This is a genomic window from Nocardia salmonicida NBRC 13393 (assembly GCF_001613085.1).
Classification (GTDB): Bacteria; Actinomycetota; Actinomycetes; order Mycobacteriales; family Mycobacteriaceae; genus Nocardia; species Nocardia salmonicida.
This window is the reverse complement of sequence record NZ_BDBR01000002.1, coordinates 55970-113640: the sequence shown is the minus strand read 5'-3', so window position 1 is coordinate 113640 and position 57671 is coordinate 55970. Positions and strand designations below refer to the sequence as shown.

The following is a 57671-nucleotide window of genomic DNA, read 5'->3' as shown; positions in this document are numbered from 1 at the left end:
TACCAGGCGTCCTCCGAACGCGAGCTGCACCGGACCACCCTGGCCGGCGAGGAGGCGTGGGCGTGAAAACCGCAGTGGTCACCGGCGGCGGCTCCGGCATCGGACTCGCCATCGCGCAACGACTCAGGGCCGACGGGTATCACGTCGCCACCCTCGATCTGCGGCCGACCGAAACCGAATTCGCCCATGCCGCCGATGTCGCCGATCCCGAGCAGGTGCGCGCCGCGCTCGACGCGGTCCGCACCGCGCTCGGTCCGGTGACGATCCTGGTCAACGCCGCGGGGCTCGACGGCACCGGCCGATTCGTCGATATCGACTTCGCGCAGTGGCAGCGGGTGGTCGACGTCAACCTCAACGGCGTCTACCACTGCATCCAAGCCGTGCTGCCCGACATGCTCGAGGCCAAATGGGGCCGCATCGTCAACATCTCCTCATCGAGCACGCATTCGGGTCAACCGTTCATGGCGCACTACGTCTCGGCCAAGTCCGCGGTGAACGGGCTGACGAAGTCGTTGGCGCTCGAACTCGGTCCGGTGGGCATCACGGTCAACGCCATCCCGCCCGGCTTCATCGACACCCCGATGCTGCGCAAGGCCGAGTCGGCCAAGTTGCTCGGCGGCACGATCGACGACCACATCCAGCGCACCCCCGTGCGGCGAGTCGGACAACCCGAGGACATCGCCGCCGCGTGCTCGTTCCTGATCTCCGAGAGCGCCGGGTACATCACCGGGCAGATCCTCGGCGTCAACGGCGGACGCAACACCTAGCCGTACCAAACCGAAACGGGCTCACCACCTTCCGGTGGGCACCGCATACATCGAAAGGAATTCCCGTGGGACGCGTCGAGGGCAAGGTCGCCTTTATCACCGGAGCCGCACGAGGCCAGGGCCGCAGTCATGCGGTGCGTTTGGCCGCCGAGGGCGCCGACATCATCGCCGTCGATATCTGCCAGGACATCGACTCCATCGGATACCCGCTGTCGCGTCCGGAGGACCTGGACGAAACGGCTCGACTGGTCGAGAAGTCGGGGCGGCGCATCGTCACCGTCCAGGCCGATGTGCGCGATGCCGCACAGATGCGCGACGCCGTCGCGCACGGGGTGCAGGAGCTGGGCCGCCTCGACATCGTGGTGGCTCAGGCCGGTATCGCCGGGATGAAGGGCGAGCCGCAGTGGCAGGCCTGGACCGATGTGCTCGACACCAACCTGACCGGCGTGCTCAACGCCATCCACGCCGGGCTGCCCCATCTCGAAGCCGGCGCCTCGATCATCGCCACCGGCTCCCTCGCCGCGCTGATGGATATCAGCAAGGTGGACCAGCCGGGCAAGGATCCGGGCGGCGTCGCGTACATGGTCGCCAAGCGCGCGCTGTCGATGATCGTGCACGAACTCGCCACCCATATCGCGCCGAAGAAGATCCGCGCCAACGTCATTCACCCGACCAACTGCAACACCCCGATGTTGCAGAGCGAGCCGATGTACCGCTCGTTCCGTCCCGATCTCGAGCATCCGACCCGCGCGGACGCCGAACCCGCCTTCCACACCATGCAAGCCATGCCGGTCCCCTATGTCGAGCCCGAGGACATCAGCGACGCGGTGCTGTTCCTGGCATCCGACGAGTCCCGTTTCATCACCGGCACGCAGTTGCGGGTGGACGCGGGCGGATATCTGAAGTGGTACGACTACCACGCCTGAAAGGAATTCCCGCTGTGAAGGTTCGAGTCGATTCAGAGCGCTGCCAGGGCCATACCCTGTGCGCGATGACCGCTCCCCAATCATTCGAGTTGAGCGAGTTCGACGGCCATTCGTCGCCGGTCAGCGAGGATGTCTCGCCCGACCAGGAGGAGCAGGTGCGCGAAGCAGCTCACTCCTGCCCGGAACGCGCCATCGCTATTTCCTGAGAGGACACCGCCATGAGCGTCAACGATGTGGCGACCGACGAGGCACGCAAGAAACCGAATTTCTCGTTCGATCGATTCGCCCCCGGATACCGCGACGAATTCGTCGCGACCACCGAATCCATGCAGGCACAATGCCCGATCGCCTGGACCGACACCCACGACGGGCACTGGGTCGCGGCGGGCAACCGTGAAGTCTTCGAACTCGCACGCTGCCCGCACATCTCCAACGACCACGATACGGCCGGGGTGCGGCGCGGCTACAAGGGCATCTCGATTCCGAAAGCCCCACGGGCCAGCGGGGTTCGGGGCGGCATCCTGGAGATGGACGAGCCCGAGCATCGCGAGGTGCGTTCGGCACTGAACCCCTACCTGTCCCCCGCGGCCGTCGCACGCTGGATCCCGTTCATCGACGAGATCGTGCGGGCCGCGATCGACGAGAAGATCGAGTCGGGCCGGATCGATTTCGTCGACGACCTGGCCAATATCGTGCCCGCCGTGCTGACGCTGGGCATGTTGGGCATCCCGCTCGCGAAATGGACTATCTACAACGAGCCGGCCCATGCGTCGGTGTACACACCGCCGGATTCCCCGGAGTATCCGCGGGTGGCGGAAATGCACCGGACGATGGGAATCGACCTGTTGCAGAACCTGTTCGAGATCCGGGAGAACCCACGACCCGGCCTGATCAACGCGATCAACAACGCGACGATGAACGGCGAACAGCTCCCCGATATGGAAATGCTCGGCATGCTCGGGCTGCTCATCGGCGGTGGCTTCGACACCACGACCGCGCTCACCGCCCATGCCCTGGAGTGGCTGTCGGAGAACCCGGACCAGCGCGAGACGCTGAGCCGGGATCGAGACGATCTCCTCGATTCCGCGACCGAGGAATTCTTGCGCTACTACACGCCCGCCCCGGGTGACGGGCGCACGATCGCCGAGGATTGCGAGGTCGTCGGCACCGAGTTCAAGGAAGGCGACCGGGTGTGGCTGTCGTGGGCGATGGCCAATCGTGATCCGGCCGTCTTCGACGACCCGAACGAGGTCATCCTGGACCGACGACGCAACCGGCACTACAGCTTCGGGCTCGGCGTCCACCGGTGCATCGGTTCGAACGTGGCGCGCACCGTGTTCAAGCGCATGCTGCTCGCCGTTCTCGACCGGATGCCGGACTACCGCTGCGATCCCGAAACCACGGTGCACTACGACACCATCGGGGTCATCCAGGGCATGCGGCACCTTCCGGCGACGTTCACCCCCGGACCACGCCTCGGGCTCGGGCTCGACGACACGCTGGTGAAACTGCAGAAGATCTGCGACGAGGAGCAACTCGCGGCACCCGTCACGGCCCAGCGGGACGCCGGCACACAGTGAGGAACGAGATGTCGGAGGCATCGGGGCGGCCACTGCCCCTGGTGACCGCGGAGAACGAATTCTTCTGGACCGCAGGCGCCGATGGTCGCCTGCGGATCCAGGAGTGCGGTTCTTGCGCGGCCCTGATCCATCCACCGCAGCCGGTGTGCCGGTACTGCCACGGGCACACCCTCGGTGTCCGCGATGTCTCCGGCTTCGCCACACTCATCGGCTTCACCGTCAACCAACGGTTCAGCGTGCCGGGGCTGACCGCGCCGTATGTCGTGGCCCAGGTCGCGGTCGAGGAGGATCCCCGGGTCCGGCTCACCACCAATGTGGTGGGCTGCGATCCGGCCGACCTCGTGCTGGGGATGCGGATGGAGGTCGTCTTCGAACAGGACGCGGACGTGTGGTTGCCGCTGTTCCGGCCCACCACCGAACAGCCGGAACCCGCACCCCTGCCCACCGACGAGATCGAGCCGAACCGGTTCGGCGAGCACGTGCGGCCGATGATCGGCCGGGACAAGTTCGAGGACAAGGTCGCCATCACCGGCATCGGCATGTCGGATATCGGTCGGCGTCTGATGGTTTCGCCGCTGTCGCTGACGATGCAAGCGTGCGAGCGCGCCGTCGCCGATGCCGGTCTCACCATGGCCGACATCGACGGCCTGTCGACCTATCCCGGTGGCGGCAATGTCGGTGGTTTCGGCGAGGGCGGGGTGAGCGCGCTCGAGGCCGCGCTCGGTCTCCGACCGACCTGGTACAACGGCGGTTTCGAGACCTTCGGTCCCGGCGGGTCGGTGATCGCGGCGATGCTGGCCGTCGCCGGCGGTCTGGCCCGGCACGTGCTGTGCTTCCGTACCGTGTGGGAGGCGACGTACAACGAGCTGATCCGCACCGGCAAGATCACGCCGACGGGCGGCCGGACCACGAGTTGGATGATGCCCTTCGGCGCCACCTCGGCCGCGCATACGTTGGCGCAGAACGCCCAACGACATTTCCACCGCTACGGCACCACCAGGGAAACGCTGGGCTGGATCGCATTGAACCAACGAGCCAACGCCGAGCTGAATCCCACTGCGGTCTACCGCGATCCGCTCACGATGCAGGACTACCTCGAGGCCAGACCGGTCACCACCCCGTTCGGGCTCTACGACTGTGACGTGCCCTGTGACGGAGCTGTCGCCGTGCTGGTCTCGGCGATCGACACCACCCCGGATCTGGCCAAACCGCCGGTGCGGGTGGCCGCGGTCGGTACCCAGATCCTCGAACGGATCGAGTGGGACCAGAGCACCCTCACCCACGAACCGCAGGTCCTCGGCCAGGCCGCGCACCTGTGGTCGCGTACCTCACTGCGCCCGGCCGATGTCGATGTCGCCGAACTCTACGACGGTTTCACCTTCAACTGCCTGTCCTGGATCGAAGCCCTCGGCTTCTGCGGGATCGGCGAGGCCAAGGACTTCCTGGAGGGTGGCAAGAACATCGCCCGCGACGGCCTGCTCCCCCTCAACACCCACGGCGGCCAGCTCTCGCACGGCCGGACCCACGGCATGGGGTTGTTGCACGAGGCGGTCAGCCAGCTGCGCGGGGAGGCCGGGCCGAGACAGGTCGCCGGTGCGCGGGTCGCGGTGACCAGCAGCGGTGGTCTGACGCCCAGCGGTGTGCTCCTGTTGACCAGCGAGAACTGATTCGATCGAGCCGCGCAGTCGTGGCTCAGGAGGTAACTCATGGATGTCACCGATGTGGCGCCGACCCTGCTGCGGCTGGTCGTCGGCGCCACGATGATCGCGCACGGACTCAATCATTGGCTCGGCGGCGGCCGGATCGCGGGCACGGCCCGCTGGTTCGCCGGCCTCGGCCTGCGTAACGGGGTCCTGCAGGCGTGGGCGAGTGTGCTCACCGAGGTCGGGGCAGGCGTGCTGCTGATCCTCGGCCTCGGTACGCCACTGGCGTGCGCGGCGGTGATCGCGGTCATGCTCGTCGCCGGGTTGCTCGCGCACCGGGCGAACGGATTCTTCGTGTTCAAGGAGGGGTACGAGTACGTGCTAGTCCTGGCGGTGGTGGCGCTGGCGCTGGCCTTCCTCGGACCGGGGCGGCTGTCGATCGACCATGCCGCCGATATCACCGTCACCGGCTGGGCGGGCGGCGGCATCGCCCTCGGCGTAGCCGTCGTGTCGACAGCGGGACTGCTCGCGCTGTTCTGGCGTCCACAGCCCGAACAGACTGCGTGAGCGGCACATTCGAACTGGAGGTGCGCTGATGCGCGTCGGATTCATCGGATTGGGTAGTCAGGGTGCGCCGATGGCGCAGCGGATCGTGGCGGCCGGGTACCGGACCACCCTGTGGGCCCGTAGACCCGCCACGCTCGAGCCTTTCGCCGACACCGCGGCCGAGGTCGCCCCTACGCCGCGCGCCCTCGCACAGGCCAGCGACTTGGTCTGCCTGTGCGTGGGCAACGACGCCGACATCCGCGACGTCCTGACCGGTGAGGACGGAGTACTCGGCGGACTGGCTCCGGGCGCGATCGTGGCCGTGCACAGCACGATTCATCCCGACACCTGCCGCGAACTCGCCGACAAGGCCGCGGCACAGGGTGTCACGTTGATCGACGCGGCGGTCAGTGGTGGCGCGCCCGCGGTCGCCCAGGGGCGTCTGCTCGTCATGGTCGGCGGCCCGACCGAAGCGGTCGATCTGTGTCGACCGGTGTTCGAGACCTACGCCGATCCTGTTGTGCACCTGGGCGATATCGGGGCAGGCCAGGTCACCAAACTGCTCAACAATCTGTTGTTCACCGCCAATCTCGCGACCTCGGCGAGCACCCTGGCGCTCGGCCGCGACCTCGGTGTCGACGAGGCCAAGCTCGGCGAGGTGATCGCGCACGGGTCAGCGAACAGTTTCGCCCTCGGCCGCATCCTGGCGGGCACCATGGCCCGGATCGGCGAGCACGCCGGGCACACGCTGCGCAAAGACATCCAACTACTCGCCGATCTCGCGACCGGGTCCGACGCGGACACCGGTGTGGCGCTGACCGCGGCCGATGCCACGCTGAACCTGATCGGTCACGCTCGGTGACTGCCCTTCGGGTGGGGTTCGTCGGGGTGGGGCGAATGGGCGCTCCGATGGTGCGCCGCCTCGTCGCGGCCGGACACGAGGTGCGCGCGCTCGGGCGGTCCAGCGGGGCGCGCAAGCGGGTGACCGCGTCGGGCGCCGAGCCGGTGTCGTTCACCGCGGCGGTCGGCACCGGGGCCGCCGCGGTCGTGATCTGCGTGTTCACCGATGATCAGGTCCGTGAAGTCTGTCTCGACACTCCGTTGCTGTCGAGCATGCCGACAGGGTCGGTGCTCATCGTGCACACCACCGGTAGCCCACGAACCATCGAAGATGTCGCCGCGCTGGCCGCTACTCGCGATATCAGCGTCGTGGACGCTCCGATCAGTGGCGGACCACCCGATATCGACGCGGGCACCCTCACCCTGTTCGCCGGCGGCACCGAAAAGGCCGTCGCCCGTGCCGGACCCGTGTTGCGATGCTACGGCGACCCGGTGTTGCACGTGGGCCCACTCGGCACGGGGCAGCGGGTGAAGCTGGTCAACAACGCGCTCTTCGCGGCCCAACTCGGCCTGGTCACCGAAGCCGTCCAGTTGGCCGCCCGACTCGGCGTGGACGAATCGACCGTACTCACGGCCCTCCAGCACGCCAGCGGGGCCAGCCGCGCCGCCGCGAGCGTCGCGGCCAAAGGCTCGGTGGCCGCGTTCAGGGCCTCGGTCGGCGAATTCATCCGCAAGGACGTCGCCGTGGTGCGCATGCTGGCCGCCGAACTCGGCGCGCCCATGGGCGCACTCGACACCGCCATCGACGCCCAATTCCTCGATTCGGAGCGCAGGCCATGACCTCGGCCGACGGCGCCGACTTCCTCGGCGGTCCGCAGTACGCCGCGTTCGTCCGACTGGCCACGGGCCGGCACCGCATTCCCGTGATCGGCGCGGCCAACGGCACCGCGGTGAGCGGCGGGCTGGAACTGCTGCACGGCAGCGACGTCATCATCGCCTCGGCCACGACGAAGTTCGGGTTCTCCGCGACACCCGCAGACTCAGCCATTGGCAGTCGGTGATCGGCACCGAGTCCGATGCCGATGGCGTCCTGTCGTTCCTCGACGAGCGGGAACCCCGCGGGGAGGACCGCTGATCGGGGGCGCTCCCCACCCCGGGGCGCTCCCGATCAGATCCTCATCGAGCCGCTGCGGCCGTGTCGTCGAGTTGAATCCGGTTCTCCGACAGTCGATCCCCGAGCCGGTCGAGGTCGTAGGACTGGCGCGCCATCCAGAAGCGAAGAACACCGGTCAGCGAGTAGCGCACGAACAGTGCGGCGCCGACGACGCTGCCCGCCACTCCGGTGAGTGCCAGCGCCAGCGCGTCGCGCTGGGCGAGCGGATCAGAGGTGTTGTGCGCCAGGAAATAGGACAGCACGGCCAGCGCCGGGCCCGCCACCATCAGGACGGCGCCGAGGCGCAGCCACAGACTGCCCCGGCCAGCGGCCGGATCGGGGATCTTCAATTCGGCCAGTTCGCGGGCGAAGCGGTCGGCACGTGTTTCGGTCATCATTGACTTCCTAGGTAGAGGTTGGCCAGTTCGCGACGGAGTTCGCCGTCGGCGGGCCCCTGGTATTCGATGCGGCCACGCACCAGCACGGCCGCGTGATCGGCGATGTCGAGCACGGCGGCGGCGAACTGCTCGACCACCAGCACCGCCACGCCTTGCCGAGCGATCTCGGCGACCTGCTCGTAGAGTCGCTCGACCACCAACGGGGCCAAGCCCATGGACAGTTCGTCGAGCAGCAGCACGGCGGGATCGGTGGCCAATCCTCTGGCAAGGGCGAGCATTTGCTGTTCGCCGCCCGACATCGTGCCGGCGATCTGATCGGCGCGCTGGGCGAGAATCGGGAATCGGCTGAACGCCACCTCCTCGATCTCGGCGTGGGTCTTGCCGGTGAAGGTCATCATCAGCAGGTTGTCGCTCACCGACAGGTTGGGGAACACGCCACGCCCCTCGGGGATCAGGCAGACCCCGGCGGCGGCCAGATCGCGAGGGTCTGCCCCGGTGACGTCGCGGCCGCCGAGCACGAGTCGGCCGGTCGTGACCGCGTGTACCCCGGCCGCGACGCGCAGCGTGGTCGTCTTGCCCGCACCGTTGGGCCCGAGCAACGCGACCACCTCGCCCGCGGCGACCCGCAGGTCGAGCCCGTGCAGCACGGTGATCGCATCGTAAGCCGCACGGACACCGTGTAGTTCGAGTGCGAAGGTCATCCTTCTCCTAGGTAGGCGGCGAGTACGGCTGCGTCACGGCGGATCACCTCGGGCGGACCGGAGCTGATGATCTTGCCCAGGTCGAGCACGTAGAGCTGATCGCACACGTTCATGACCAGGCCCATGTCGTGCTCCACGAGCAGAACCGCGACACCGTCGTCGGCCAGCGACCGCAACAGCGCGGCGAACCGCTCGGTTTCGGTGTGGTCCAGGCCGGCCGCCGGCTCGTCGAGCAGGACCACGCTGGGCCGAGCCGCCATCGCCCGGCCCACCTCGACCAGCCGACCGGTACCGGTCGGCAGCTCGTCGGCGGTGGTGTCGGCGACCTCGTCCAGGCCGAGCCTGCCGAGGAGTTCGTCGACGATCCTGGCGGCGTCGCGCCGGTGTCGTCCGAGCTCGGCGGCGACCAGTAGATTGTCGCGAACACTCAAGCGGCCGAACAGTTCCAGCCGCTGAAAGGTCCGTGCCAGCCCGTGCCCGGCCCGGCGGGCGGGCCCGAGCCGGGTGACATTGCGGCCGTTCATCGTGACCCGGCCGGTCACCGGTCGCCGCAACCCGCAGATCACGTCGAACAGGGTGCTCTTGCCCGCGCCGTTCGGACCGATCAGGCCGGTCACCCGGCCCGCCTCGGCGCACAACCCGGCCCGGTCGAGGGCGCGGTGACCACCGAAGGTCACCGAGACCTCCTCAACTTCGAGTAGTGATGCCACGATCGAGCATCTCCTTGTCTGCTGTGGTCCACGGCCGTTCGATGCCGAGCCATTCGACCGGCACCTGCGCGGGCGTGGGCGGACGGTTACGCCGACTCGCCCAGCGCGGCACGACGATGGCGGCGATCAGCGCGCCGGCGGTGAACACGTAGCCGTTGACGACGTCACCCACGCGCAGCGCCCACAGCAGGGCCAGGCCGCCGATCAGCACCGCCATCACGACTCGATCACGCAGTGCCGCAGCCCATTCGCGGCGCATATGCGCCAACGCGCCCTGGCCGAGGAATCCACCGCTGAACGCGATACCACCCAGCGCGGGCAACACGTGGACGAGGTTCATCAGCGCCGGGAACAGCACCGGAATCGCGTTGAGCGGTCCCGAATAGACGGCGCCGGTGAACAAGCCGCTGCCGACCGCGCCGAGCCCGGCGATCACCACGATCAAGAAGATCGGCAGGCCGGCGACGAATCCGAACTGTTCGGCGGTCACCGACCGCAACTGCATACCGTAGAGCGCCCCGCCGAGTCCGGCGATCGCCGCCGACAGCGAGAACACCAGCATCTTGGCCGCCAGCAGGTTCCCTCCGAGCGTGGCGTAGGCGGCCTCGCTGTCGCGCAGGGCGATCAACCGTCTGCCGAGTCGGCTCCGGCGCAGCATCGCCACCCCGAATCCGGCCAGCCCGAGCACGACCGCCGCGAAAACGGTCACCTGCGCGGTACTGGTCAACTGGATCCCGAACAGGCTGGGGCCGACCAGATCCACCGATCCTTGATCGAACAGGGCGATCCGCACCCCGAACACCTCGAACGACGGCAGGGTGAAGATCCAGCGGTCGAGCACGACCGCGAACGCGGCCGTGCCGAGCGCGAGATACACCCCGGACAACCGCAGCGCAGGCAACGCGATCAGCGCGCCGACGGCGCCCGCGATCGCCATGGCGGCGAGCAACGCCCACCATTGCCCGTCGGCCCCCAGATGCGCGTAGGCAACCGCGCCGATCCCGGCGATGCTCAGCTGACACAGCGAGATCTGGCCCGCGAAACCGGCGAGCGGGACGAACGACAGCGCGATCACCCCGAAGGCGAAGATCAGGCCGTAGGTGATCAGATCCGCTTCGCTGAGCAAAGTGGCGAGCATGACCCCGACCACCGCGACGACGACCGCGAACACGGCCGAACCACGCACAGTCGGCAGCGGCACGGGGCTCAACCGCCGATCACGCCCACGCAACCGCCCGTGCGGGAACAACAGCAGCGCGAGCAGCAGCAGCAGCGCGGGCGCGGCCAGCCGCAATCCGGGCAGATACTCGTTCTGCGGCAGGTACCCCGTGAGGTAGCTCTCCAGGCAGCCGACGACGACCGCACCGAGAAAGGTCATCGGCAGACTGCGCAGCCGCCCGAAGATCGCGGCGCTGTAGGCGCTGACGATCAGCAACGACAGCTGCGCCGCGTCCAGGGCCACCATCGGCGCGATGAGGATACCGCCGACGGCCGCCAACTCGATGCCGAGCATCCAGGCCACCCGGTTGGCACGCTGCGGGTCGGCGCCGGTGAGCCCGACCAGGGCCCGATCGTCGACGGTGGCCCGCATCTCCGCGCCGGTTCTGGTCCGGTACAGCAGAATGCGCAGAGCGACGGCCACGGCCACCGCGACGACCATCGTCAACGCCTGATGCCAGGTGATGGTCACCGATCCCAGGTGCAGCGGACGTTGCTCGGCGAAGAACCGCGGCAGGGTGCGCGCCACGTCCGGATTCCAGATCCAGCGCGCGGTGAGCATCAGGCCGCTGAGCAACGCCACCGTCATGACCAGTTTCTCGGCGTCGCCGAGCCCCTGGGTCGGCGCCAGTGCCTGCGCGAACGCCAACCCGAACAGCGGCGCGAACACCAGTAACACCAGGGCCACCGCGATCGGCGTCGGCACGCCCCAGCCCACCGTGAACTGCCAGTACACGAAGGCCGACATCATGCCCGCCGCGCCGTGCGCGAAGTTGAAGACACCGGTCGTGGTGAAGGTCAGGACCAGGCCGCTACCGATGATGGCGTAGATCGCGGCGGTACTGAGCCCGACGATGCCGAAAGCGATGAACTGCTCCATTATTTGACGTCGCTCATGCTCTTGCCGACGTCGGCCAGTGTCAGCGGGCGGCCGTATTCCTTGGTGTAGACGTAGGGCTTCATGTCGCAGCGGAACGGGCCGGTGTCGGGCTTGAAGTCCGCGATCGTCCAGCCCTGCGCGGTCGCCTTCATCACGTTGAAGCACTTGGGCGGCACGGTGTGGGTCGACATGTCGGCGGGAGCCTGCAAACCGCCCGCGGTCCACGCGGTCTCCTTGCGCGCGGTCTCCACGACGCAGGTGCGGGTGAGGTTGTCACCGCAGCTCGAAGCCGCCTTCGCGAACAACAGCCACTGGATCAGCGAGCGCAGCCCGTTGTAGGTCAGTTTCCCGTCGGGTGCGTACCGTGCGTACAGATCCTTCGCCCGCTGCACCGCGGGGGCACTGTCGGCAGACTCCAGCGGCACCGTCCCCGACAGGTCGGCGAAGTTGTTCTGGGCGGACAGGGACGTGCGGGCGAGTTCGAGGAACGCGGGGGTGTAGGCGTTGCTGGTGACGTCGACCCAGTCCAGCTTGTAGTCCATGCTGGTGAGCACATCCTCGAGCTTGGCGAGGCTGCGGAAGTCACCGAGGAAGATCAGGCCCTTCACGCCCTTCGCCTTGATGGACTGTGCGTAGGGCGTCCAATCCGAGACTCCGGCCGCCGGGTAGAGGTCGTTGTAGATCAGGGTCGCGCCCTCGGCGGGCAACGACTCCCCGTACCGATCCGCCATGGATTTCACCACCGGCGAGTCGGCCACGATGATGCCGACAGCGGCCGCCGACGCCGGGTACGCCTCTTTGAACAGCCACTGATGCATGCCCGCGTAGGTGTCGTAGGGGCGCGCGGAGGAAGCGCCGGACCCCACTTGGAGATCCGAACCGGTGTTCTCGGCCTGGCTCACCTGTGAGGGGAACTCGGGCAGCGTGCAGGAGAGCCGATCTTTGACCCCGAGGGAATCGAGTGCGGCGGAGCCGCCGACCAGCGCGAAGTCCTCGCGGCAGGCTTCCAGCATCCGCTGGCGGACCTCGAGCAGTTTCGCGTCACGGATGTTGAAAGCCAGCTTGCGACCGTTGATTCCGCCGTTGTCGTTGCACCAGGAGGTGAAGACCTTGGCGGCATCGACCAGTTCGGGGTTCTTGGTGAAGCCCATGTCGGTGAACACACCGACTTCGATCTGCTGCGGCGTCACCCCCTGCGCGGGCGAACTCGTCGACGTGCCGGACTGACAGACGCCGGTCAGATCACCGAACTCGCTCGTCACCGCCTTGCCGCCCGGTGCGGCGGTCTCTTCGACGCCACTGCCGGTGCGGCCGCTACAGCCCGCCACCAACAACGTAGTCGCCATCAAGGCGACGAATATTCGCTGCGATCTCACCGATGTCCTCCTGACACAAGCTCGGCGGCCGAGCCCTGCTCCTCATCGAACGAGGCGTCTACGGTCGACGCTCTCCATATCGGAAATCATCTTCTCACTCAGAGAGAATAAAGTTAACACTTTGACGAAAGATCGATGTCGAATCCTTGCGGCGGTGATCGACAGCCGTTCGCCACACCCCGCGCACACGTGTGGCGCCCAGCGGAAAACCGCTGAGCGCCACACTGTTTCGGCTACCTCAACAAGCCGGCGAGGTACCGCCCTGAATCGCCATCAACGCGCAGTAGGTGGCCGCGGCGACCTTCCACTGGCCGCCCTCACGCACCGCCTGACCGGTCTGATCGGGAAGCACCGGGGTGCCGTTCATGAGCAGCGAATAGGTGACGTCGGCATTGTCGGCGTCGATCAGCTTCACCCCGCCCACGGTGACCGAGGTGCTCTGCGCCTGCGGGTTGGCCGCCTGGGCCTGCAGCAGCGGGGTGAACGCGGCACCCTTCTCGACGACCGCGACCTTCTTGTCCGCCGGCGCCTTGCCGTCGAAGAACAGCACGTAGGCATCGGTGATGGACTTGACCGCAGCCGGGTCGGCCGCCGCGGTCGTGGCCGAGGTGGCGACCGCCGAGGTGGTCGACGAACTACTCGAACCCTCGTCGTCGGAGCCACAGCCGGTGACCGTGACGACGGCGATCGCCGCGAGACCGCAACAGGCCATCGCTTTGCGGCGCAGTGTATTTCGCATTGGTGGAACCTCTCTTCATGAGCGACGGATCACTCGATCTTCTGTTTCATCTCGTCCAGCGCCATCAGGATCGGAAAGCCGTTCACGCTCAACGCGTTCCCGTGACCGGTCGAGTGCACATCGAAGACGGACTGGATGGCGGCGTAGAAGCCCTGGACGTCGAGCGTCTGGTTGACCGCGCGTTTGGCCTGCCGCAAGCCGAACGACGGCATCGCGGCGATCCGGGTAGCGAGCGCGCGGGTCTGCTCGTCGAGCTCGGCCCGCGGCACCACCTTGTTCACCATGCCGACCTGTTCGGCCTCCGTCGCGGTCACCGCGCGGCCGGTGAACAGGATCTCCTTGGCCTTGCGCGCGCCGAGTTCCCAGGTGTGCCCGTGGTATTCGACGCCGCCGATGCCCATGAGCACGACCGGGTCGGAGAACAGCGCGTCGTCGGCGGCGACGATCAGGTCGCAGGGCCAGCACAGCAGGAGACCACCGGCGATGCACCGGCCCTGCACCGCGGCGATGGACGGCTTGGGCACATTGCGCCAGCGCAGGGAGTACTCGAGGTAGCGTCGGCTCTCGTTCTGATAGATCCACTCCAGGGTGATGTCGTCGGAGGAGGGCCAGCGATCTTTCAGATCGTGACCGGCCGAGAAGTGTTTACCCTCGCCGCGCAACACGATCACCGCGACCTCGGGATCCTGGGCGGCGCGGGTCCACGCGGCGTCGAGTTCGTCGAGCAGGTCCGAGTTCTGGGCGTTGGCCGCCTCCGGCCGATCCAGGGTGATGGTCGCGATCTTGTCGGCGACTTCGTAGCGGATGTACACAGCGAGCTCCTCAGCTCCGAGGGAGACCGAGCACACGCTCGGCGATGATGTTGCGTTGGATTTCCGAGGTGCCGCCGGCGATGGTGCCCGCGAAGCTACGCGCGTAACGCTCGAACCAACTGCACGAGAAGTTGTCCAGATTCAGCGGATTGAACGGCGCGGTCATGGCCGGATGCACGAGCCCGTCCGAGCCCGCCGCGAGCAGGGTCTGCTCCGCCGCGCTCTGCACGGCCTCAGAGCCGAACACCTTGAGCACCGACAGCGCGGCGACGTCCTGGTCGCCGCGGGCCGCGCGAGCCAGTGCCGCCGAGCCGAGCAGGCGCAAGGCCTGGTTGTCCATGACCATCGTCGCGTAGTGGTCGCGCTCTAGCACCGTGCTCGGCCGGAAGTCTTCGATCAGTTCCCGCAGCCGCTCGGCGAAGCTGAGCCACAGCAGTGTGCGCTCGTGGCCGAGCGAACCGTTGGCCACACCCCAGCCACCGTGCAGCGGGCCGACGAGGTTCTCCGCGGGCACCACCACGTTTTCGAAGAACACCTCGTTGAAGTCCAGGTCGTGCGGACCGCAGATCGAGGCGAACGGCCGCCGCGTCACCCCCGGGGTGTCGGTCGGGATCAGCAGCACGCTGATCCCCTTGTGTTTGGGGAGGTCCGGGTCGGTACGGACGAAAGTGAGCAGCACGTCGGCGTCGTGGGCGCCGGAGGTCCAGACCTTCTGCCCGTTCACGACGAAGTGGTCGCCGTCGAGCACGGCGCGGGTCCGCAGACCGGCCAGGTCGGACCCGGCGCCCGGTTCGCTCATGCCGAGCGCCGCGGTGATCTCGGCGCGCAGGATCGGCACCGCCCAGTTCTTCTTCTGCTCTTCGGTGCCGAAGGAGAGCAACGAGGCGGCGATGATGCCGAGTCCCTGGGGGTTGAAGCTGTGATACATGTGCCGCTTGGACAGCTCTTGCAGGTGCACATACTGCTGCACGAGGGTCGCGTTGCGGCCGCCGTATTCCGGGGCGTTGCCGGGAAGCAGCCAGCCGCTGTCGAATTGGCGACGCTGCCACTCGCGAGCCCAGCCGGGAATATCGGCGCTGGAACCAGCCCGGTCCGCTCCCGCGACCGCCGCGTCGGGCAGGTTCTCGGCCAGGAAGGCCACGAATTCGGCCCGGAAGGCTTCGACGTCGGCGTCAAAAGTCAGTTGCACGGTACTCCTCGGCGATCAGCGCCCGATGCGTGTGCGCGCCGCCGAGCAGCAGCTCGCCGGCCTTGGCCCGCTTGAGCGCGAATTGCAGGTCGTTTTCCCAGGTGAAGCCCATGCCGCCGAACAACTGCACACCGTGACGGAACACCAGGGACTGGCATTCACCGGCGGCGGCCTTGGCCATCGAGGCCGCGATCCGGCGGCGTGGATCATCAGCGGCGATGGTCAGCGCCGCGAAATAGGCCAGCGCCCTTGCCCGTTCGATGGCGATCTGCATGTCTGCGGCCTTGTGCTTGACCGCCTGGAACGAGCCGAGCGCGACGCCGAACTGCTGACGCGTGCGCACATGCTCGAGCACCAGGTCCAGAATGCGCTGGCAGGCACCGACCATGGTCAGTGCCAAACCGGTCAGGGCGAGATGGCGAGCGCGTTCCGGCACGGTGGTGACGCGGCGGTCGTCGCGCACCCGTACCCCGACGAAGCTCACGTCGGCGAGGTGCAGGACCGGGTCGAACACCGCTGTGCGCCGGGCGATCGCCTCGGAAGCCTCCACGACGAACACCCCGACATCGGTGACGACCGCGAACTGCTCGGCTCGATCACCGTCGAGGACATGGTGGCCGGTGCCGTTGAGCACCCAGTCCGAGCCGTCGCGTTGCACCGTGACACCGGTGAACACGGCCGTCCCCGAGCGAGGGCCCTGCGCGAATTGTGCCGCGAGCGGGGCGAACTGGCTCAGGGTCGCCAGATAGGGCGTCGGATCGGTGGCCCGGCCCAGCTCCTCGAGCACGATGGCCAGTTCCACCGCGTCGGCGGCGTCGGTCAATTCGGTCCAGCCCAGCTCGACATAGGTATGCCACAGCGGGGCCGGATCGGCGTCCTTGTCCACGACCGCACGGATCAGTGCGGGCGGACACTCCTTGGCGAGAACGGCGCGGACAGTCTCCTGCCACAGCCGTTGATCGGAGTCGAACTCCACGAGCATCCGGAGGGCCTCCTTGTCGGCTGATGTCGATAACAGTACGGAGAATAGCATTCTCTTAGAAAGAAAGTAATGGTCTCCAAGATCGCGGACACGCAGGGCTGACCACCGATGGATATGACGTTCTCCGGTACAGTGCATCCATGTTCTGCACACATAACCGAGGATGGAGGCGACCGTGACCAGCGTCAGCGAAGAGCCCGCCTGGAAGCAGCGGGCCGTCGAGCGGTCCATCCGCGGGGCGAAACTGCGCGCCGAGCAGCGGGTGCAAAAGTTCCTCGACGCGGCGCAGGCCATCATCACCGAAAAGGGCACCACCGACTTCACCGTCCAAGAAGTGGTCGACCGTTCGCGTCAGTCACTGCGCAGCTTCTACCTGCAGTTCGACGGCAAGCACGAGCTGTTGCTCGCCCTGTTCGAGGACGCGCTGAACCGGACCGCGGATCAGCTGGCGGCGGCCGCCGAGGGCAAGACCGAACCGCTGGACCGCCTTCGGGTCACCGTCGAATTGCTGTTCGAACTGTGTAGGCCCGACCCGGTCGCGCAGCGTCCGCTGTTCACCGATTTCGCGCCGCAACTGCTGGTCTCGCATCCCACCCAGGTCAAGATCGCGCACGCGCCACTGCTGAGCCTGTTCACCGACCTGATGGAACAGGCCAAGGAGGCCGGTGCGCTGCGCGATGACCTCAACCCGCGCCGCATGGCCGCCGTGGTGATGCAGACGGTCATGTTCACCGCGCAGTCGGCGGGCGGTACCGACGAGGACTCCGCGCACCCGATCACCGCGGGTGAAGTCTGGGACTTCTGCGCGTTCGGGTTCGCCAAGGCCTGAACCGACCGGGTGGCCGATGCGGCCACCCGGTCACCGTTCATGGCGCGGCCACCTCGACGACTGTCGCCGAACCCATTCCGCCGCCCGCACACAGCGCGGCGATACCGAAACCGCCACCGCGCCGCCGCAATTCGTGCACCAGGGTGGCGATCATCCTGGCACCGGTCGCCGCGACCGGATGACCGAGCGAGCATCCACTGCCGCTGACATTGACCAGGTCCGGGTCGATGTCGAGTGCCTTGATCGTGGCCAGGGGCACCACGGCGAACGCCTCGTTGATTTCGAACAAACTCACCTGGGACAGCGAAATACCGGCCCGGGAAACAGCTTTCGCGATCGCCTCGATGGGCGCCAGCCCCGTGACGGCCGGGTCGACCCCGACCGATGCCCAGGCCCGGATCACACCGAGCGCGGGCAGCCCGAGACGATCGCTGGCGATGGCCAGCGCCGCGGCGCCGTCGTTGGCGCCCGCGGCATTGCCCGCCGTGATGCTGAAACCCTCGATCTCGGGGTGCAGAACCTTCAATCCGGCCAGCTTCTCCAGCGTGGTGTCGCGCCGTGGGTGCTCGTCGACCTCGAACAGGCCGTGCGGGGTCTTGATCGGCACGATCTCGTCGGCGAAGCGCCCCTCGTCGATGGCGGCGATGGCATTGCGGTGCGAGCGCAGCGCCCAGGCGTCCATTTCCGCGCGCGAGATACCGGCTTTGACCGCCGCGTTCCAGCCGACAGTGATGGACATGTCCAGATTCGGCGCATCCGGACGATCGGGGTGACTGGGTGAGGTCCAGGGCTCGAGCCATTCGTCCTCGCCCACCCGGAAACGCAGGCGTGGCGCGGTGGAGTCGGAGTTCACGCCACCGGCGATGACGAGCCGGTCCATGCCCGCGCGAATGCTCGCCGCGGCGGACTGCACCGCCGCCATCCCCGCCGCGCAGTGCCGGTTCGTGGCGAGGCCGGGCACTGTGGTCAGCCCGGCGGTGACCGCGGCGTGCCGGGCCAGCACTCCGCCGCCGTAGCGGCCTTCCCCGAGAACGACGTCGTCGATTCGGCTCGGATCGAGGCCGTCGGCCACGGCGGCGACTACATGATCGGCCAGCGTGAAGGCGTCGGTGTCGCGCAGTGTCCCCTTCCGTGCGGTCCCGATGGGCGTGCGTAGCGCGGAGACGATGACTGCTTCAGGCACGGGTGTCCTCCAATTCGGCAACAAGGTTGCGTCGCAATAGTTTTCCGGTGTCAGTCTTGGGCAGCTCGGTGCGGAACACGATGACGTCGGGTGTCTTGGACGAGCGCAGCCGCTCTTTGACCCACTGTTTGATCCGCGCCTCGTCGCCGACCCCGACGACCACCGCGACCAGGCGCTGACCCCATTCCGGATCGGGCACGCCGACGACCGCGGCCTCGGTGATGCCGGGGTATTCGAGGAGCACGTCCTCGATCTCGGCCGGTGCGATGTTCTCCCCGCCTCGGATGATCGTGTCGTCGGCGCGACCCTCGATGAACAGGTAGCCGGCGTCGTCGAGCTTGCCGAGATCGCCGGTGGGGAACCAGCCGTCGGCGTCGAGGGCGCTGCGTCCGCCATATTCGCCCGAGATCTGCTCACCACGGACGAAGACCAGCCCGGGCTCCCCCACCGCTACGGGTTCATCTGCGGCACTGCGGATCTCGAACTCGATGCCGGGAAGTGGGCGACCCACCGAACCGAGCCGGTCGCGAACGAGCGGGTCGTCGGAGGTGGCGGCGGCACGGTGATCCTCCGGCCCGAGGACCGCGACGGAAGACGCGGTCTCGGTGAGTCCGTAGGCGTTGACGAAGCCGGTCTCGGGGAACACCCGAAGCGCGCGGTCCAGGACCGGGCGCGGCATCCGGGAACCGCCGTAGGCCAGCGTCGCCAGGGTCGGAGTGCCCGCGTCGGGCCCCTCGACCTCGCCGACGATGCGGGCCAGCATGGTCGGCACCAGCATCGCCTGCGTGATCCGTTCCCGGCGAACGGTCGCCAGCCACTCGGCGGGGTCGAACGCGGACAGGTAGACCACCCGGCGTCCGGCGTAGAGGTTCGAGAGCAGGTTCGTCAGCCCCGCGATGTGATACGGCGGCACCGACACCAGCGTCGCATCGGTGGTCGCGGCGGCACCGAACTCCACGGTGTTGAGCAGGTAGGCCATCAGATGCCGGTGCCGCAGCAGCGCCGCCTTGGGCGCGGAGGTGGTGCCGCTGGTGTAGAGGATCACCGCCACCGAGTCCGCGTCCCACGGCGTCGGCAGCTCCAGCGGGCCCGGCTGCGCGGGGTCGACGGCCACCAGGGCGTCGAGGTCCTCCGGTCGCAAGATCAGCGCGCCCGGATGTCGTTCGAGCAGTGCGCTCAGCTGGGCGTCGCCGAGCCGGTAGTTCAACGGCACGAACGGCACACCGGCCAGCACGGCGCCGAACAGCGCTACCGGATAGGCCAGGTGGTTCGTGCCCAGATACAGCACCGCGGGGTGCTCATGGAAGCGAGGGGCCGCTCGCCGGGCGCGGTCGAGCAGGTCTGCCGCGGACAGCGAGCGGTCGTCGACCGTGATCACCGATCGACTCCCGGCCGAGGCGGCCATGTCTAGGATCATGCCAATATTCATGAGAACATTATTCTCACAGCAAGAGAGTGCTAATTTCAAGAGAGGGAAACAACATGGATATCAGTGGTAGTTCCGCCATCGTGGTCGGCGGCACCGGCGGGCTCGGGGCGGCCACCGTTCACCGCCTGCACGCCGCGGGGGCGAAGGTGGTCGTCGCCGACGTCGCCGACGACAAGGGCAAGGAACTCGAGGACGAACTCGGCATCCGCTACGTGCACACCGACGCCACCAGTGAGGAGTCCGTGCAGGCCGCCATCGAGGAGGCGCAATCCCTCGGCCCGCTGCGGATTTCGGTCGACACGCACGGCGGTCCCGCCAGCGGCGGACGACTCGTCGGCAAAGACGGCAGCCCCCTCGCGCTCGACGGCTTCCGCACCACGATCGAGTTCTATCTGACCGCCGTGTTCAATGTGCTGCGACTCTCCGCCGCCGCCATCGCCAAGCAGGAACCGCTCGACGAAGGCAGCCGCGGCGTCATCGTCAACACCGCCTCGATCGCCGCCTACGAGGGTCAGATCGGTCAACTCCCCTACGCCGCGGCCAAGGGCGGCGTGGTCGGGATGACCCTGGTCGCGGCCCGCGACCTGTCCCCGTTGGGCATTCGCGTAGTCACGATCGCCCCCGGCACCTTCAACACTCCCGCCTACGGCAAGGCGGCCGAGCAGCTGGAGGTGTACTGGAGCAAGCAGGTACCGCATCCCAAGCGGATGGGGCAGTCGCCGGAATACGGGCAGCTGGTGCAGTCCATCATCGAGAACGACTACCTCAACGGCGAGGTGATCCGCCTCGACGGCGCACTGCGATTCCCGCCGAAATGACCACGGTCGGCACGCCTTGACGCTCGCGACGGTCGATGGAACGACCACCGAGGGCATCCGAACCGGGCTGGGGGAACCGCATTCCCCTCGCCCGGATTCGGCCCACGGGCACGTACCGAATTTCCCGGTGCACCAGCCGAATACGTCGTGGCAGCAGCCGAATGCCTCAACGGCCCAGCCAGATCGGGGTTCGCTTCTCCGCGAACGCGCGCGGACCCTCCTGCGCGTCGGCACTGTCGTAGCACTCGACGGCGGCGGTCCTGGCGGCCCGCAGCGCGTCGGACCGCCCCATCTCGGTGGCCAGCATGACTGTGTCCCGCGCCGCCCGCACCGACAGCGGCGCGCCGCGCAGGATCTCGGCCGCCAGTTCCAGTGCCGCCGTCAGGACCGCGCCCGGCTCGGCGAGGCGGTTGACGAGGCCGACCTCGTAGGCCCGGCCCGCGGTGATCGGCGCGCCGGTGAGCAGCAGTTCCATCATGATCCGCTGCGGGATCATATGAATCAGCGGCGCGGCCCACGGCGAGCTGCGCCCCACCTTGACCTCGGTGATCGCGAACGTCGCCGCCGTGCTCGCCACGCACAGGTCGCAGGCCTGGGCGATCATCCAGCCACCGGCGAACGCGGCGCCGTTGACCGCGGCGATCGTGGGCTTGGACAGCTCGACGGTGTCGTAGGGCAGCGGGAACATCGCGGGCGGCGGCACCCGCATCCCGGTGTCCACCATCTCCTTGAGATCGCCGCCGGCACAGAACGCCTTGTCACCCGCGCCGGTGAGCACGGCGACGCGCAGCGTGGGATCGTGCTCGAAACGATCCCACGCTGCGTACAGACCCGCGCGCACATCGGCGTCCAGACAGTTGCGGGTTTCCGGTCGGTTCAGGGTGATCACGGCGATGCCGTCGGCCCTGGCGTCGAAGAGCACGGCGTCGTTCATCAGAAACCTCGCTGCTGGATCAGGTGGGCGGCCCGGTCGAGCTCCGCCCGGAAGTCGGGATGGGCGATGGCGATCAGTCGGCGCGCGCGCTCGGCCACCGACCTACCCGCGAGTTCGGCCGCGCCGAATTCGGTCACGATCACATCCACCTCGCTGCGCGCGGTGGTCACCGGCCCGGACAGCCGCGCGGTGATCCGGCTGACCGTGCCGCCTTTCGCCGTGGCGGGCAGCGCGATCACGGCGTGCCCGCCCGGTGAGCGCAGGCCGGCGCGGACGAAGTCCACTTGACCACCGGTGCCGCCGAGATAGGCCGATCCGCTCTGTTCGGCGTTCACCTGGCCGGTCAGATCCACCTCGAGCGCCGAATTGAGCGAAACCAGGTTGTCCAGCGTCGACAGCACGGCGGCGTCGTGGGTGTAGGAGGTGGCGCGCATGCCGATCAGCGCGTTGCGGTGGGCGAAGGAATAGAGCCGTTCGGTGCCGATCAGCGCCCCGGTGATCGATATTCCTCGGTCGATGCCTTTGCGGGCGTTGGTGATCGCGCCCGACTCGATGAGATCGACGACGCCGTCGCCGATCATGCCCGAGTGCACGCCGAGGTCCGTGCGATCGTGCAGGAGTCGCAAGACCGCGTCCGGCACCGCGCCGACACCGACCTGCAGGACGGTGCCGTCGCCGATGTAGTGCGCGGCGTGTCCCGCGATGGCGTCGTCGGTCGGGTCGGCGGCGGTCGGCGCGACGGTGACCGGCGCCCGCGAAACCCTGACGGCACAGTCGATGTCGGAGCTCGCGAGCAGCGCGCCGTGGGTGTAGGGCACCCGCTCGTTCACCTCGGCGACCACGACGCGCGCCTTCGTGACCGCGGCCCGGACGTAGTCGCTGATCAGCCCGAGGCTGTGGTTGCCGTGCGCGTCGGCCGGGCTCACCTGGACGAAGGCGATGTCGCACCCGATCGTGCCCGCCTCGATCATCGGCGCGACCCTGCCCACGTGGCACGGGATCACGGTCAGCTTGTGCGCCTTGGTCATCGACCGCAACGTGCCGATCGCTCCCATGCTCGACAGGGCGAAGCTGTCGGCTGTCTCGGGGGTGAACAGTCCCGAGAAGCTGGTGGCGATGAACGCCGAGAGCCCGCCGATCTCGCGACCGCCCGCGATCAACGCTTCGACCAGGGTGGTCGGCTCACCACACGCCTGACCGATGACGATGCGGTCGCCGTGGCGCAGGTATCGACCCAGATCCAGATCTGTCACCTCGGCGCGGACGCTCACGCGCGTCCGCCGGACGCCAACAGCGCCTGCGCGCGGGCCAGGTGCGGACGATCGAGCATGGCGCCGCGATGACCGATGGCACCGACGCCGGGATGGGCGGCGAACAGATCGACGATCTCCTGGGCCGCGGCCAATTCCTCGGCCGACGGGGTGAACGCCGCGTTGATCACCTCGACCTGATCGGGGTGGATGGCGAGCATGCCGCTGTAACCGTCGCGGCGCACCTGCTCGACTCTGGCGCGCAGTCCCACCAGGTCGCGGAAATCGCCCTGGATGGTCTCGACCGCCGCTACCCCGGCGGCGGTGGCGCCGAGCAGACACAGACTCCGCGCCAGCTCGTAGGTGAATCCGTAACTCCCGTCCGGGTTTCGGTTCTCGGCGGCGCCGACCGAATCGGCGAGATCCTCCGCTCCCCAGGTCATCGCGACGACCCGGGGCGCCCCACGGTAGGAGCCGGTGGTGAACATGGCTTCGGCGGTCTCGGTCACCAACACGATGACCTTGGTCGAGCCCTGTTCGATTCCGGCGGCTGCCTCCAGCGCGCTCAGATAGTGGTCGAGGACTTCGACGTCGGCACGACCGCGCGACTTGGGCAGCATGATGCCGCCGGGCCCGGCCGGGACGATGGCCGCCAGATCGGCCAGGGTGTGCGGACCGTCGAGCGGGTTGACCCGCACCCACAGCCTGCTCGCGTCCGCGGGGCGGGCGGTGAGCAGATCGGCGATCATCGTGCGGGCCTGGGCTTTCGCCGCGTCGCGGACGGCGTCCTCCAGGTCGAAGATGACGATGTCGGCCGCGCTCGCCGCGGCCTTTTCCATCTTCCGCCTGCTGTCGCCCGGCGCGAAGAGCCAGGAACGCGCGCGAAAGGCTTCTCCGATACTGGTCATTGCTTCTCCAATTCTTCGGTCGATTCGATGGGGCTGTCTCTCGTCGAGTACTTCCGTGGTGTGGGCGCCGAGTCCGGGCGCGCCGGCGGCGATGCGGCCGGGCGTGCGGGAGAACCAGGTCGGCGGGCCCGGAAAGCGGACGGCGCCGTACTCGGTCTGGACCGTCTCGAAGAATCCGGCCGCGTTCAGGTGCGGGTCGTCGAAGAGTTCGTCGAGAGTGCGGACCGGGGCGGCCGGGATATCCAGCGCGTGCAGCAGATCGAGCCATTCCTGCGTCGTGCGCTCGGCGAACGTCTCGCTCAGCAGGCCGTAGACGGTGTCGATCCGGGCCGCGCGCTGGGCGAGGGTGGCGAAATGCGGTCCGGCCCACGGCGGCTGGACGGCGTCGACGAACGCCGACCACTGCTTGTCGTTGTAGACCAGCGCGCAGACATAGCCGCCGTCGCTGGTTCGGTAGGGCTTGCGATTCGGCGTGACAGCGCGGGGGTACACGGCGGGACCGAGCGGTGGGCTGAACAGCGCGCCGTTGGCGTGTTCCACCAGCATGAACGCGGCCATGGTCTCGAACATGGCGACTTCGACCTCCTGCCCCTCCCCGGTCCGCTCCCGATGGAACAACGCCATGGTGGTGGCGTACAGCGCCGTCAACCCGGCCACCTTGTCCGCCAGGATGGTGCCGACGTAGCCCGCCGTTCCGGTCAGCTGCTCCTGCGCGGAGAGCAGGCCGCTCTCGGCTTGGATGGTGTCGTCGTAGGCGGTGAAATTCGCGTAGGGGCCGCGTCGGCCGTACCCGTAGCAGTTGGTGTAGACGATCGAGGGATTGATCGCCGACACCGCGGCGTAGTCGAATCCGAGTCCGGCGATCGCCGTGGCGCGCATCGAATGGACGAACACGTCGGCGTCGGCGATCAGTGCGCGCAACGCGTCCTTGCCCGACTCCGATCGCAGATCCAGGACCACGCTGCGTTTGCCCCGGTTCACATTGACGAACACCCCGCCCATCGTCGGGTCGGGGCCGACCGAGATGTAGCGGGTGTTGTCCCCGGCGGGCGGTTCGATCTTGACGACGTCCGCGCCCATATCGGCCATGATCTGGGTGCAGTAGGGGCCCATCACCATCGCGGTCAGATCGAGGACACGCAGCTCGGACAGTGGTCCGGAGCGCGTCGTTGTTCGAGGTGCCATCACGGCTCGACCTCTCCTCCGTCACAGGGAACCGGCAGCCGGGAGACGTTGGCGGCCGGGAGGATTCGGCATCGGCGGAAGCCATGTCCAGGAGCTCGCGCGCACTCCGGGACAGCGGGACCGAGCCTATAGTATGAATCATTATAAGAATAGTGAGGAAAGAATCGTGGACGACATCGACAGCCATGACCCACCGAGCTCCCACCGGCCGCGGCGCACGACCGGGACCATCGCCGCGGTACTCGACGCCGCCCGCCGCGACCGCCCCGACGCCGCAGCGGTGGAAGCGGTTTCCGGCGTCTGGACCTATGCCGAACTGAACGATCGGGCCGACCGGGCGGCGGGGGCGCTGTGGTTACTCGGCGTGCGGCCCGGCGACCGGGTCGCCGCCTGCCTGCCCAACGACCTCGACATCGTCGCGGCGTTTCACGGCGCGCAGCGGATCGGCGCGATCTGGGCGGGGATCGGCGAGGCACTCACGGCGAGTGAGCAGCGCTATCTGGACGACCTCTGCGCTCCGATGGTCGTGCTCGCCGGGCCACAGTGCCGAGTGACCTCGTCCGCGGGCGTCGATTCCGACCGATGGGCGGAGCTGATGGCCACCGGCGCGGTGGCACCGCCCGTCGAGACCGAGGTCGACGCGCCTGCCGCCATCGCCTTCACCAGCGGCACGTCGGGACAGCCCAAAGCCGTGGTGCACAGCCAGCGCAACCTGCTCCTGCCCGGCGCGGCTCTCGTCGCCACCCGTGGCTGGGGCCCCGAGCTGCGCAAGGGCGACAGCTTTCCGCTCACCATTCTCAATCTCATGGTCCTGTCCACTCTGCTCACCGCACAGGCGGGCGGATGCGCAGTGGTGATGAACCGCCGCGACGTCGACGGCGTCGCCGATTGGATCGCCACACGGCGGATCACCGTGTGGAACGGCGCGCCCGCCCAGCTCTACGATCTCGCCCGCCGCCCCGATCTCGATCTCAGCTCACTCACCGAGGTGTGGAGCGGCGGCGGCGACACCCCGGAATCGCTGCGCCAGGCGTTCCACGCGGCGCACGGGCTCCTCCCCCGCGTCACCTATGGCCTGACCGAGGCGCCGACCGTCGTCTCCATCGACCCGCCGCGAACCCCGCCGCGTCCCGGAACCTGCGGGCAGGTATTGCCGCAGTACACCGTCGCGGCCTACGACGACGACGGCCACCGGCTCCCGGCGGGCGAGCTCGGCGAATTGCGCCTGAGCGGCACCACCACCGGACCGTGGGCGAATCGGTGGCGACCGATGCTTGGCTACTGGGAACCCGAGGGCATCCGCGCACCGGACCCCGGTCCGATCCCGACCGGTGACATCGGGACCGTCGACGCGGACGGCTGGCTGACCGTGCTCGACCGTAAGAAGCTCGTCATCATCCGGGGCGGGGCGAACGTCTATCCGCTCGAGGTGGAACGAGTCATCGCCGCGCACCCCGCTGTCGCCAAGGTCGCGGTATGTGGCATCGCCGACGACCGGCTCGGCCACCGCGTCGCCGCCGTGATCGAAAGCGGCGGTGTCGCGATCGATGTCGCGGAACTCACCGCACTGTGCCGGCGTGAGCTCTCGCCGTACAAGGTGCCCGAGATCTGGTCCGTGGTCGACGCCCTGCCGGTCAACGCGATGGGCAAGGTCGAGCGGACGAAACTGCCCGCACTCGCCGCCCGACGACCACACTCCACGCAAGCCTGAGGACACCGCCATGACACCCGATCGCGGCACGGCCGCAAGCCTTTTCGACCTCGACGGCCGTGTGGCGATAGTGACCGGCGCGTCGTCGGGCCTCGGCGCCGCGGTGGCATCGACCCTGGCCGCACTCGGCGCCCGGGTCGCGGTGGTGGCCCGGCGCAGGGACCGGTTGACCGCAATCGCCGACCGGATCGACGGATTCGTCGTCGCGTGCGATCTGTCCGAGCTCGACGGCGCCGACGGACTGGAGGCGATTGTCCCCGCGGTCGTCGCCGAACTGGGTCCACCGGAAATCCTGATCAACGCCGCAGGCACGATGTTCACCACCGAACGCGCCGAGGACGAACCTGTCGACGCCATCCGCGCGACCATGGACCTCAACCTCGTCGCGCCGTTGCGGCTGTCGCAGCAGGTCTTTCCGCATATGCGCACGCTCGGGCGCGGCACGATCGTCAACATCTCCTCGATCAGCGGCCGGGTCGGCATCCCCGGCATCCCGCAGGCGTCCTACGCCGCGAGCAAGGCCGGATTGTCCGGGCTCACCGCCGAACTCGCGGTGCAGTGGGCACGGCATTCGATCCGGGTGAACACGGTGGCGCCGGGCTTCTTTCGCAGCGAGATCACCGGACCGCTCTACGAGAGCGAGCGCGCCGCGGCGTATCTGCGGCGCAACACTCCGCTGCCGAAGGAGGGCACCGCCGAGGACATCGTCGGGGCCGTTGCCTGGCTGGCGAGCGACGCGGGCAGCTACGTCACCGGCCAGACGATCGTGGTCGACGGCGGCTGGACCGCACGCTGACCATTGAACAGTCAAGCATTGCTATCCTTAATAGGATTGAAGTAATGTGCTCGCCATGGACGACACGATGGCGGCGATGTTCTCCGCGGTGCTGATCGAAAAAGACGATGCGGGACGAAGAGTCGCGCTGACGAGCGTGGCCGAATCCGCGCTCCCGGACGGCACCGTCGACATCGAGGTCGAGTACTCGACGCTGAATTACAAGGACGCACTGGCGATCACCGGCAAATCCCCCGTGGTGCGCAGCTTTCCGATGGTGCCCGGCATCGACCTCGCCGGCATCGTCACCGACAGCGCGCACCCGGACTGGACCAAGGGCGACCGCGTGGTGCTCAACGGCTGGGGCGTCGGGGAGACCCACTGGGGCGGCCTTGCCCAGCGCGCCCGCCTCGACGGCGACTGGCTCGTACCGCTGCCCGCCGCGTTCACCTCCCGCCAGGCGATGGCGATCGGCACCGCGGGCTACACCGCGAGTCTGTGCGTGAGCGCTCTACTCGACCACGGCGTGCGACCCGAGCAGGGCGAGGTCCTGGTCACCGGCGCGACCGGCGGGGTCGGCGGCATCGCGATCGCCTTGCTCGCCGCGGCCGGCTTCACCGTGGCCGCCGCGACCGGAAAGACCGACGAGGCCGACTATCTGCGTCACCTCGGCGCAACCACGGTGCTCGACCGCGCCGAACTGGCCGCGGGCGGCAAGCCGCTGCAGAAGGAGCGCTGGGCGGGCGTCGTCGACTCGGTCGGCAGTCACACCCTGGCCAACGCCTGCGCCCAGACCCGCTACGGCGGCGCCGTCGCCGCATGCGGGCTGGCGCAGGGCATGGACTTCCCGTCCTCGGTCGCGCCGTTCATTCTGCGTGGGGTCACCCTGTACGGCATCGACAGCGTCATGGCGCCGCGATCGCGACGAGACGCGGCCTGGTCCCGGCTCTCCCGCGACCTCGCGCCGGACGCCATCGAGGCGATCGTCGAGGAGATCGCGCTGGCCGACACGATCGCCGCCGCCGAACGACTCATCGCGGGCACGGTGCGTGGTCGCATCGTCGTCGACGTCAATCGATAGTTCAGGAGCAGTTGTGAGCACAAAGCCGAGCCGACCCGCGATCACCGAACTCGACCTGTCCGACGTCGATCACCGGGTCGGTCAGCCGATCGGCGGCGGCCAACTGTGGGATCCGTGCAGTACCTCCGACATTCGTCGCTGGGTGATGGCGATGGATTACCCCAATCCGGTGCACTGGGATCACGAATTCGCCCGTGCGTCCCGCTTCGGCGGACTCGTGGCGCCGCAGTCGATCGCCGTCGCCCTCGACTACGGGCACGGCGCGGCGCCCGCGTGCGTCGGCCACATTCCCGGCAGTCACCTGATCTTCGGTGGCGAGGAATGGTGGTTCTACGGCTGCCCGGTTCGCCCCGGCGACACCCTGTTCCAGCAGCGCCGCTTCCACGACTACAAGGTCGCCGACACGAAATTCGCCGGGCCGACCATGTTCTCGCGCGGCGACACCACCCACACCAATCAGCACGGCGTGCTGGTGGCGCGCGAACGGTCCACCGCGATCCGCTATCTCGCCGCCCAGGCCGCCGAGCGCGGTCTCTACGAGAACCAGTACGGCACGGTGAAGAGCTGGACCCCTGCCGAACTCGCCTCGGTCGACGCGCTGCGCACCGACTGGTTGATGTCGAATCGACACGGCGTCTCGCCGCGTTTCGACGAGGTGAAGGTCGGAGACACCTTGCCGCGCAGGGTGATCGGACCGCACACGGTCGCCAGTTTCACCACCGAGTACCGGGCGTTCCTGTTCAACATCTGGGGCACCTTCGGCTGGGTCGCCCCGCCCGGCATCGCCGACCCCTGGGTGTATCAGGATCCGGGCTGGGTGGAGGGCTTCGCCTTCGACGAGGAGGGGGCCAAGATCGATCCGCGCAAGCGCGACGGCCTCTATGTCGGACCGTCGCGTGGCCATATCGACGCGGACAAGGCCAGCGAGGTCGGGATGGCACGTGCCTACGGATACGGCGCCACCATGGGCGCCTGGTGCACCGACTATCTCGCCTACTGGGCCGGCTACGACGGCATGGTTCGGCATTCCAAGGCGAACTTCCGCCTGCCCGCCTTCGAGGGCGATGTGACCTACTTCGACGCCGAGGTGATCGGTAAGGACGCGGAGTCGTCGTGGGGCGTTCCGATCGTGCAGATCAAGCTGCGCCTGACCAATCAGGACCTCGGCGTGCTGGTGGACTGCACCGCCGAGGTCGAGCTGCCGTTCTGACGGCGCCGAGACATACGCAGAGAGGCCGATGATGGGCGTGGAGTCCGAAACCGTATCCGCACAGGCTGTTTCGCTCGTGACGGGTCCCGATCTGAGCACCGAACCGGGACTCGGACCGCTCACCCTGCCCGGGTTCCTGCGGGAGGTGACCCAGCGATATGGCGACCGCGAGGCGGTGCTCGCGCGGACCGCCGACGGCGACATCCGCTGGACCTACAGCGATCTGTGGGAGCGGGCCGTCGAGGTGGCCATGGCGCTGCGCGCCTGCGGTCTCGGCAAGGACGGCCGGGTCGGTGTCCTGATGACCAACCGTCCCGAGTGGCTCGCCGCGGTGTTCGGCACCGCGCTCGCGGGCGGCGTCGCCGTCGCCCTGAGCACTTTCTCGACGCGCGCCGAGCTGGACTTCCTGCTGCGCGAGTCCAGCGTCTCGGTGTTGCTGTTCGAGCGCACCGTGGCCGACAAGGACTTCGCGGCGGTGCTGACCGAGCTGGAACCGAAGATCGCCGAGGCGACGCCGGGCGCCCTGCACTCGGCGGCATACCCCTTCCTGCGCGGACTGGCCATGATCGGCGAGGCGGCGGCGAGCACCGCGATCGACACGTGGGACGCGTTTCTCGACCGTGGTCGTGGCACCGCTCGCGAACTGGTCGAGGCCACCGCCGCGGCGGTGCGGCCCAGCGATACCGCGGTGCTGTTCTTCTCCTCGGGCTCGACGAGCACCCCGAAGGGCATCCTCAGCGCCCATGCGGGGGTGACGATCCAGATGTGGCGTTTCCAGCGCCTGTTCGGCTTCGGGCCCGCCGACGACGTGCGGTGCTGGGCCGCCAACGGTTTCTTCTGGTCCGGCAATTTCGCGCAGGCGCTCGGCTCGACGCTCGCCGCGGGCGGCGCCCTCGTCCTGCAACCGACCTTCGTGGCCGTCGAGGCGCTCGAGCTGATGGCCGCGCGGCGAGTGAACTTCCCGGTCGCCTGGCCGCACCAGTGGGCCCAACTCGAGGGCGCGCCCAACTGGGACACCGTCGATCTGAGCGGCATGCGGTTCGTGGACTTCCACACCCCGATCGCGCGACACCCCACGGTGTCGACGAAGTGGTTCGAACCCGGCCGCGCCTACGGGTGCACCGAAACCTTCACCATCGCCACCTGTTTCCCGGCCGATACGCCGACCGAGGTGCATGCGGGCAGCAGCGGTATCGCGCTGCCCGGCATGACGATCAAGATCGTCGACGCGCTCACCGGGACCCTGACGGCGCGCGGCACGCGCGGCGAGATCTGTGTCAAGGGCGCCACCCTGATGCTCGGCTACCTCGGCGTCCGCCGCGAGGAGACCTTCGACGCCGACGGGTATTTCCACACCGGCGACGGCGGCTACCTCGACGAGACCGGTCGGCTGTACTGGGAGGGCAGGCTCACCGACATCATCAAGACCGGCGGGGCCAACGTCTCGCCGCTCGAGGTCGACGCCGCCCTGAACGACCATCCCGGAGTGAAGGTCACCCGCACCGTCGGCGTCGCTCATCCGACGCTCGGCGAGGTCGTCGTCGCGTGCATCGTGCCCCATGACGGCGCGCGTCCGCTCGCCGAGGAGATCCGTGCTTTCCTGCGGGACCGGCTCGCCAGCTACAAGGTGCCGAGGCACGTGCTGTTCTTCGACGACGCGGACATCGCGCTCACCGGGAGCGCCAAGATCAAGTCGAGCGACCTGCGCGAGCTGGCAGAGGCGCGCCTGCGGTCGTGAGCGACTTGCCGTTCAGGCGCCCCAACGGTGCGGCGTCTGAACGGAATACCGCCGGGCCAGCCGCGCGCGATGCTGAGCGGGCGAACCGAACAGCGACCGGTTGAGCGCGGCGCGCTTGAGGTAGACGTGGACGCCGCTCTCCCAGGTGTAGCCCATTCCCCCGTGCAACTGCATCGCCTTGCCGGCGATATCCACTGCCGTCGCGCACGCGTAGGACTTGGCCATCGAGACCGAGGTCGCCGCATCGGCACCGGAGGCGGTGACTGCGCGTACCGCCGCGTCGACCAGCTTCCCCGCGACCGTCACCTGAACGAGCATGTCGGCACACGCGTGCTTGACGGCCTGAAACGACCCGATGGCGCGGCCGAACTGTTCTCGCACCCCGACGTGGGCGACGGTGGCGTCGAGCATCGCCCGGCTCAGGCCGAGACTGTCGCAGGCCACCGCGACAGCGGCCCGATCACGCAGCGCATCGGCCTGATAGCCGTCTTCGAAGTGCCACAACGACTCCGGTGAAACCGCGACGTCCTCGGCGATGATGTCGCCGAAGCTCCGGGTGGCGTCGAGCACCGGTCGCTCGGTGACGAGCAGCCCGCGCGCACGGGGGTCGAGGTCGACGAGGACGACCTCGCCCGCCGGATCGACGGCGGGGACCAGCAGCCGCCCCGCGCCGGGCGCGTCGAGGACGAAATCCGCCGCGCCGCGCAGCAGCGGCCCACGCGGTGAGTCCTCGATCCGAAACAGCTTCTCCTCCATGCCTTCTGCGGCCAGCGCCACGATCGGGACGACGGCGCCCACAGCGGTCTCGCGCAGGAGTCGGTCCCTATCCGGTGTCGGCACAGCATGATCGAGGGCTCCGACAGCGAGCGCCGCGACCGCCGGGTACGGCCCGGACGCGGCGGCCCGACCGATCTCGGTGAGAACCACGGCGACCTCGGCGAAGCCGGCGTCGGCGCCGTCGAACGCCGCCGATACTTCCAGCCCCGGCCATCCCGCTTGCGCGATCGTCGCCCAGCGGGGTGCGGAGTCGGCGAGCAGTTCCCGCGCTACCGCGGCCACCTCGGCGTGCAGCTCGGCGAGGTCGTCGGTGTGGTTCGAGTTCATCACTTCCCTCTGGGCTCGCGAGGTAGGCCGAGGCCGCGCTCGCCGATGATGGTGCGCTGGATTTCGCTGGTGCCACCCGGAATCGTCCACTCCCACGAACCGAGGAAATCCAGCATCCAGGCGCCGGACTCCCAGCCGCTCGACAGCGGCTTTCGTAACTCGGTGTGCGCGGCCAGACCCGCCACCTCGGTGCCGAAGTCGGTCATGCGTTGCAGCAGCTCGCTGTAGTACAACTTCACGATCGAGGCGTCGGCCGGTCCGGGCGCGGCCTCGGCGACGAAGTCGGCGCACAGGGCGCGCAGCCCGGTGAGCTCGATCTCGAGTGCCGCGAGACGGTCGAGCACCACGGGGTCGTCGAGCGGACAGCTCTCGACCAGCCGGCCGAAACCACCGTTGCCGAGTCGCTCGGCCAGTTCCAGCATCGTCATGCCGCGTTCGGCGCCCAGGGTTCGCTGCGCGACCTGCCACCCGATGTTCTCCCGGCCGACCAGACGGTCGGTCGCGATGACCACGTCGTCGAGGAAGATCTCACAGAAGTGCGACTCCCCCGTCGCCTGACGGATGGGCCTGACCTCGACGCCGGGTGACCGCATGTCCAGCAGGAAGTACGAAATGCCCTGTCGCGCGGGCGCATCGGGATCAGTGCGGGCGAGCAGCAGGCACCAATCCGCGTACTGCGCGCCGCTGGCCCACAGCTTCTGCCCGTTGACGACATAACCGTCGGGTCCTCGGCGCGCGGTGGTGGCGAGCGCGGCCAGGTCCGAACCCGCGCCGGGCTCGGAGAAGCCCTGGCACCAGATCTCGCCGTCCAGGATGGCCGGAAGGTGGCGTCGGCGTTGCTCGTCGGTCCCCGCGGCGAGCAGCGTGGCCGCCGCGTGGTGGATCGAGACGAAAGCCAGTACCAGCCGGGGCGCGTCGTGGGCGGCGAGTTCCTGATAGAGCACCACCTGCTCGGCCGACGACATCCCGCCGCCGTATTCCTTCGGCCAGTGCGGCACCGCGAACCCGCCTGCCCGCAATCGCTGGAACCAGGACTGCTGGAACTCGACGAACTCCCGGTCCGAGACGCCGGTCTGGGCTGTGCGCCAGTCGACGGGAATGTTCGTCCGGCACCACTGTCGGACCTCGGTGCGAAAGTCGTCGAGGGTCCGGGACTCCCCCGTCACCGGCTGCGCGCCTGCTCGTGCAGCGCGCGCAGCCGGTCACGGTGCGCGGCGGACTCCATGGTCGCGACCTCCGCCGCGAAACCGGCCTGCATCGGACCACCGAGCGCCTGGGACAGATACATGTTCACGATCCGTTTGGTACCGCGCACGGCCTCGGGCGGCAACGCGGCCAACCGTCGGGCGAGCGCATGCGCCTCGGTGAGCAGGGCGTCGGGGGCGGTGCTGCGGGTGGCGAGCCCGAGCTCGACGGCGGTGGCCGCGCTGATCCGATCACCGGTGAACAGGAACTCCCGCGACCGCAGGATCGGCGTGAGCAACGGCCAGAACGCGGCCCCGCCGTCCCCGGCGACCAGGCCGACCGCGACATGCGGGTCGGCCAGATATGCCCGCTCGGAAATGAGCACCACATCGCACAGCACCGCGAGGCTGCCGCCGAGCCCTACCGCCGGTCCGTTGACCGCCGCGATCACCGGCAGCGGGAAGCGCAGCATCTCCTCGATGATCTGTGCCCCCTCTCTGATGCTCTCGTCGCGTGCGAGGGGATCGTCGAGAAACGAGGTGATCCAGTCGAGATCGCCGCCCGCGCTGAAAGCCCGGCCCGCCCCGGTGAGGATCACGACCCCGGCTTCGGGATCGGCGGCGAGCTGCCGCCAGACATTCGCGAGCGCCCAGTGCAGAGCCTTGTTCACCGCGTTCAGCTCACCGGGTCGGTTGATCACCACGGTGCGGATCGGGCCGTCGCGTTCCACGATCAGTTCGTCGGGCAGGTCGTAGTTCACCCGGTCACCGCCGCGGGGTCCTCGTCGAACAAACCGGTCAGGCCGGTGCGCCCGACGCGCCGCGTCAACGCGTCGCCGGTGCCCGACAATCCGAGCGGCAAACGCCGCAGCGGCAAGCTGTAGCGCGAGAGCCACGACAGCGTCGACTCGTCGCAGAAGCCGATCGCGCCGTGCAACTGGTGGGCCACCCGGAAGACGATCTCGGCCGCCTCGATCGCGGCCGACCGCAGTGCGAGCGCGTCGTCGAGTGCCTCGTCGCGACCCACCTGGATGCTCCACAGCGCGTACTTCGCCAGCACGTCGAGACCGGTGCGCTCCACCTCGGCTTCGGTGAGCTGGAACTGCACGCCCTGCAGTTGCGCGAGCGGCTTGCCGAACTGCTCACGCAGCAGTACGTGGGCGCGGGTGAGATCCATCGCGCGGTCGAGCATGCCGAGCAATGTCCAGCACGGCAGCACCAGCCCGAGTGCCACGTCGGCCGCGCCGTCGTCGTCGAGATATCCCAGCTCGAGCGAGGTCACGAACGACGAGCCGCGTGGCGACCGCGACGGTCCTACCGCCACATTGCTGCGGCGGCCCGACAATGTAACTGCCGCCCACCGCAATTCGAGGTCGGCGACGGGCGCCTCCGGGCGGTGGTCGGCGATCACGAGCAGGCCGTCGACCTCGAGATCGACGGGCCGCGAGAGCCGTTCGGCCAGCGGATAGGGCACAGCCCAATAGCCCGCGCTACGGCACAGCGCAGCCGCCGCCTCCAGCTCGTCGGCATCGTTGCGCGGGTCGAGATCCCAGGCACCCAGTCCACTCAGCACCGGCGCGACCAGACTCGCGCGCCGCCCCGGTTCACGCTCCGCGAGCTGAACCAACTGGTCACCGCCCGCCGCTTCCAGCGCGCGCGAGGCCTGCGAGCCGAACTCGAGCGCATCCGCGCTCAGATCGATGTTCACGACACCGCCAGCAATGCTCGGGCCAGCAGAATCCGCTGCATCTCGATACTTCCCGAGGCCACGGTCGCGGCTTGCGAATAGCGCCAGTGCTCCTCGGACTCGCGGCGGAACCGTTGAAGCCCTTCATCATTCGAGGATTCGGTCGATCCGGCGTAGGCGGCGATCTCCACCAGCACCTCGGCGCTGTCCTGGTCGAGGGTGGTCACCGCGATCCGATAGGCCGCGGCGTCGCTGGGACGTACCCGGCCGACACGTTGCAGCGCGAGCACCCGATAGGCGAGCAACCGAGCCCGCCGGCAATGGGTCAGCATGCGCGCCCACCGGCCACGCAGTTCGGCGGGCAGTTCGTCCCACCGGTCACCGAGCGCCGTGGGCGCGGCGCGCAGCAGACGTTCGCACCGGGCGTAGCGGGCGATACCCACCCGCTCGAAGGCCAGCACCTCCTGGACCACTTTCCAGCCCTCGTCGACCGGGCCGAGCACATCGGCTTCGGTGACCCGCAGATCGTCGAAGAAGACCTCGTTGAGGTGGTGCGGGCCGATCATGGAGCGTATCGGGCGAACGACGATGGCCGGGTTGGACATCGGGACGAGAAAGATCGTCAGACCGGACTGCTTGCGTTCCCCGGTCGAGGTCCGGGCCAGCAGGAAGCACCACTGGGCCATCGCGGCGTAGGAGGTCCAGACCTTCTGACCGGAGATCCGCCAGCCGTCACCGTCGCGGCGGGCCGCGGTGCGCAACGACGCCAGGTCCGAGCCCGAATCCGGCTCGCTGAAACCCTGACACCAGATCACCTCCCCGCGCGCGATCGGGGGCAGATGGGTCCGCTGCTGGGCCGCGGTGCCGTGTCGCATGATCGTCGGCCCCACCCAGTTCACGCCCATGTATTGCGCGCCGCGGGGCTCGTGATGCGCCCACATCTCCTCGCGCACCACGGTCTGTTCCCAGAGCGAGGCATCGCGGCCGCCGAACTCGGCGGGCCAGGCCAGACAGAGCAGACCCCGTTCGGCGAGCAGACGGGAAAACCGCTGGGCAGCAGCGAAATCGGCCGGATCGTCGGTGAAGGCGCCCAGAAAATCAGCCGGGACGTGCTCGTCCACCAGTCGGCGCAGCTCCCCCCGCAGGTCCGCGGCAGCCGTACCCATCGTGAAATCCATGATCAGACTGTAGTTAATCCTCATAAGGATAGCAATATTTGACAGCATAAGGATAGCAATACTTGAATGGTTGACCCGCGATCAATTACACTCCCGCCATGGACGATCGGCGGGTTCGTTGACCACCCCGAGACGGGGCCGGGTTCCGCAGCGCCGCATCGCGGAAACCGTCGCGGCGGAACTGCGCGACCACATCCTCTCCGACGACAACTACCGTCTCCCGACCCAGGATCAACTGGTCAAGGACTTCGGCGTCAGCTATCCCTCGATCCGGGAATCGCTGCGCATCCTGGAGACCGAGGGCTTGGTCACCGTCCGCCGCGGCAATGTCGGAGGCGCCGAGGTACACCGACCCGACGAGGTCTCGGCGGCCTATCACCTCGGCCTCGCCCTGCAGGGCGCCCGGGTGACACTGGGCGATCTCGCGTCCGGACTACAGGCGCTCGAGCCGATGTGTGCCGCCGAATGCGCCCGGCGCGAGGACCGCGCCGAAGTGGTCGTCCCCGCCCTCCAGGCCGCCGTCGACGCCTCGGCCACCATGGTCGGCGACGGCGTGGCCTTCACCCAATCCGCCCGCGAGTTCCACGATCTCGTCGTCTCGTTCACGCCGAACGTGACCGTCCGCTACGTCGTCAGCACGCTCGTGGCCCTGTGGTCAGCACAGGAGCAAGCCTGGGCGGAAGCGACGACCCGACGCGGCGAGTACCCCTCCGAGGCCGACGCGCAAGACGCCGTGCGCTTCCATCGCCGGCTCGTCGACGAGATCGCCGCGGGTCGAGCGGAGGAGGCCGAGCGGCTGGCGCGCGCACACCTGGCCGCGACGCAGGCAGTGGTGCTCGAACGTTTCGACGGCGGCGTCGTCAACGCCTCGTCGGCCATGTCACGCCAGTCGATCCAATCCAGCCACCGCGCACGTATCTAGCCGCACCCGCGGGCCCGGTCGAGCTCCCTTCGACTTCGCGCGTTCGAATCAAGGCCGACGCGGGTTGCCGATTCACGGCGGGGCACAACAACATTCACCCCTGCCGTGCCGTCGCTAGCGCCACGACACCCAGCGGCCGCACGCCGCTGCGTTCACCCCGGCTGACGGACACCAGCCTCGCGTCGCCACTCCTGCCGCCGGACTCGGCGCCCACTCGCGCCTAGCTCTCCTGACAATTCTTCACAAAAGCGCACGTCAACAGCAGTAGAGTGCGACTTGCAAGCAATGAGATTGCGATTCTCTCTCGTCGCGCATGCTAAACAATCCTTACAAGGATAACAATACTTGTAATGCTCACCACTTGCTGGCAGGCTCCGATCCACCGACGAAGTGGTCCGCATCACGATCCGGCGATCCGGCCGAGTGCGACGCCACCCCTCGCGGACCCCGACGCTCTCACCCCGGAGGAGGCCCCACCGTGACGCAAGGGGCGCGCTACATCAACACCACAGCAATGAGCCTCGCCGAAGGGTGGAGCTTGGAACGCCTCACTCCGCCGAGCCGGCTCTTCGGCGCGAACGGTCTGCGCACCGGCCCCGACGGGCGCGTCTATGTCGCCCAGGTGACCGGCAGCCAGATCAGCGCACTCGACATCACGACCGGTCGACTCGAGACGATCAGCGCCAAGGGCGGCGACATCATCGCGCCCGACGATCTGGCCTTCGACGACCAGGGCAATCTGTTCGCCACCGAGGTGATGGACGGGCGCGTCAGCATGCGCGGCGCCGACGGCCGGACTCGGGTCCTGCGCGACGACCTGCCGAGCGCGAACGGCATCACCGTGCATCAGAACAGATTGTTCGTCAACGAATGTCGTGTCGGCGGGCGACTGATGGAACTGTTCACCGACGGCAGTGAGCCCCGCGTTCTCGCGGAGAACCTCGCGATGCCCAACGCCATGGAGGTCGGCCCCGACGGGCTCCTCTACTACCCGGTGATGGGCACCAACGACATCTGGCGCATCGACCCGCTCGGGGGCGAACCCGAACGAGTGGTGGGCGATCTCGGTGTCCCCGACTCGGTGAAGTTCGACGCGGCGGGCAACATCGTCTCCACCCAGGTCAGTACCGGCGAGGTGCTGCGCATCGATCCCCGCACCGGTGAGCGCACCGTGCTGGCCACGCTGAACCCCGGTTTGGACAACTGCACCTTCGTCGACGGCAGGCTGTTCGTCTCGAACTTCACCGGCGAGATCACCGAGATCCTCGACGGCGGCCGGACCCGCACAACCCTGCCCGGCGGCCTGAACTGGCCGCTGGATCTCACCGTCGACAGCGACGGCGAACTCTACGTCGCCGACGGCACCTACTTCTATGTCCTGCGGCCGGGAAGCGCGCCGGAGACGGTGGGGATGCTGTTCAGCCCCGGCTATCCGGGCTTCATCCGCGGCGTAACCGCTGTCGGCGCAGGCGAATTCATCGTCACCACCTCGGGCGGTCAGATCACGCGCTACCGGCCCGCGACCCAGGAGAGCGAGGTGCTGGCCGACGAACTCGACCAGCTCTACGGTGTCGCGGTCGCACCCAGCGGTGACATCGTCGCCACGGAGTTCGGCACGGGCAGGGTGCTGGCCGTGCGATCCGGCGGCCGCGTCGAACAGCTGGCCGCCGACCTGCACCAGCCGATCGGCGTCGCGTTCACACCGGACGGGACCTGCCTGGTCGCCGAATCCGGTGCGGGACGCATCGTTTCGGTGAGCAGCGCCGGCGTCGACACGGTGGTGGACGGCCTGGAGCAGCCCCAGGGAATCCTGGTGCGCGAGGGCGCGCTCTATGTCGTCGATGTCGGCAGCAAGTCGCTGATCAGCGTGGATCTCGCGACCAAGGTGCGCACCACGCTCGCTGAGAACCTGCCGGTCGGCGCTCCGCCCGGAGTCACGCCCAAGCCGCTGCGCGGATTGCCGCCGTTCTCCGGACCGCAGGGCCCCTTCGCCGGGATCACCGCCGGACCCGACGGCACGCTGTACCTGTCGGCCGACGCCGAGGGCAGCGTGCTCGCGCTGCGACGCACGCCATGAGCCGGGCCGTGCCGACCGATCTCACCGGACGCGTCGTCGTCGTGTCCGGCGCGGCGGGCGGCGGGATCGGGACCTCGGTGGTCGAGATGGTCGCACGGGCCGGGGCCACCGTGATCGCGGTGAGCCGATCTCCGGACAACCTCGCCACTCACGTCGATCCGCTGGTGGCGCAGGGGCTCTCGATTGTTCCGGTGGCCGCCGACGCCTCGACCGACGACGGCATCGCCACGGTGCTCGCGCAGATCCGCGCAACCGAGGGCGAGCTGCACGGGCTGGTCAATGTCGCCGGCGGCGCCGCGCCGGCGACGTGGATGCCCGCGCTGCGGGTGAGCCGCGCGGATTGGCGCGCGTTGTTCACCCAGAACCTGGAAACGATGTTCTTCATGAGTCAGGCTGTGGCCGCCGAACTGAAAGCACGACAGCGGCCCGGCTCGATCGTGTCGATCTCCTCGATCAGCGGGATGAACACCGCGCCCTTCCATATCGGCTACGGCACAGCCAAGGCCGCGCTGGTGGCCGCGACCCGGACACTGGCCGTGGAACTCGCCGCCGACGGAATCCGGGTGAACGCCGTGGCCCCCGGAGTGACCAAGACCCCGGCCTCGGCCACCTATGTCGGCGAGGACGCCGAGCGCGACCGCCGGGCCATCGCCATGGGCCGACGCGGTCGACCTGACGAGCAGGCGGGCGCGATCTTGTTCCTGCTCTCGGACCTGTCGACCTACATCACGGGCCAGACCCTGCTGGTCGACGGCGGGCTCGACCTCAAGTGGACCCACCTCGACGCCGACCACACCTCCCTGTTCCTCGAGGACGCCGCGTTCCGAGCCGCCATCACCCGTGAGGAGAAGCCATGACCGACACTGTCGACAACATCGAATCCGCGGTCGCCGCAACCGAAGAAGCGCTGTCGACGCCGCGCACCATCGGCGTCGAGGCCTATCTGTCCGAGGAGTACGCCCGCGCCGAACGCGACAAACTGTGGGCCAAGGTGTGGCAGCAGGTCGGCCGGGTCGAGGAGTTGGCGAAGGTCGGAGATTTCCTCACCTACGACATCCTCGACGACTCGATCATCGTGACGCGGTCGGGACCGGACACCCTTCGCGCGTACTACAACGTCTGCTCGCATCGGGGTCGCAGGCTGGTCGACACCGCCCCGTACTCGCGCGATACACACGGCAGCTGCAAGCAATTCGTCTGCGGTTTCCACGGCTGGCGCTACGACCTGGAGGGCAACAACACCTTCGCGGCCGAGCAGCAGGACTGGCCGCGCGGTCTGACCCCGGACAAGACTCGGCTCTCCCAGGTCAGGGTCGACACCTGGGGCGGGTGGATCTGGATCAACATGGACCCCGACGCCGAATCGCTGCGGGACTATCTGGAACCGGCCGCGAGCCTGCTCGATCCGTTCCAGCTGGAGAACATGCGCTACCGCTGGCGGCGCTGGTTGGTCTTCGACTGCAATTGGAAGGTCGCGCTGGAGGCCTTCATGGAGACCTACCACGTGCCCTACACCCACCCCGAGTTCATGAACTTCGGCAACTTCCTCGGATGGTCGCGCGCCCAGGGCAAGCACAGCAACATCGGCTACGACGCACCGAAAGGTATGGAGGAGAACCAGGCGAAATTGCGGCTCGGGGCCGGGCCGGACGCCCGCATGTCCACGGCCGAACTACAGAACTTCACCTGGGAGAACGCCAACACCAACACCACGAGGACCCTGGTCGACGCCGCGAATCGCCTAGTAGCCGAACTGCCGGAGGGCACGCCGGCCGATCAGGTGCTCAAGCACTGGCTGCAATCGGCCAGGAACTACGACGCCGACCGCGGAGTGGTGTGGCCGACGGTGGACCCGCAGGTGGTCGCCGCCGCCGGTACCGCATGGCAGATCTTTCCCAACTTCCAGATCGGTCACGCGCTCAACAACATGCTCTGCTACAGCGCCAGACCCTTCGGCTACGACCCGGACAAGTGCATCTTCGAAGCCGCGGTCTACGAACTGTTCCCGGCGGGCCAGGAGCCGAAGACCGAGTGGGAGTACACCGCCGAGGACGATCCGGCGTGGCGCACGGTGCTGCCCCAGGACTTCTCCAACATGGCCGCGGTCCAACGGGGCATGAAGACGCGCGGGTTCTCCGGACCCAAGCCCAACCCGTATCGCGAACGCAGCGTCGTCAACCTGCACCACAACCTGGCCACCTACATGGGCACCGGCGCACCGCGCGATCTCGCCTGAGTCCCGTGCCCCGCTCACCCGAAACACCGCATCACACCGAGGAATTCGCCATGCACACCTGCGAACCGACGCAGACGCCCGAGGTCGATCGCGACGCGCTCCGAGCGAGGTATCTCGCCGAGCGCGACAAGCGGATCCGCCCGGAGGGCCAGCAGCAGTACGTGGAGGCCGAGGCGGAATTCGCCGAGTACCACGAGTCCGATCCCTACACCCCGGTCGTAGCGCGGCCGCCGATCTCGCAGGACATCGATGTCGCGATCCTCGGCGGCGGACTGGCCGGACTCGTCACCGCGGCCCGGATCACCGGTGCCGGGGTGGAGAACTTCCGCATCATCGAGCACGCCGGTGATTTCGGCGGCGCCTGGTACTGGAACCGCTACCCCGGCATCCAGTGCGACACCGACTGCTACTGCTACCTGCCGCTGCTCGAGGAAGTGGGCTACATCCCCCAGCAGAAGTACTCCTTCGGCGACGAGGTCTTCGAGCACTGCCAACGCATCGGCAAGCACTTCGGCCTCTACGAGAAGGCGATCTTCGGCACCCTGACCCGTTCGATGACGTGGGACGCGTCGATTCAGCGCTGGCGGATCGGCACCAACCGGGGCGACGAGATCCGCGCGCGCTTCGTCATCATGTGCCAGGGCCCGTTCAACCGGCCCAAGCTCCCCGGCATCCCCGGGATCGCCGATTTCGCGGGCCACACTTTCCACACCGCGCGCTGGGACTACGCCTACACCGGCGGCGACATGCGCGGCGGGCTGGACAAGCTCGCCGACAAGCGGGTGGCGATCATCGGCACCGGCGCCAGCGGGGTGCAGTCGATCCCCCACCTCGCCCGCTCCGCGCAGCACCTGACCGTCTTCCAGCGCACCCCGTCCTACATCTACGAGCGCGGCAACGTGCCGACCGACCCCGCGTGGGCACAGACCTTGCAGCCGGGTTGGCAGGAGGAGTTGCGTCGCAACTTCCACACCGGCGCGTTCGAAGCCTACGGTCCCGGTCAGAACGATCTGGTCTGCGACGGATGGACCGAGGTCAGCCGCAATGTGCGCGATCACCTCGACCGCACCGGCGGCTGGGCGGAGCTGACGCCGGAGAAGTTCATGGAGCTGCGGGAGCTGCTGGACTATCAGGCGATGCAGCGGGTGCGCGACCGTGTCGATGCCGTCGTCACCGATACGGCCACAGCGGAGGCGCTCAAGCCGTACTACCGATTCCTGTGCAAGCGGCCCTGTTTCAACGACGACTATCTGCCGACGTTCAACCGCCCCAACGTCACCCTCGTCGACGTGTCGGGCACCAAGGGCGTCGAACGGATCACCGCCGGGGGCATCGTCGCCGACGGTGTCGAACACGAGGTCGACTGCATCATCTTCGCCAGCGGCTTCGAGATCACCACCGACCTCGACCGGCGCTTCGGCATCGCCCCCTTCGCGGGCCGCGACGAGCTCTCGCTCTACGACCACTGGGCCAAGGGATATCGCACCCTGCACGGCACGATGACCACCGGCTTCCCGAACCAGTTCTTCACCGGCTTCGTCCAGGGCGGGGTGACCGCGAGCACGACGGCCATGTTCGAGCAGCAGGCCACCCACATCGCCTACATCATCAAGGAAACGCTGGCCCGTGGCGCGACCACGGTGGAACCCACCGCCGAGGCGCAGGAGCAGTGGTGCACCACCGTGCGCGAGAGCGCGATCGACAACAGCAACTTCCAGCGCGAGTGCACCCCCGGCTACTACAACAACGAGGGCGAGCAGCAGATCCGCTCCCACCTCGGTGACCCGTACTGGCCCGGCTTCTACGCCTTCGAGGATCTGCTCCAGGCGTGGCGCGACACCGGCGAGCTGCCCGGCCTTGCCCTCGGCACCCCGCCCGAACCGGCCCGATGAGGAGCGCGGTGAACGGAGCGCACCATGTCTGAACCCGGTTTCGAGGGCAGAGTCGCCGTGATCACCGGCGCCGGAAGAGGATTGGGCCGCGCCTACGCGTTGCTGCTCGCCGCGAAGGGGGCCCGGGTCGTCGTCAACGACCCCGGCAGCACCATCAGCGGCGACAGCGGCGACGCCGGAGTCGCCGAGACAGTGGTCCGCGAGATCACCGACGCCGGCGGTACGGCGGTGGCCTGCACCGATTCGGTGGCGACCGCGCAGGGCGGTCAGGCGATCGTGCGGACCGCGCTCGACGCCTTCGGCCGGATCGACATCATCGTCCACAATGCGGGCAACAACCGGTACGCGCCACTCTCGGAGATGACCTACGAGGACTTCGACGCCGTGCTCGATGTCCACCTGCGCGGCGCGTTCCATGTGGTGCGGCCCGCCTTCCCGCTGATGTGCGCCGCCGGATACGGCCGGGTGGTCCTCACCTCGTCGATCGGCGGGCTGTACGGCAACCACCGGGTCGCCAACTACGGCGCGGCCAAGGCAGGTCTGATCGGACTGTCGAACGTGGTCGCGCTCGAGGGCGCCGAGCACGGCGTCCGCTGCAACGTGATCGTTCCCGCCGCGCTCACCCGCCTCGCCGAGGGCATCGACACCTCGGCCTACCCGCCCATGGACCCGGAGCTGGCGGCGCCGGTGGTGGGGTGGCTCGCGCACGAATCCTGTTCGATCACCGGCGAAATGCTGGTGTCGATCGCCGGACGGGTGGCGCGAGCGTTCATCGCCGAGACCCCCGGGGTGTATCAACCGTCCTGGTCGATCGAGGAGGTGGGCGCACGGATCGACGAGATCCGCGCGACCGAGAACCCGTGGATCCTGCCGGTGGTTCCCTCCGGCCATCTCGACCACATCACCAAGAGCTTCGCGACAGCCATGGAGGGCAGCACGCATGTCGGTTAAAGTCTACGAACGCATTCTGCAACTCTTCGAGGCCGAAGGCATCAACACCCTCTTCGGCATTCCCGATCCGAACTTCGTGCACATGTTCCACCTCGCCGAAGAACGCGGTTGGCAGGTGGTGGCCCCGCACCACGAGGAGTCCGCCGGTTTCATGGCCGAGGCCGTCTCCCGGATGACCGGAAAAGCCGCGGTGTGCATCGGCACGCTCGGCCCCGGCGTCGCCAACCTGGCCGGCGCGATGATGTGCGCCAAGGTCGAGAACTCGCCGGTGATCTTCCTCGGCGGGCAGCGCGCGCGGATCACCGAGCAGCGGGTGCGGCGCGGCCGTATCCAGTTCGTCAAGCAGGCCGCGCTGTTCGAACCGTCGGTGAAGTATTGCGCCAGTATCGAATACGCCGACCAGACCGACGAGGTCATCCGCGAGGGTCTGCGCAAGGCGCTCGCGGGCACCCCGGGCCCGGTGTACATCGAGTACCCCTCGCACGTGATCCAGGAAGAACTCGACGTCGCGCCCGCGCTGGCGCCCTCGGCCTATCGCCTGGTCGGGCAGACAGCGGGTCCGGACCGGATCGCCGAGGCGGTCGAGTACATCAGGGCGGCGAGCCAGCCCGTGCTGCTCGTGGGGCATGGCGTGCACACCACGCGCGCGGGCGCGTCGGTCCGCGCGCTCGCCGAGGCCATGGCTTGCCCGGTCATCCAGACCTCGGGCGGCACCTCCTTCATCCCCGGGCTCGAGGACCGCACCTTCCCGTACGGTTTCTCGGCGGCGGCGATCGACGCGGTGGTGAAATCCGATCTGTGCCTGGCCATCGGCACCGAATTGGGCGAGCCGGTGCACTACGGTCGCGGCAGGCACTGGGTCGCCAACGAGGCCAACCGCAAGTGGATCCTCGTCGAGCAGGACCCCGAGGCCATCGGGGTGAACCGGTCGGTGGACGTGCCGCTGGTCGGCGACCTGCGCGCGATCGTCCCGCAGCTGGTCGAGGCACTGCGCGACACCCCGCGCACCCCCACTCCCGAGCTCGCGGGCTGGATCGAACAGGACGCGGCCCAGCTCGCCGAACTGGCCGAGACCGCGCCGTCGGGGATGTCGCCGGTGCACCCGGCGCGGCTGATCGTGGAAGCGACGAAGTCGTTCCCGGCCGACGGCATCATGGTGCGCGACGGCGGCGCGACCACCATCTTCGGCTGGACCTACTCCCAGGCCAAACCCCATGACGTGATGTGGAATCAGAACTTCGGGCATCTGGGCACCGGCCTGCCCTACGCCGTCGGCGCCGGTGTGGCCGACGGCGGGAAACGGCCGCTGATGCTGATCACCGGCGATTCCTCGTTCCAGTTCCACATCGCCGAACTGGAAACCGCGGCACGGCTGAACCTTCCGCTGGTCTGCGTGGTCGCGGTCGACTACGCGTGGGGGCTCGAGGTCGGCGTCTACAAGCGCACCTATGGACAGGGCTCGCTCGAGACCGGCGTCCACTGGAGCACGAACACCCGCTTGGACAAGGTCGCCGAGGGTTTCGGTTGCTACGGCGAATATGTCGAACGCGACGAGGACATCGCCCCCGCCATCAAACGCGCCTACGCCAGCGGACGACCTGGCGTCATCCATGTCGCGGTCGACCCCAAGGCGAATTCGGAAGAAATGCCGAGTTATGACGAATTCCGCACCTGGTATGCGGAAGGAACTCAGTGAGGAAATCATGCGTGAATATCTGACGTTCTATATCGACGGACAGTGGATCGACCCCGCCGAGCCAGGCACCATCGACGTGGTGAACCCGGCCACCGAACAGGTGTGCGGCACCGTGGCCGTCGGCACGGCGGCAGATGTGGATCGCGCGGTCGCCGCCGCGCGCGCCGCCTTCCCCGGCTGGTCGAGCACCGATCCCGCGCAACGGATCGCGCTGTTGCGCGCCGTCCTCGCCGAATATCAGAAGCGCGCCCCCGACCTCGGGGCGGCGCTGATCGAGGAATTGGGGGCACCGGCCGCCCTGGCCAACGGATTCCAGGTGGATCTGGGGGCGGGCCAGCTGAGCACCGCGATCGAGATCCTCGAACGGTTCCGCTTCGACGAACAGCGCGGCGCCTCACTGATCGTCAAGGAGCCGATCGGGGTGTGCGCGCTGATCACCCCCTGGAATTGGCCGCTGAACCTGATCGCGGTGAAGGTGTTCCCGGCGCTGGCCACCGGCTGCACGATGGTGCTCAAGCCCTCGGAACTGTCACCGTTCACGGGGCAGATCTTTGCCGAGATCCTCGATGCCGCAGGCGTTCCCGCCGGGGTGTTCAATCTGGTGCAGGGCGACGGCCTCGCCGTCGGCGTGCCGCTGACGAGTCATCCCGACGTCGACATGGTCTCCTTCACCGGGTCGGTCAGGGCGGGCATCGACATCGCGCGCAACGCGGCGGCCGGGGTCAAACGGGTCACCCAGGAGCTCGGCGGCAAGAGCCCCAACATCATTCTCGACGACGACGCCTTCGCCGAGAACGTCGGCAAGGGCGTGGTGAGCATGATGCTCAACTCGGGCCAGACCTGTAGCGCGCCCTCGCGCATGCTGGTGCCACATTCGCGGATGGCCGAGGCGATCGAGGTCGCCCGTGGCGCGGCCGAGGGGGTCACCGTCGGTGATCCACTGGGCGATTTCGCCATCGGCCCTGTGGTGTCCGGCGCGCAGTTCGACAAGATCCAGGCGCTGATCCAGAAGGGCATCGGCGAAGGCGCGACACTGGTGGCGGGCGGGCCGGGGCGGCCGGAGGGCCTGAGCACCGGCTACTTCGTGCGGCCAACGGTCTTCGCCGAGGTCACCAACGACATGACCATCGCCCGCGAGGAGATCTTCGGGCCGGTTCTGACGATCCTGGGCTACGACGATCTCGATCACGCCGTCGACATCGCCAACGACACCGACTACGGGCTGGCCGGCTTCGTCGCAGGCACCGACCTGGCGCGGGCGCGTGCGGTGGCCCGCCGGATCAGAGCGGGGTCGGTCTCGATCAACGACGGGTTCGACTTCGAGGTCCCCTTCGGCGGCTACAAGAAGAGCGGCAACGGTCGCGAATGGGGCGAATTCGGCTTCCACGACTACCTCGAGATCAAGGGCGTACTCGGGTACGCACCGCCGGAAGAATGAGGAGCGCGATGCCAACCCTTGCCACGAAGAAGCTGAGCGACACGGTCGGCGTCGAAGTGCTCGACGCCGACATCAACCGGCTGTTGACCGACCCCGATATCCCCGCGGCGTGCATGGCGGCGCTCGAAGAGCACGGCGTCCTGCTGTTTCGCGAACTGCACATCGGCGACGAGGCGCAGGCGGCGTTCGGGCGCCGCCTGGGCGAGCTGGTGCAGTTCCCGCTCTACGCGAATCCCGATGTCATGCAGATCAGTTTCGACCCGGACAATCCGAATGCCGAGTACTTCGCCAGCAACGATTTCTGGCACCTGGACGGGGCGCTGGACGCCATCCCGGCGAAGGCGTCGATGCTCAGTGCCCACGTGATCGCCACCGAGGGCGGCGAAACGGAGTTCGCCAGCACCTACGCCGCCTACGACAACCTCTCCGATACCGAGAAGCGTGATTTCGCCCAGCTGCGGGTGATCCATACCTTCGAGGCCATTCAGCGGCTGACCTACCCGGACCCCACCGCGGAACAGCTGAGCGAGTGGGCTTCGCGGACGGTCCGCGAACATCCGCTGGTGTGGGAGCACGAAACAGGGCGTCGCTCACTGGTTTTCGGGGCGACCGCCTCGCACGTTCTCGGCATGGACACCGAAGCGGGCCGATCGTTGCTGGCCGAACTCCAGGAGCGAGCCACGGCCCCGGATCGTGTGCTGCGCCATGCCTGGTCGGTCGGCGACCTGGTGATCTGGGACAACCGCGGCCTGGTCCACCGGGCCTGCGCCTTCGACCGGCGCGAACCTCGCCGGATGCACCGCACCACCCTGCGGGGCGAGGAGGCGATCAAATGAGTTCTCGCACAGCCGTTGTCACCGGCGGCGCCTCCGGGATCGGCGGTGCGATCAGCACCCGGCTGGCCGCGGACGGCGCGCTCGTCGCCATCTTCGACATCGATGGTGCCGCGGCCGAGGCGGCAGCGGCGGAGATCGAGAACGTCGGGGGCAAGGCCATCGGCCTGACCGTCGATGTCACCGACCGCACGGCCATCGATGCCGGTCTCGCCGAAGTACGCGCCCGCCTCGGCCGCCCGACGGTGTTGGTGAACAGCGCCGGACTGACCCTCGACGGCCCGTTCCTCGACATCACCGCGGCGGCCTGGAGCCGGGCCCTGGCGATCAATCTCACCGGGACGTTCGACTGCTGTCAGGCGGTGATCCCGGACATGATCGAGCAGGGCTGGGGCCGCATCGTCAACATCTCGTCGTCGAGTATCCACAGTGGCGCAGCCGGTTTGGCGGGCTATGTCTCGGCGAAGTCGGGCGTGGTCGGCCTGACCAAGGTGTTGGCGCTCGAATTCGCCAAGCGGGGGATCACGGTGAACACCATCCCGCCGGGATTCATCGACACACCGATGCTGCGCCGGACGGAGGAGCGCGGGTTCATCGACGTCGACGCCCAGATCGCGCGCACCCCGGTCGGCCGGATCGGCACTCCCGCCGATGTCGCCGCCACCTGCGCGTTCCTGGTCAGCGAAGAAGCAGGCTATCTCACCGGCCAGGTCATCGGCGTCAACGGCGGGCGCAACACATGACCGCGACGGACGATCCCGCGCAGCCACGCATCTCGCCTCTTCCGACGGCGGAATGGTCCACCGAGATGACTACCTTCCTGGCCGGATTCCGCAGCGCCGCCGCCACCGGGGCCGAGCCGTCCGGCGGCCGCCAGAGCGGCGCCAATCTCCTGGGCACCTTGGCCAGGTACCCGGCGCTGGCGAAACCGTTCTTGACCTTCACCGGCCATTTCCTGTCCGGCTCCACTCTCACGGCCCGGCAGCGGGAGCTGCTCGTGCTCCGGGTGGCGGCGGTCCGGCGGTGCGGCTACGAGTGGGCACAGCACGTGATCCTGGCCGCGGGCGCGGGTCTGGGACCCGAGGAGATCACCCGGATCTCGGAGGGCCCGGCCGCACCGGGGTGGTCGGCGACCGATCGGCGGTTGCTCACCGCCGTCGACGAACTGCTCGCCGACGGCGTGGTGCGCGACGACACCTGGAACGCCCTGGCGACCGAGTTCGACGAACACCAGCTGATGGATCTGGTGTTCGTCGTCGGCACGTACACGATGCTCGCGATGGCCCTGAACTCGTTCGCGGTGCCCGCCGAGGCGGCGCTTGTTCCGTTTCTGCCCGCCGACGGGTGATCGCGGGCTAAGTGGTCCGGCGGGTGAGCACCGCGTCGGCGGCGACCCAGTGCTCATCGGCCACCCACAACCGCGCGAAGGCGTCGACGGCCTCCTGCGCCGACACCCCGGCGACGACTCGCTTGATCTCGCCGGCCTGCGCAGTCGCCAGCGAACGGGCCGCCGCACGCCAGCCCGCCTCGAAATCGGCCCGTGGCAGTACCCGGTCCACCAGCCCGAGTCGCTCGGCCTCGGCCACCTCGAGAATGGTCCCTGCACCCGCGAGCAGCAATGCCCGACTCTTGCCGACCAGGGCGGCGAGCCGCTCGGCCCCACCCCAGGCGGGCATGATCGCCAGGGCGGACTGGTTGAATCCGATCTTGATGTCGTCGGCGGCGATCCGGATGTCCGCGGCGACAGCGACTTCGGCACCGCCGCCGAGCGCGTGCCCGTTCAGCGCGGCGATCACCGGGGCGGGGAAATTCGCCAACCGGTCGCAAATCGACCGCATCCGCCACGCCATCGCAGCGGCCTGTTCCTCGGTGCGCAGCGCGCTCAGTTCTTTCAGGTCGCCGCCGGAGACGAACGCGCGGTCACCGGCCCCTCGAATGACCAGGGCGCGCGCGCCTTTCGCCTTGTCGAGCGCGTCGTCGAGCTCGTCCATGGTGCTCGGCGCGATGGCGTTGCGGGCCTGTGGTCGATCGATCGTGACGACCGCGACACCCTCATCCAACTCGAGGTCGACCATCTGAGATTCTCCCATCGCGAGATTGTCATTCTTGATTTCAGAGAATAACATCATCGCCGCAGGACCTCGGATCGGGCATTGGAGTCTCACGTGCGCAGCATTCCCGCCGACTTGATCGAGCATTACCGAACACAGGGGTGGTGGACCGGCGAACCGATCGGCGAGTTGCTCACGCGCGGTCTGGCCGCCGCACCGGACACCGAGTTCCGGGTGCACTCGGCCGAGCGTCCCTGGTCGGGCACCTTCGGCGAGGTCGAGCATCGGGCTCGGCGTCTCGCCGCCGGCCTGCGTGCTCGCGGAGTCGGTCCCGGCGACGTCGTGGCGTTCCAACTGCCCAACTGGATGGAGGCCGCGGCGACCTTCTGGGCCTCGGCCTTCCTCGGCGCTGTGGTGGTGCCCATCGTGCACTTCTACGGCCGCAAGGAACTCACCTACATTCTCGAGGCGACCGCGCCACGGGTGTTCATCACGGCCGACAGGTTCGGGCGCCTGGAGTACCAGGCCGATCTCTGCGCCGACATCCCGATCGTCGGCGTCGTGGGACGCGACTTCGACGAGCTGCTCGCCGATGACCCGATGCCCGGGTTCCTGGCGACCGATCCGGCGGGCCCCGCGCTGATCGCCTTCACCTCGGGGACCACCAGCGCACCCAAAGGCGTGGTGCACAGCCACGAGACCCTCGGTCACGAAACCCGGCAGCTGGCCGCCTGGTACCCGCCCGAACGCGGTAAACAACTCACCGCGGCCCCCGTCGGGCACTTCATCGGCATGGTCAACGCCTTCCTGATTCCGGTGCTAGACGGGTCACCGGTGAATCTGACCGATGTATGGGATCCGAAGCTCGTCCTGGCGCTGATGCGCAGCGACGGACTCACCGTCGGCGGCGGCGCGACGTACTTCGTCACCAGCCTGCTCGATCATCCCGATTTCTCCGACGCGCATCTGCCCCGGATGAAGTACGCGGGCCTGGGTGGGTCATCGGTGCCCGCGGCGGTCACGCGCCGGCTCGACGATCTCGGCATCACGGTCTTCCGCTCCTACGGCAGCACCGAACACCCCTCGATCACCGGGTCACGGGTCACCGCCGCATCGGACAAACGCCTGTTCACCGACGGCAACGTCCTACCCGGCGTGGAGATCCGATTGGCCGAGGACGGCGAAATCCTCAGTCGCGGACCGGAATTGTGCCTCGGCTACACCGACGACGCCCTGACCGCCGCGGCCTTCGACGCCGACGGCTGGTACCACACCGGCGATATCGGCGAACTCGACGCGGACGGATACCTCACCATCACCGATCGCAAGGCCGACATCATCATTCGCGGCGGCGAGAACATCAGCGCCCTCGAGGTCGAGGAGATCTTGCTGACCATGCCCGGGATCGCGGAGGCGGTCGTCGTCGCCGCGCCCGACGCCCGCCTCGGCGAACACGCCGCCGCCGTAGTGCGGCTGCGCACAGGCCACCTGCTGCCGACCATCGACGAGATGCGGGCACATTTCGACCGGGCCGGTGTCGCCAAACAGAAGTGGCCCGAGGAGTTGCACCAGGTCGAGGACTTCCCACGGACCGCGAGCGGCAAGGTGCAGAAGTTCCACGTCCGACGCACCCTCGCCGACCGGCAGCCCAGTCGATGATCGATCCGCTGCTGGACGACGGGCTCGCGCTCTCGGATTCAGGAGCGCCTACCAGGCCGCTCGTCGTGCTCGAGCTCGACGACCTCGGCGCTGCGTCCCCCGAGTCGGTGCTGGCGGCGGCCGCTCGAATCCGGGAGTCGACGTCGCTCGTCGTCGGGGTTCTGCGGCGACCACCTTCCGTGACCATCGGGCCCGTCCTGGCCGCCACCACGCTGACCTTGACCGACCGTCCGACCTCGGCCCTCCGTTCGGAGGTGGTCTGCGTGGCGAACATCGATGCCGCCCTTGCGTCGTTGCGTGCCGCTGTCGCTCGATCGCCGCGGGCCGCGCTCGTCTGCGGCCATCTGCTTCGCGCGAGAATCGAACGCGACACCACGCCCGCGCTGGCCGCCGAGGCCGCGGCCTACTCGATGCTGCTCGCCGGCCCCGAATTCGCTCGATGGCTCGTCGAGCGCGGACCCGCCGAGCCCGCACCCGCTACCGATCGCCCTCTGGTTCGACTGCGGCGCAGCGCGGACCACCTGTCGATCGTGCTGGATCACCCGCAGCGTCGCAATGCGCTGGGCACGCGGCTTCGGGAGGAACTTCTCGCCGCCGCGCAGGTGGCAGTCGCCGACCCGAGCATCGCGACGGTCGAACTCAGCGGCGAGGGCCCCGTGTTCTGCAGCGGTGGTGATCTGGCCGAATTCGGCTCGGCGACAGACATAGTCGCCGCCTATCTGGTGCGACTCGATCACGCACCGTGGCGGGCGCTCGATCGGATCGCCGACCGTCTCGTCGTCCGCGCCAACGGCCCGTGCATCGGTGCGGGTGCCGAAATCGCCGCCTTCGCGAAAACGGTCACCGCGACCCCGGAAACGTCCTTCTGTTTCCCCGAGGTGCGGATGGGCTTGATACCCGGCGCGGGCGGCACCGTCAGCGTGCCGCGGCGGATCGGGCGCTGGCGCGCCGCATGGCTGATGCTGACCGAACAGCGACTCGATGCCTCTACGGCACTGCACTGGGGCCTGATCGATCAGGTGGCCGATGCGGAGCGCTGACGTGCGATCAGATCCCCAGGCGGACAACCGAACACCACACGCGGTGGTGGACGAGTGGATCCACACCCTGACCACCCACACCGTCCCCGACGACTTTCCCGCCGCCTTGGACTGCCCGATGCTGGCCTGGGCGGGTTCCGGTGCGATGGCGCTGACCGGCCACGATGCCGCACCGGTCCTGTCCCCCGCACCCGCCTACAGCCTGCTGCGCGCAGCGCTGCGCGCGCTGTCGTGGATCACCGACGACCTCGGCGACCGCGTCGACCTCGACCCGGCGGTCGCGTTGACCGGCAGGGCTCGGCGAGCGGGACTGCGGCGAGCGGGGCGCAGGTCGACGAACGGCACGAGCAGGCTGCTTCGTACCACCGACGGCTGGTGCGCCCTGACGCTGAGCCGCCCCGACGACATCGACGCCGTCCCCGCGATTCTCGGTGGGATCGTAGACGGAGATCCGTGGACCGCGCTCGAGGCGGCAGCAGCACGGTCGTCGGCGGCCGACCTGGTACAACGAGCGCAATTGCTCGGCGTTCCGGCATCTGTGCTCACCATGCCGCGAAAAGTGCTGCCATGGCGCGTTTCTCGCATCGCCGAACCGGTCGCCGCGCGATCGCTGCGTGGTCTCGTCGTTGTCGATCTGTCATCGATGTGGGCGGGTCCGCTGTGCGCGCGAATACTCGGTCTGGCCGGAGCGCGGGTGATCAAGGTGGAGGGTGCGCACCGGCCCGACGGCGCCCGCGTCGGTGATCCCCGGTTCTTCGACTGGCTGCACGCCGGACACGAATTCCGCACCATCGACTTCCGCTCCGAGGCGGGCCGAAAAGCCTTGGGAGAACTACTCGATTCAGCCGACATCGTGCTCGAGGCGTCCCGCCCACGGGCGTTGGCTCAACTCGGCCTCGCACCCGAGGACCGCCCGCACCGCGACGGGCAGATCTGGTTGAGCCTCACCGGCTACGGCCGATCCGAACCGATGCGGGTGGCCTTCGGTGACGACGCCGCGGTAGCGGGCGGCCTGGTCGGGCGCCACGAGGGCGAGCCGGTCTTCTGCGCTGACGCGATCGCCGATCCGCTCTCGGGTGTCTGCGCTGCGCTGGCGGTGGCCTGCGCACGCCACAGCGGTGGTGGCGTGCTGATCGACCTGTCCATGCAAGCCACGGCGGCGGCTTTCGCGGCCGCGCCGCCGATCACGCACGGACCTCATTCGGTCCGCGGACACGGCGACGAGTGGATCGTGGAATGCGCACCGACACAACGACGCAGCACCGTCGCCGCACCCGCGCCACTGTGGCCGGGTGATGCCTGATGCTCATCCGACGAGCTCGGATATTCGGGACCGAACACACCGATGTTCGGTGGCACGGTAGGTCGATCACCCAATGTGGAACCGGGCTACGACCGCTTCCCGGCGAGGACGACATCGACGCGGACGGCGGGTGGCTGCTGCCCGGCCTGCACGACCACCATGTGCACCTGCGTTCCCTGGCCGCGTCCGCCGATTCAATCCAGCTCGACCCCCTGGCGATCCGCACCGTCGACGATCTGGCGGCTCGGCTGCGGCAGGCGGACGCGACATTGCCGAAGGGAGTGTGGATCCGCGGCGTCGGCTACCACGAGTCGGCAGCTGGGGAGTTGGACCGGTGGGCACTCGATCGCTTGATCCCGGGGCGGCCGGTCCGTATCCAACATCGCTCCGGTGCCCTCTGGACGCTCAATTCGCCTGCCTGCGCAGCGGTAGAGCTGGAGCGCTGCACACAGCCAGGGGTGGAACGCGACCTCGACGGCCGGGTCAACGGCCGACTCTGGCGGATGGATGCCTGGCTCGGTGCCCAGATCGCCACCCGGCCCGTCGATCTCACCGCGGTCAGCGCGCGCGCTGCGGCACTGGGGATCACCGGCGTCACCGACGCTACCCCCGGCCTGCGGCAAACCGATATCGACGATTTCGCCCGTGATGTGGCCAGTGGCCGTATTCAGCAACGAGTTCATTGCATGGCACCGCCCGCCATCACCGCCCCGGGGATCCTGCGGTTCTCCCTGGGGCCGACCAAGATTCTGCTCGACGACACGGCCCTGCCGACCCTCGATCAGTTCATCGCTCGCATCCGCGAGATCCACGTCGCGGACCGATCGGTGGCCGTGCACTGTGTGACCAGGGTCCAACTGATTCTGACGATGACCGCCCTCGACGCCGCGGGCGTACGTCTCGGCGATCGCATCGAGCACGGTGCGATCATCCCGGTCGAGGCGATGGCGTGGTTGCGTGCGAACCGGGTACCGGTAGTGACCCAGCCACATTTCCTGGTCGAACGAGGCGACCAGTACCGACGGGAGGTGCCCGTCGAGGACCGTCCGGATCTGTGGCGGCTCGGGTCCCTGCTGGAGGCGAGGGTGGGTGTGGCCGCGGGCACCGACGCCCCGTTCGGCGGCGCGGACCCGTGGCGGCTCGTCCACGCCGCCGTCGACCGGGATTCGGGTCGCGATGTGGCCGAGCGCCTTTCACTTCGATCGGCGGTGAGCCTGTTCATCGGCCGACCCGAACGGCCGGCCGCGCCGCGCACCATCGCACCCGGCGAAGTCGCCGATCTGACGCTGTTGGCGGTGGCACCCGAGGACGTGACCGCGATCCTGCCCAACCCACCGATCGCGGCCACCGTCGTCGACGGACGAATCATCTACGGCTGAGAGGCGCCTCGAGCGTCCGGCCCGGCCAGGATCGTCACAGCCGCCACCGCGGTGGGACCACCGATGGAGTGCGCCAAGCCGATTCGCGCCCCATCGACCTGGTTCACCGCGTCGCCGCGCAACTGCTCGAACAGCTCGACGCACTGAGCGACGCCGGTGGCGCCCGGCGGGTGCCCCTTCGACTTCAAGCCGCCGCTGGGATTCACCGGTAGTGCGCCGCCGACGCTGGTGACTCCCGCTTCGACGAGTTTGTGGGCCTCGAACCGGTCGGCGAACCCGAGATCCTCGTAGCTCATCAGCTCGATGCCGGTGAAGAAGTCGTGCACCTCGGCGACATCGATGTCCGACGGCGTCAACCCAGCCATCCCGAAAGCCTGCTTGGCCGCGCGGACCGTGGCGGGGAAGGTCGTCATGTCCAGCTTGTGCTGGTGCATCACCGAATCCATGCCGAGGCCGACCCCGCGAATCCACACCGGGCGGTCGGTGTAGCGATCCACCACGTCCTCGGCGGCCAGCACGAGAGCTGCCGCTCCGTCGCTCTGCGGCGCGCAATCGTAGAGTCCGAACGGGGTGACCACCGTCGGGGCCGCGAGGGCTTCCTCGATGCTGATCTCGAAGCGCAACCGCGCCTTGAGATTTCGTACACCGTGCTTATGATTCTTCACCGCGACCATGGCCATGTGTTCGCGGGTGGCAGGCGATTCGTGCAGGTACCTGGCCACGTGCAGTGCGAACCCGGCAGGGGCGACCAGCCCGAGCGGGTAGTCCCATGCCATGTCGCGGGTCATCGCCTCCCATTCCCACAGCATGTCCTTGGACGCCGACTCGCGCAGCTTGTCCGCGCCGACCACCAGGGCGACGTCGATGGCGCCGGAGGCGATGCCGAGCAGGGCGTTGCGGACCGCGTCGTGCCCAGTGGCACAGGCGTTTTCGACGCGGGTCACCGGGATGTCGGGCAGGCCGAGGGTGTCGGCGAGAATGCCGGAGGCGAACCCGTCGGCGGTGCCGAGCTCGCCGAACCAGGCGGCCTGGATATCGGACTTGCGCAAGCCCTTGTCGATGCTGCGCGCGCAGTCGGCGAAGGCCATCGGCACCAGATCTTTGATACCGAGCGCGAAATGCTCGGCGAAGGGCGTCATTCCGGCGCCGACGATGGCAACTCTTCTCATGCTGCCGACTCCTGTCGTTCGAGGGTTTCCGGTTCGAAGGCGTAGCCGTAGTCCGGCACTCCGGACCGCACAGCCACTCGCCGCAGCACCATGCGGCCGCGGTCGCCGATGGCCACCGAACCCGGTTCGGCGCTGGTCACCTTCACCAGCGCGCGCACACCGACCTCGTCGAGTTCGACGATGACCAGCGAATACGGCGTCTTCAGCCCCGGCACCGGCACATGCACCGTCACCGACGTGTAGACGACGGCGGTCCGGGGCAACGGCACCAGGGTGTAGTCGGTGCGCAGCGCACCGTCGTCGTCGACCCGATATCGGGGCGGGAAATCCAGTTCGTCGGTGTCGGCGTGCCGACCGGCGG

Annotated in this window: 54 protein-coding genes and 1 pseudogene (2 of these 55 running past the window's edge); 32 read left to right on the top strand and 23 right to left on the bottom strand. The window is 68.4% G+C overall.

The features are described from left to right. The 10 genes from NS1_RS01145 to NS1_RS01100 all read left to right on the top strand — a co-directional run. A protein-coding gene (locus NS1_RS01145; RefSeq protein WP_062980692.1) for a TauD/TfdA dioxygenase family protein crosses the window boundary here: on the top strand, positions 1–66 show its 3' portion. It extends 741 nt beyond the left edge of the window; only the last 66 of its 807 coding nucleotides appear in the window; the start codon falls outside the window, past its left edge; the stop codon is at positions 64–66. Beyond that, entirely contained in the window at positions 63–767 is a 705-nt protein-coding gene (locus NS1_RS01140; protein WP_062981423.1) for an SDR family NAD(P)-dependent oxidoreductase, read from the top strand. The genes NS1_RS01145 and NS1_RS01140 overlap by 4 nt, the downstream gene beginning before the upstream one ends. A 65-nt stretch (positions 768–832) precedes the next feature. Next, the gene (locus tag NS1_RS01135) at positions 833–1693 is read left to right on the top strand and encodes a mycofactocin-coupled SDR family oxidoreductase (protein ID WP_056809098.1); all 861 of its coding nucleotides are present in this window, start codon (positions 833–835) and stop codon (positions 1691–1693) included. 14 nt (positions 1694–1707) lie between these two features. Then, the gene (locus NS1_RS01130; protein WP_056809101.1) at positions 1708–1899 is read left to right on the top strand and encodes a ferredoxin; all 192 of its coding nucleotides are present in this window, start codon (positions 1708–1710) and stop codon (positions 1897–1899) included. Positions 1900–1911: 12 nt separating this feature from the next. Then, on the top strand, positions 1912–3273 hold the full coding sequence (locus NS1_RS01125; protein ID WP_062980690.1) for a cytochrome P450: 1362 nt from the start codon (positions 1912–1914) through the stop codon (positions 3271–3273). Between the two features lie 8 nt (positions 3274–3281). Next, entirely contained in the window at positions 3282–4940 is a 1659-nt protein-coding gene (locus tag NS1_RS01120) for a thiolase C-terminal domain-containing protein (protein WP_062980688.1), read from the top strand. Between the two features lie 39 nt (positions 4941–4979). Then, positions 4980–5483, top strand: coding sequence for a DoxX family protein (locus NS1_RS01115; protein ID WP_056809107.1), 504 nt, complete (start codon positions 4980–4982; stop codon positions 5481–5483). 28 nt (positions 5484–5511) lie between these two features. Then, positions 5512–6324, top strand: coding sequence for an NAD(P)-dependent oxidoreductase (locus NS1_RS01110; protein WP_062980686.1), 813 nt, complete (start codon positions 5512–5514; stop codon positions 6322–6324). Beyond that, on the top strand, positions 6321–7142 hold the full coding sequence (locus NS1_RS01105; RefSeq protein WP_255284365.1) for an NAD(P)-binding domain-containing protein: 822 nt from the start codon (positions 6321–6323) through the stop codon (positions 7140–7142). Before NS1_RS01110 ends, NS1_RS01105 begins: the two co-directional genes overlap by 4 nt. Further along, on the top strand, positions 7139–7363 hold the full coding sequence (locus NS1_RS01100) for a Clp protease/crotonase-like domain-containing protein (protein ID WP_062980682.1): 225 nt from the start codon (positions 7139–7141) through the stop codon (positions 7361–7363). The genes NS1_RS01105 and NS1_RS01100 overlap by 4 nt, the downstream gene beginning before the upstream one ends. A 115-nt stretch (positions 7364–7478) precedes the next feature. On the opposite strand, the gene NS1_RS01095 is transcribed toward NS1_RS01100, so the two are convergent. From NS1_RS01095 to NS1_RS01055, 9 genes are all read right to left on the bottom strand, one after another. Next, positions 7479–7850, bottom strand: coding sequence for a hypothetical protein (locus NS1_RS01095; protein WP_218019880.1), 372 nt, complete (start codon positions 7848–7850; stop codon positions 7479–7481). Then, positions 7850–8554 carry an ABC transporter ATP-binding protein gene (locus NS1_RS01090; protein ID WP_062980677.1) on the bottom strand — a complete coding sequence of 235 codons (705 nt, stop codon included), beginning with the start codon at positions 8552–8554 and terminating at the stop codon, positions 7850–7852. Before NS1_RS01090 ends, NS1_RS01095 begins: the two co-directional genes overlap by 1 nt. After that, positions 8551–9264, bottom strand: coding sequence for an ABC transporter ATP-binding protein (locus NS1_RS01085; protein ID WP_062980675.1), 714 nt, complete (start codon positions 9262–9264; stop codon positions 8551–8553). The genes NS1_RS01090 and NS1_RS01085 overlap by 4 nt, the downstream gene beginning before the upstream one ends. Next, positions 9242–11362, bottom strand: coding sequence for a branched-chain amino acid ABC transporter permease (locus NS1_RS01080; protein ID WP_062980673.1), 2121 nt, complete (start codon positions 11360–11362; stop codon positions 9242–9244). The genes NS1_RS01085 and NS1_RS01080 overlap by 23 nt, the downstream gene beginning before the upstream one ends. Beyond that, positions 11362–12708, bottom strand: a complete 1347-nt coding sequence (locus NS1_RS01075; RefSeq protein WP_056809123.1) for an ABC transporter substrate-binding protein — start codon at positions 12706–12708, stop codon at positions 11362–11364. Before NS1_RS01075 ends, NS1_RS01080 begins: the two co-directional genes overlap by 1 nt. A gap of 268 nt (positions 12709–12976) precedes the next feature. Further along, entirely contained in the window at positions 12977–13477 is a 501-nt protein-coding gene (locus NS1_RS01070) for an MTB12 C-terminal domain-containing protein (protein ID WP_062980671.1), read from the bottom strand. A 29-nt stretch (positions 13478–13506) separates the two neighbouring features. Next, the gene (locus NS1_RS01065; protein WP_056815067.1) at positions 13507–14289 is read right to left on the bottom strand and encodes an enoyl-CoA hydratase; all 783 of its coding nucleotides are present in this window, start codon (positions 14287–14289) and stop codon (positions 13507–13509) included. A gap of 10 nt (positions 14290–14299) precedes the next feature. Next, positions 14300–15478, bottom strand: a complete 1179-nt coding sequence (locus NS1_RS01060; protein ID WP_062980669.1) for an acyl-CoA dehydrogenase family protein — start codon at positions 15476–15478, stop codon at positions 14300–14302. Continuing rightward, entirely contained in the window at positions 15462–16460 is a 999-nt protein-coding gene (locus tag NS1_RS01055; protein WP_062981420.1) for an acyl-CoA dehydrogenase family protein, read from the bottom strand. Before NS1_RS01055 ends, NS1_RS01060 begins: the two co-directional genes overlap by 17 nt. A 175-nt stretch (positions 16461–16635) precedes the next feature. On the opposite strand from NS1_RS01055, the gene NS1_RS01050 reads away from it, so the two are divergent. Then, entirely contained in the window at positions 16636–17289 is a 654-nt protein-coding gene (locus NS1_RS01050) for a TetR/AcrR family transcriptional regulator (protein WP_174551921.1), read from the top strand. Positions 17290–17326: 37 nt separating this feature from the next. On the opposite strand, the gene NS1_RS01045 is transcribed toward NS1_RS01050, so the two are convergent. Further along, on the bottom strand, positions 17327–18472 hold the full coding sequence (locus NS1_RS01045) for a thiolase family protein (RefSeq protein ID WP_062980667.1): 1146 nt from the start codon (positions 18470–18472) through the stop codon (positions 17327–17329). Continuing rightward, the gene (locus NS1_RS01040) at positions 18465–19901 is read right to left on the bottom strand and encodes a class I adenylate-forming enzyme family protein (RefSeq protein WP_062980665.1); all 1437 of its coding nucleotides are present in this window, start codon (positions 19899–19901) and stop codon (positions 18465–18467) included. The genes NS1_RS01045 and NS1_RS01040 overlap by 8 nt, the downstream gene beginning before the upstream one ends. A gap of 53 nt (positions 19902–19954) precedes the next feature. On the opposite strand from NS1_RS01040, the gene NS1_RS01035 reads away from it, so the two are divergent. Next, on the top strand, positions 19955–20719 hold the full coding sequence (locus tag NS1_RS01035; protein ID WP_062980664.1) for an SDR family NAD(P)-dependent oxidoreductase: 765 nt from the start codon (positions 19955–19957) through the stop codon (positions 20717–20719). A 166-nt stretch (positions 20720–20885) separates the two neighbouring features. Here NS1_RS01035 and NS1_RS01030 read toward each other — a convergent pair whose 3' ends face one another. The 4 genes and pseudogenes from NS1_RS01030 to NS1_RS01020 form a co-directional block, all read right to left on the bottom strand. After that, entirely contained in the window at positions 20886–21653 is a 768-nt protein-coding gene (locus NS1_RS01030; protein WP_062980662.1) for an enoyl-CoA hydratase-related protein, read from the bottom strand. After that, complete coding sequence (locus NS1_RS01025) at positions 21653–22924, bottom strand: acetyl-CoA hydrolase/transferase family protein (RefSeq protein WP_084503326.1); 1272 nt, start codon at positions 22922–22924, stop codon at positions 21653–21655. The genes NS1_RS01030 and NS1_RS01025 overlap by 1 nt, the downstream gene beginning before the upstream one ends. After that, positions 22921–23811: an HpcH/HpaI aldolase/citrate lyase family protein gene (locus NS1_RS38755; protein WP_084503400.1), complete on the bottom strand. Its 891-nt coding sequence runs from the start codon at positions 23809–23811 to the stop codon at positions 22921–22923. Before NS1_RS38755 ends, NS1_RS01025 begins: the two co-directional genes overlap by 4 nt. Before the next feature lie 39 nt (positions 23812–23850). Continuing rightward, positions 23851–24996, bottom strand: a pseudogene (locus NS1_RS01020) (CaiB/BaiF CoA transferase family protein); the annotation flags it as partial. Positions 24997–25162: 166 nt separating this feature from the next. Between NS1_RS01020 and NS1_RS01015 the strand changes: the two are divergent. The 5 genes from NS1_RS01015 to NS1_RS00995 all read left to right on the top strand — a co-directional run bounded on the left by NS1_RS01015 (position 25163) and on the right by NS1_RS00995 (position 31511). Then, a complete protein-coding gene (locus tag NS1_RS01015; protein WP_255284364.1) occupies positions 25163–26707 on the top strand; it encodes a class I adenylate-forming enzyme family protein in 1545 nt (514 codons plus the stop codon). A gap of 10 nt (positions 26708–26717) precedes the next feature. Continuing rightward, entirely contained in the window at positions 26718–27503 is a 786-nt protein-coding gene (locus tag NS1_RS01010) for an SDR family NAD(P)-dependent oxidoreductase (protein ID WP_062980660.1), read from the top strand. Between the two features lie 55 nt (positions 27504–27558). After that, positions 27559–28563 carry an acrylyl-CoA reductase (NADPH) gene (gene acuI / locus NS1_RS01005; RefSeq protein WP_281220870.1) on the top strand — a complete coding sequence of 335 codons (1005 nt, stop codon included), beginning with the start codon at positions 27559–27561 and terminating at the stop codon, positions 28561–28563. A 13-nt stretch (positions 28564–28576) separates the two neighbouring features. Beyond that, complete coding sequence (locus NS1_RS01000; RefSeq protein WP_062980658.1) at positions 28577–29773, top strand: FAS1-like dehydratase domain-containing protein; 1197 nt, start codon at positions 28577–28579, stop codon at positions 29771–29773. A 76-nt stretch (positions 29774–29849) separates the two neighbouring features. Further along, complete coding sequence (locus tag NS1_RS00995; RefSeq protein WP_218019879.1) at positions 29850–31511, top strand: class I adenylate-forming enzyme family protein; 1662 nt, start codon at positions 29850–29852, stop codon at positions 31509–31511. A gap of 12 nt (positions 31512–31523) precedes the next feature. Here the strand turns inward: NS1_RS00995 and NS1_RS00990 are convergent, their stop codons facing one another. Genes NS1_RS00990 through NS1_RS00970 form a run of 5 tightly spaced genes read right to left on the bottom strand, consistent with a single transcriptional unit; the run spans position 31524 to position 36664 of the window. Then, positions 31524–32615, bottom strand: coding sequence for an acyl-CoA dehydrogenase family protein (locus NS1_RS00990; RefSeq protein WP_062980654.1), 1092 nt, complete (start codon positions 32613–32615; stop codon positions 31524–31526). Further along, a complete protein-coding gene (locus NS1_RS00985; protein ID WP_062980652.1) occupies positions 32615–33781 on the bottom strand; it encodes an acyl-CoA dehydrogenase family protein in 1167 nt (388 codons plus the stop codon). Before NS1_RS00985 ends, NS1_RS00990 begins: the two co-directional genes overlap by 1 nt. Continuing rightward, positions 33778–34560, bottom strand: coding sequence for an enoyl-CoA hydratase/isomerase family protein (locus NS1_RS00980; RefSeq protein ID WP_062980650.1), 783 nt, complete (start codon positions 34558–34560; stop codon positions 33778–33780). Before NS1_RS00980 ends, NS1_RS00985 begins: the two co-directional genes overlap by 4 nt. Beyond that, the gene (locus NS1_RS00975) at positions 34557–35507 is read right to left on the bottom strand and encodes an acyl-CoA dehydrogenase family protein (protein WP_062980648.1); all 951 of its coding nucleotides are present in this window, start codon (positions 35505–35507) and stop codon (positions 34557–34559) included. The genes NS1_RS00980 and NS1_RS00975 overlap by 4 nt, the downstream gene beginning before the upstream one ends. Beyond that, a complete protein-coding gene (locus NS1_RS00970) occupies positions 35504–36664 on the bottom strand; it encodes an acyl-CoA dehydrogenase family protein (protein ID WP_062980646.1) in 1161 nt (386 codons plus the stop codon). The genes NS1_RS00975 and NS1_RS00970 overlap by 4 nt, the downstream gene beginning before the upstream one ends. Positions 36665–36782: 118 nt before the next feature. On the opposite strand from NS1_RS00970, the gene NS1_RS00965 reads away from it, so the two are divergent. The 11 genes from NS1_RS00965 to NS1_RS00915 all read left to right on the top strand — a co-directional run bounded on the left by NS1_RS00965 (position 36783) and on the right by NS1_RS00915 (position 50057). Next, positions 36783–37586 carry a FadR/GntR family transcriptional regulator gene (locus NS1_RS00965; RefSeq protein ID WP_062980644.1) on the top strand — a complete coding sequence of 268 codons (804 nt, stop codon included), beginning with the start codon at positions 36783–36785 and terminating at the stop codon, positions 37584–37586. Positions 37587–38100: 514 nt separating this feature from the next. Beyond that, positions 38101–39663 carry an SMP-30/gluconolactonase/LRE family protein gene (locus tag NS1_RS00960; RefSeq protein WP_062980642.1) on the top strand — a complete coding sequence of 521 codons (1563 nt, stop codon included), beginning with the start codon at positions 38101–38103 and terminating at the stop codon, positions 39661–39663. A gap of 8 nt (positions 39664–39671) precedes the next feature. Beyond that, on the top strand, positions 39672–40520 hold the full coding sequence (locus tag NS1_RS00955) for an SDR family NAD(P)-dependent oxidoreductase (protein ID WP_373864320.1): 849 nt from the start codon (positions 39672–39674) through the stop codon (positions 40518–40520). After that, complete coding sequence (locus NS1_RS00950; protein ID WP_062980638.1) at positions 40517–41899, top strand: aromatic ring-hydroxylating oxygenase subunit alpha; 1383 nt, start codon at positions 40517–40519, stop codon at positions 41897–41899. The genes NS1_RS00955 and NS1_RS00950 overlap by 4 nt, the downstream gene beginning before the upstream one ends. 50 nt (positions 41900–41949) lie before the next feature. Beyond that, complete coding sequence (locus NS1_RS00945) at positions 41950–43791, top strand: flavin-containing monooxygenase (protein ID WP_062981414.1); 1842 nt, start codon at positions 41950–41952, stop codon at positions 43789–43791. 24 nt (positions 43792–43815) lie between these two features. Further along, positions 43816–44742, top strand: a complete 927-nt coding sequence (locus NS1_RS00940) for an SDR family NAD(P)-dependent oxidoreductase (protein WP_062980636.1) — start codon at positions 43816–43818, stop codon at positions 44740–44742. Then, a complete protein-coding gene (locus NS1_RS00935) occupies positions 44732–46438 on the top strand; it encodes a thiamine pyrophosphate-binding protein (RefSeq protein ID WP_062980634.1) in 1707 nt (568 codons plus the stop codon). The genes NS1_RS00940 and NS1_RS00935 overlap by 11 nt, the downstream gene beginning before the upstream one ends. 7 nt (positions 46439–46445) lie before the next feature. Next, on the top strand, positions 46446–47876 hold the full coding sequence (locus tag NS1_RS00930; protein ID WP_062981412.1) for an aldehyde dehydrogenase family protein: 1431 nt from the start codon (positions 46446–46448) through the stop codon (positions 47874–47876). 8 nt (positions 47877–47884) lie between these two features. Continuing rightward, complete coding sequence (locus tag NS1_RS00925) at positions 47885–48712, top strand: TauD/TfdA dioxygenase family protein (RefSeq protein ID WP_062980632.1); 828 nt, start codon at positions 47885–47887, stop codon at positions 48710–48712. After that, entirely contained in the window at positions 48709–49452 is a 744-nt protein-coding gene (locus NS1_RS00920) for an SDR family NAD(P)-dependent oxidoreductase (RefSeq protein ID WP_062980630.1), read from the top strand. The genes NS1_RS00925 and NS1_RS00920 overlap by 4 nt, the downstream gene beginning before the upstream one ends. Further along, positions 49449–50057 carry a carboxymuconolactone decarboxylase family protein gene (locus NS1_RS00915; RefSeq protein WP_062980628.1) on the top strand — a complete coding sequence of 203 codons (609 nt, stop codon included), beginning with the start codon at positions 49449–49451 and terminating at the stop codon, positions 50055–50057. The genes NS1_RS00920 and NS1_RS00915 overlap by 4 nt, the downstream gene beginning before the upstream one ends. Before the next feature lie 7 nt (positions 50058–50064). Here NS1_RS00915 and NS1_RS00910 read toward each other — a convergent pair whose 3' ends face one another. Then, entirely contained in the window at positions 50065–50784 is a 720-nt protein-coding gene (locus NS1_RS00910; protein ID WP_082843938.1) for an enoyl-CoA hydratase/isomerase family protein, read from the bottom strand. 90 nt (positions 50785–50874) lie between these two features. On the opposite strand from NS1_RS00910, the gene NS1_RS00905 reads away from it, so the two are divergent. From NS1_RS00905 to NS1_RS00890, 4 genes are read left to right on the top strand one after another with little or no spacing between them, the layout of a single operon-like run. Continuing rightward, complete coding sequence (locus NS1_RS00905; protein ID WP_056809174.1) at positions 50875–52419, top strand: AMP-binding protein; 1545 nt, start codon at positions 50875–50877, stop codon at positions 52417–52419. Continuing rightward, positions 52416–53459 (top strand): enoyl-CoA hydratase/isomerase family protein, encoded by a 1044-nt coding sequence (locus NS1_RS00900; protein WP_062980626.1) that lies wholly within the window; start codon positions 52416–52418, stop codon positions 53457–53459. Before NS1_RS00905 ends, NS1_RS00900 begins: the two co-directional genes overlap by 4 nt. A gap of 1 nt (position 53460) precedes the next feature. Next, a complete protein-coding gene (locus NS1_RS00895) occupies positions 53461–54762 on the top strand; it encodes a CoA transferase (RefSeq protein WP_062980624.1) in 1302 nt (433 codons plus the stop codon). After that, complete coding sequence (locus tag NS1_RS00890) at positions 54762–56141, top strand: amidohydrolase family protein (RefSeq protein WP_062980621.1); 1380 nt, start codon at positions 54762–54764, stop codon at positions 56139–56141. Before NS1_RS00895 ends, NS1_RS00890 begins: the two co-directional genes overlap by 1 nt. Here the strand turns inward: NS1_RS00890 and NS1_RS00885 are convergent. After that, complete coding sequence (locus tag NS1_RS00885) at positions 56132–57310, bottom strand: thiolase C-terminal domain-containing protein (protein WP_062980619.1); 1179 nt, start codon at positions 57308–57310, stop codon at positions 56132–56134. The two genes, NS1_RS00890 and NS1_RS00885, sit on opposite strands and share 10 nt — an antisense overlap. Beyond that, positions 57307–57671, bottom strand: the 3' end of a protein-coding gene (locus NS1_RS00880) for a Zn-ribbon domain-containing OB-fold protein (protein ID WP_062980617.1). The gene runs 826 nt beyond the window's last position; 365 of the gene's 1191 nt are visible here — the last part of the coding sequence; its start codon lies off the right edge, out of view; it ends in the stop codon at positions 57307–57309. The genes NS1_RS00885 and NS1_RS00880 overlap by 4 nt, the downstream gene beginning before the upstream one ends.

What these genes read in the sequence shown, in the direction of transcription:
- NS1_RS00990 (WP_062980654.1), bottom strand. Translation starts at nt 32,615, where the DNA reads ATGAACTCGAACCACACCGACGACCTCGCCGAGCTGCACGCCGAGGTG.
- NS1_RS01075 (WP_056809123.1), bottom strand. Translation starts at nt 12,708, where the DNA reads ATGGCGACTACGTTGTTGGTGGCGGGCTGTAGCGGCCGCACCGGCAGT.
- NS1_RS01100 (WP_062980682.1), top strand. Translation starts at nt 7,139, where the DNA reads ATGACCTCGGCCGACGGCGCCGACTTCCTCGGCGGTCCGCAGTACGCC.
- NS1_RS00940 (WP_062980636.1), top strand. Translation starts at nt 43,816, where the DNA reads ATGTCTGAACCCGGTTTCGAGGGCAGAGTCGCCGTGATCACCGGCGCC.
- NS1_RS01120 (WP_062980688.1), top strand. Translation starts at nt 3,282, where the DNA reads ATGTCGGAGGCATCGGGGCGGCCACTGCCCCTGGTGACCGCGGAGAAC.
- NS1_RS01080 (WP_062980673.1), bottom strand. Translation starts at nt 11,362, where the DNA reads ATGGAGCAGTTCATCGCTTTCGGCATCGTCGGGCTCAGTACCGCCGCG.
- NS1_RS01090 (WP_062980677.1), bottom strand. Translation starts at nt 8,554, where the DNA reads ATGACCTTCGCACTCGAACTACACGGTGTCCGTGCGGCTTACGATGCG.
- NS1_RS00945 (WP_062981414.1), top strand. Translation starts at nt 41,950, where the DNA reads ATGCACACCTGCGAACCGACGCAGACGCCCGAGGTCGATCGCGACGCG.
- NS1_RS00925 (WP_062980632.1), top strand. Translation starts at nt 47,885, where the DNA reads ATGCCAACCCTTGCCACGAAGAAGCTGAGCGACACGGTCGGCGTCGAA.
- NS1_RS00900 (WP_062980626.1), top strand. Translation starts at nt 52,416, where the DNA reads ATGATCGATCCGCTGCTGGACGACGGGCTCGCGCTCTCGGATTCAGGA.
- NS1_RS00970 (WP_062980646.1), bottom strand. Translation starts at nt 36,664, where the DNA reads ATGGATTTCACGATGGGTACGGCTGCCGCGGACCTGCGGGGGGAGCTG.
- NS1_RS00960 (WP_062980642.1), top strand. Translation starts at nt 38,101, where the DNA reads ATGAGCCTCGCCGAAGGGTGGAGCTTGGAACGCCTCACTCCGCCGAGC.
- NS1_RS00915 (WP_062980628.1), top strand. Translation starts at nt 49,449, where the DNA reads ATGACCGCGACGGACGATCCCGCGCAGCCACGCATCTCGCCTCTTCCG.
- acuI (WP_281220870.1), top strand. Translation starts at nt 27,559, where the DNA reads ATGGACGACACGATGGCGGCGATGTTCTCCGCGGTGCTGATCGAAAAA.
- NS1_RS00910 (WP_082843938.1), bottom strand. Translation starts at nt 50,784, where the DNA reads ATGGTCGACCTCGAGTTGGATGAGGGTGTCGCGGTCGTCACGATCGAT.
- NS1_RS01095 (WP_218019880.1), bottom strand. Translation starts at nt 7,850, where the DNA reads ATGACCGAAACACGTGCCGACCGCTTCGCCCGCGAACTGGCCGAATTG.
- NS1_RS00885 (WP_062980619.1), bottom strand. Translation starts at nt 57,310, where the DNA reads ATGAGAAGAGTTGCCATCGTCGGCGCCGGAATGACGCCCTTCGCCGAG.
- NS1_RS01070 (WP_062980671.1), bottom strand. Translation starts at nt 13,477, where the DNA reads ATGCGAAATACACTGCGCCGCAAAGCGATGGCCTGTTGCGGTCTCGCG.
- NS1_RS38755 (WP_084503400.1), bottom strand. Translation starts at nt 23,811, where the DNA reads ATGACCAGTATCGGAGAAGCCTTTCGCGCGCGTTCCTGGCTCTTCGCG.
- NS1_RS00935 (WP_062980634.1), top strand. Translation starts at nt 44,732, where the DNA reads ATGTCGGTTAAAGTCTACGAACGCATTCTGCAACTCTTCGAGGCCGAA.
- NS1_RS01055 (WP_062981420.1), bottom strand. Translation starts at nt 16,460, where the DNA reads ATGCTCGTGGAGTTCGACTCCGATCAACGGCTGTGGCAGGAGACTGTC.
- NS1_RS00890 (WP_062980621.1), top strand. Translation starts at nt 54,762, where the DNA reads ATGCTCATCCGACGAGCTCGGATATTCGGGACCGAACACACCGATGTT.
- NS1_RS01115 (WP_056809107.1), top strand. Translation starts at nt 4,980, where the DNA reads ATGGATGTCACCGATGTGGCGCCGACCCTGCTGCGGCTGGTCGTCGGC.
- NS1_RS00920 (WP_062980630.1), top strand. Translation starts at nt 48,709, where the DNA reads ATGAGTTCTCGCACAGCCGTTGTCACCGGCGGCGCCTCCGGGATCGGC.
- NS1_RS01030 (WP_062980662.1), bottom strand. Translation starts at nt 21,653, where the DNA reads ATGAACGACGCCGTGCTCTTCGACGCCAGGGCCGACGGCATCGCCGTG.
- NS1_RS01040 (WP_062980665.1), bottom strand. Translation starts at nt 19,901, where the DNA reads ATGAATATTGGCATGATCCTAGACATGGCCGCCTCGGCCGGGAGTCGA.
- NS1_RS01110 (WP_062980686.1), top strand. Translation starts at nt 5,512, where the DNA reads ATGCGCGTCGGATTCATCGGATTGGGTAGTCAGGGTGCGCCGATGGCG.
- NS1_RS01010 (WP_062980660.1), top strand. Translation starts at nt 26,718, where the DNA reads ATGACACCCGATCGCGGCACGGCCGCAAGCCTTTTCGACCTCGACGGC.
- NS1_RS00930 (WP_062981412.1), top strand. Translation starts at nt 46,446, where the DNA reads ATGCGTGAATATCTGACGTTCTATATCGACGGACAGTGGATCGACCCC.
- NS1_RS01035 (WP_062980664.1), top strand. Translation starts at nt 19,955, where the DNA reads ATGGATATCAGTGGTAGTTCCGCCATCGTGGTCGGCGGCACCGGCGGG.
- NS1_RS00950 (WP_062980638.1), top strand. Translation starts at nt 40,517, where the DNA reads ATGACCGACACTGTCGACAACATCGAATCCGCGGTCGCCGCAACCGAA.
- NS1_RS01125 (WP_062980690.1), top strand. Translation starts at nt 1,912, where the DNA reads ATGAGCGTCAACGATGTGGCGACCGACGAGGCACGCAAGAAACCGAAT.